The following is a 55000-nucleotide window of genomic DNA, read 5'->3' on the forward strand; positions in this document are numbered from 1 at the left end:
CCGCACCGCCCCCTCGCCCGCCCACACCCGCAGCGCGACCGGCTCGCCCTCCGACTCCTCGTCCGCCAGCTGAAGCTTGAGCGCCGCCCGCGACCCGTCACCACGCACCACCGGCAGCACCAGCGACGCCACCCCGTACATCGAAGGACCCGTCACCCGCAGCCCCCACCGGTCCAGGAACTCCGCCGCCCGACCCGGCAGCGCCGCCACGAACGCCCGCCCCGCCTCGCCGTTGTACCTCACCTGGGACGCCGCCAGTTCGGCCGGAACCTCGATCACCCGGCCCACCCTAGACACCCGCCCCGCGCCACACCCGCCCCTTCCGGCCACCACCGGCAGCCCCGCCACCGCGCCTCGGATCGACGAAAACCGTCACCACCCGACGCACCCGAGCCTCCCCGGCGACCCTCCTCCCGCCGCCCACCACCACCCACCACCGCCCACGACCGCCCCCACACCCGCCCGCCGGCCCCCGCGCACCCACCCGGACACCGCCCTCCCAGGACGACGAAATCCGCACCCTCCACGCCACCCGCACCACCGCCGCCCAGCCCGCGCCCCCAGACCCGTATCCACCAGCCCCCGGCCCCGGTAACCTCCCGCGCACGCACCCGGAAGAGGGATGGACATGAGCACGATCAACGGCGGCATTTCGTTCTGGTACGCGCAGGAGGGCGCCCCCGCACCCCGCGAACCGCTCCCCGGCGACACGACCGCCGACGTCTGCATCGTCGGCGGCGGCTACACCGGCCTGTGGACCGCCTACTACCTCAAAAAAGCCGCCCCCTTCCTCGACATCGTCGTCCTCGAAGCCTCCTTCTGCGGATACGGCGCCTCCGGCCGCAACGGCGGCTGGCTCTACAACGGCATCGCCGGCCGCGACCGCTACGCCGCCCAACACGGCCACGACGCCGCCGTACGCCTCCAACAAGCCATGAACGACACCGTCACCGAAGTCATCGACGTCTGCACCACCGAAGGCATCGACGCCGACCTCCACCGCGGCGGCGTCCTCGAAATCGCCACCACACCCGCCCAGCTCGCCCGCCTCAAAACCTTCCACGCCGCCGAACTCGCCTACGGCGAAAAGGACCGCGCCCTCTACGGAGCCCGCGAAACCGCCGAACGCATCCGCGTCGCCGGCGCCGTCGGCTCCACCTGGACCCCACACGGCGCCCGCCTCCACCCCGTCAAACTCGTCAAAGGCCTCGCCGACACCGTCGAAGCACTCGGCGTCACCCTCCACGAATCCACACCGGTCACCGAAATCCGGCCCAAGCACGCCGTCACCCCCTACGGCACCGTCCGCGCCCCCTACGTGCTCCGCTGCACCGAAGGCTTCACCGCCTCCCTCACCGGCCAACGCCGCACCTGGCTCCCCATGAACTCCTCCATGATCGCCACCGAGCCCCTCACCGACGCCCAATGGGACTCGATCGGCTGGAACGGCCTGGAAACCCTCGGCGACATGGCCCACGCCTACATGTACGCCCAGCGCACCGCCGACGGCCGCATCGCCCTCGGCGGCCGCGGCGTCCCCTACCGCTACGGCTCCAAGACCGACAACGACGGCCGCACCCAGCCCCAGACCATCCAAGCCCTGCGCGACATCCTCGTCCGCTTCTTCCCCCAGCTCGCCGGCGTCGACATCGCCCACGCCTGGTCCGGCGTCCTCGGCGTGCCCCGCGACTGGTGCGCCACCGTCACCCTCGACCGCTCCACCGGTCTCGGCTGGGCCGGCGGCTACGTCGGCTCCGGCGTCGCCACCACCAACCTCGCCGCCCGCACCCTGCGCGACCTCATCCAGCAGGACTCCGGACAGTCCGGACCCACCGACCTGACCGCCCTGCCCTGGGTCAACCACCGCGTCCGCAAATGGGAACCCGAACCACTGCGCTGGCTCGGCGTCCAGACCATGTACGCCGCCTTCCGCGCCGCCGACCGACGCGAGACGGCCTCACACACGGCCACCACCGACCGCATCGCCGTCCTGGCCAACCGCCTCAGCGGCCGCTGAACCGACCACGGCAACAACCACCCGGGGGCGCGCAGCCAAGACCCGCAGGTCCTGCAGGCACGCCCCCGACCGTGGTCCGAGACCGTACGGCCCCGACCGCCCTACTCCACCTCGATCCCGAAATCCCCCACCAACTCCGCCAACCCGCCCCGATAACCCTTCCCACCCACCACGAAATCCCAGTCCCCGCCCGCCCGCCGCCGGAACGAACCCAACACCAGCGCCGTCTCCCCCGCACGCCCGTCCGACACCTCCAAACGGTCCAACTCCGCACCCGCGTCATCCCGCAGCACGATCCCCGCCTCCGCGAAACCGGCCAGATCCGCCTCCGGGTTCACCTCCGGATCAACCGCCGCCACCAGCACCAGCCTGTCCGCCCGCGCCGGCAAAGCCCCGAAACCGACCCGTACCGCCGCCCTGTCACCCGCCGGAGCCGTCACCATCGCCACCGAACCATCCGGCGTCGACGGGTTGTTGAAGAACACGAACCACTCGTCCCCCAACACCCGGCTCCCCGCACACACCAACGCGCACACATCGAGCGCCACCGACCCCGACCACACCATCCCCAGCAGACTGAAACCCTCGTCCGCCTCCGCCGGCGCCCCCACCGGCTCCACCCGCACCGGCTCCGGCTCCCCGGACCCCAGCCGCCCCCGCAGACCGTGCCGATGCAACAACTCCACCAGCTCCGGCCCCGAGACCAACGTCAACGGCTTGCCATTGGCGAAAGCGTACGAACCAGGACCGAAGCGCGACGTCGTCACCAACACACCCTTGTTCGCCCCCGCCCCCTGCACCGTCCCGAACAGATCCCGCACCGCACTCGGCGGCACCGTGTTCCGGTACCGCTTCACCTGCACGATGATCGAACCCCCACTGATCGGATCCGGATCCAACGCCTCCACATCCACACCACCGTCATTCGACCGCCGCGTCGTCACCGCCTGCAGACCCCGCGCCCGAAACAACTCGGCCACCAAACCCTCGAAAGCAATCGGATCCATCGCCAGCAGATCCGGCTCCACACCATCACCCTGCGACACCACACCCGAACCCACCTGCTCCGGCAACAACAACGGCCGCACCGCCACCCGCTCGTCCGGCCGCCCCGACAACCGGCCCGACAACGCCGCCGTCAAACACTCCACCGGACTCACCAACTCCAGGTTCAACCCCCCGAAAACCCGCCGCTCCACCGCCACCGACGCCACACACACCCGACCCGCCAACCCCGTCGCCGGATCCACCCCGTCCACAAAACCGCTCAGCGTCACCCGCTCCAGCACCCCGAAACGGTCCGCAACAAACAACTCCCGCAACGCCAACAGCACACTCTGCGCCAACACCTCCCGGTACAGCGCCCGCCGCTGCGACACCGGCCGCGGAACCTCCCTCTCCTGGTCCGTACTCGGCAGATACTTCACACCCTTCGCCGCCGGCACCACCTCCAACCCCGGCAACCCCCACTCCAGCACCAGACCCCGCGACACCCGGTCGTACGCCGCCGAAACCTGCCGCGGAAAACCATCCGGCCACGCCGTCGACGCGTACAACACCGCCGAGAAGTACTCGACCACCGTCTCCGGCTCACCCGCCCGCAACGCCGCCTCCGTACCCGCGATCCCCCCGTTGTGCGCCCGGATCTCCGCCAGCCGGCCCGCCGCCCACTCCTCGTACTGCCGCCGATACGCCGCCAACTGCTCCACCCGCCGCGCCTCCGCCGCCTGCGCCGCGTACCAGTCCCGCTCGAACACCGCCCGGTCCCGATAGAACCGCTGATCCGGCATCGACACCGGCTCCCCCAGCGGCCCCGGCGCGAAAGGCGCCACCACCTCCGGCTCCCGCAACCCCTCCACCGACAACGGCCGACTCCGACAACCCGCCGCCAGCAAGCCCTCCAGAACCGCCACCCGCTCGTCCAGCTCCCGCGTCCGCCGCAACGCGTCCGCCTCCCGATGCCGCCGGTACTCCGCCCGCTGCTCCCGGTGCATCCGCGCCACGTCCCGCTCCCGCGCCCGCAGCTCCCGCTCGGCCTCACGCTGCTGCCGCAGCACCGCCTGCTGCCGCCCCTCCCGCTCCCGCTGCGCCACCCGCTGCGCCTCGGCCCAGGCCCCGATCAACCCACTGGAACGCCGGCTCATCCGCCGCACCCCTCCCCGGAAACACCCTTCGCACACGCCCCGTAACGCACAAGTGTCCCGGACCCTGCTGGGTCCGGGACACAAGCTCGATGGAGCCCCCTGTCGGATTCGAACCGACGACCTACGCATTACAAGTGCGTTGCTCTAAACCGAGCTGAGCTAAGGAGGCAATGCCTCATCACGCACGCGCGCGAGGCTCCACCACTCTACACAGCCCCAGGAACCGCCAGCGAAGAACTTCAGGACCTGCGTAACCACCCGCCCACACGTTCGTTGACCGGACTGGAGTGCCGTTCCGACTATCGGACAGCAGGGCAGGGAGGGGCGATGGCGGAGCCATCGGAGGAGGGGCCGGTGCGGGTCGTCGGCGCCGACGCCAAGCGTGTGAAGCGCGAGGCGCTGGGCATCGCCGACCGGCATGAGCGTCATGGCCGGGCGTCGGGGGCCATGACGCGCCGCGTGAAGGAACCGGGCACGCAGCAGCGTGTCTACCGCTATCGCTTCTACCCCTCCCCCGAGCAGGCCGAGCAGCTGATCCAGACCTTCGGCGCCTGCCGCTGGGTCTACAACGAGGGTCTCGCCCTCCGCTCGGGCGCCTGGGAGCGGCATCGGGTGTCGGTGGGGTTCGCGGACACGTGCCGGGCGTTGACGGGATGGAAGCGGGAGGAAGGGCGGGAGTGGGCCTGCGTTGAGTGTGGTGCGGTGCACGGGCGGGATCACAACGCGGCGGTGAATCTGCGGGACGAGGGGATGCGGTTGTACTGGCTGGTGGCGATGGCGTTGCCGCCGGGGCGGCCGGTGCCGTCGTTGATCAGGGCGTCCGAGCTGCCCGAGGCCGTGCCGGCCGCGTAGAAGGACGTGTGTCACGGACCGACGGGCCGTCGGCCGGAATGCCTGTGGAGCTCGTGTGAGACCGGTTCGGTGCGGTCCTCAGGACCGTACGGAATCGGCAGTGGGCGATGAAGCAGGAAGCGCCGCGTGCGCAGCAGGGTCAAAAGTTGGGCGCTCTGCCACGCGCGACAGCAGGGCCGGAAAAGCATTGCCTGGCCACCGGCCGAACGCGCCCCGTTCGCAATCTCTCCCTCTCCACCTGCTGACAGATCGGACAGCGCCAGGTACCGTCACCGGAAGTTCACCCAGGTGGACTACACCACATCCTTCCTTTACTCGGATCGTCCGGCACGTTCCTGCCGGTGAAGGGACACATCACCATGGCTTCCGTCACCTACGACAAGGCGACCCTGGTCTACCCCGGCGCCGAAAAGCCCTCCGTCAACGAGCTGGAGATCGAGATCGCCGACGGCGAGTTCCTCGTTCTCGTCGGTCCGTCCGGCTGTGGCAAGTCGACCTCGCTGCGCATGCTGGCCGGTCTGGAGGACGTCACGTCCGGTGCCATCCGCATCGGTGACCGCGACGTCACGCACCTGCCGCCGAAGGACCGGGACATCGCCATGGTGTTCCAGAACTACGCGCTCTACCCGCACATGACCGTCGCCGACAACATGGGCTTCGCGCTCAAGATCGCGGGCGTCAACAAGAGCGAGATCCGGGCCAAGGTCGAAGAGGCCGCGAAGATCCTCGACCTCACCGAGTACCTGGACCGCAAGCCGAAGGCGCTCTCCGGTGGTCAGCGTCAGCGTGTGGCCATGGGCCGGGCCATTGTGCGTGAGCCGCAGGTGTTCCTCATGGACGAGCCGCTGTCGAACCTGGACGCCAAGCTGCGTGTCTCGACCCGTACGCAGATCGCGAGCCTGCAGCGCCGGCTCGGCATCACCACGGTGTACGTGACGCACGACCAGACCGAGGCGCTGACCATGGGCGACCGGGTGGCGGTTCTGAAGGACGGGCTGCTGCAGCAGGTCGACACGCCGCGCAACATGTACGACAAGCCCGCCAACCTCTTCGTGGCCGGCTTCATCGGCTCTCCGGCGATGAACCTGATCGAGGTTCCGATCACCGACGGTGGCGTGAAGTTCGGCGAGAGCGTCGTGCCGGTCTCCCGTGAGGCGATCGCGGCCGCGTCGGCCAAGGGCGACACGACGGTGACCGTCGGCGTCCGCCCGGAGCACTTCGACGTGTCGGGTCCGACGAGCAAGGACGGCCTGGCGGTGACGGTGAACGTGGTCGAGGAGCTAGGCTCCGACGGCTTCGTGTACGGCTCCACTCGCGTCGGCGGCGAGGACAAGGACATCGTGGTCCGCGTCGGCGGCCGCGAGGTGCCGGCCAAGGGCTCCACGCTGCATGTCGTGCCGCGTCCGGCCGAGCTGCACGTGTTCTCGACCTCGACCGGCGAGCGCCTCTCCGACTGAGGCCGCCGAGGGGCACTTCCGTACGGCTCCGTTCCCGCTTGCGGGGGCGGGGCCGTTCGCGTACAAGGAGCATGAAATCCCGAGTCGGTGAAAACCCCGGCAGAACTGGGCATTCGGGCCCGGGCGCCACCATCGGCGTCAACACGGGATTCGAAAAGTCGCCTCGAACCATCGCTCGCGAGAGTGACTAAATGTCGCCATATCACTACCGCCCGCTACGCTCGCCTGCGTGACGCACACTGCCCGCCGAATCGGCCGCTCTCTCGCCCTCGTCCTGCCCGTCGTCCTGGTGCTCTCGGGAACGCTCGCGGTCTCCGCCGTGCCGTGGGCCGGTCACGGCTCCGGGACCCAGATGCTGACCGCCTCGTCCACGGACGTCTCCACCCGGGCCAAGTCCCGTGCTCCGCAGGATGTCCTGCGCGAGCAGCTCCTGGCCGAGCTTCAGGAGAAGGACCCCGGTGTCGCCCTCACGCACCTGCAGCGGGAGGTGGAGAACCGGCCGTCGATCGCCAAGCACTGCATGTCCATCGCGAAGGCCCTCGGCGCCGCCGCCGTCCGCCACTACGGCCCGACGCGCGCCCAGTCCTTCTCCCGCCCGGTCTGCGACACGTCCTTCGCGTTCGGCGTGATGCACGCGAGCTGAGCCGGTCGAGGCGAGGCGCGTGGGCCGGCGGCTCACCGCCTATCGTTCCCGGTATGCATACCTCCCCGACGCAGGCCGTGATCCTGGCGGGCGGCCAGGGTTCGCGGCTGCGCCCGTACACCGACGACCGCCCCAAGCCGATGGTCGAGATCCCGGGCACCGGGACCCCGATCATCGGCCATCAGCTGTCCTGGCTCGCCGCGGAGGGAGTCACGGACGCCGTCGTGTCCTGCGGTCATCTGGCCGAGGTGCTTCAGGAGTGGCTGGCGACGGCCGACCTGCCGTTGAAGGTGACGACGGTCGTCGAGTCCGAGCCGCTGGGCCGGGGCGGCGGTCTGAAGTACGCGGCGGCGCATCTGCCGGAGCCCGGGCGGCCCTGGTACGCGACCAACGGGGACATCTGGACGCGGTTCTCGCTGCGTGAGATGGCCGAGTTCCACACCGAGCGCGACGCCACGGCGACGCTGGCTCTGGCGCGGCCGCGGATTCCGTGGGGCGCCGTGGAGACGGACGCGTTCGGGCACATCACGGACTTCATCGAGTCGCCGCCGTCGCCGTATCTGATCAACGCGGGTGTGTACGTGTTCTCGGCGGCCTTCACGGATCTGCTGCCGGAGCGCGGCGATCACGAGCGCACGACGTTCCCGCGGCTGGCCCGTGAGCGGAGCCTGGCGGGCTTTCCGCTGCCGCAGGGCGCGTACTGGCGGGCCATCGACACCGCGAAGGACCTCACCGAGGCGGCCAAGGAGCTCGCGGCGCACGCCTGAGCGCGGGCACCGGCCTCGGGCGCGGTACGGCGGAGGGGCGGCACCACGTCTTCGTGGTGCCGCCCCTTCGTCGTACCGCCGTACGGGAGACGTGGCCTCAGACCGGGGCGGCGGCGGTCAGGGCGACGGCCGAGCCGGCGAAGACGGCGGTGTGGCGGACGTTCTGCAGGACGCGGGTCCAGGCCGGGAAGGCGCCCTCGGCGGCCTTGAGGAAGGCGGGGACGTCGACGCGGAGCAGTTCGGCGTCGCCCTTGCGGCGGAAGGCGGCCTGGACGGACTTCACGGCGCCGAGCTGGCTCTGGAGGATCGCGATGTTGGCGAGGAACGCGATCGAGGAGAAGACCCAGGTGAGGGTGGTGCCCCAGGAGTTGCCGGCCATATTGAGGGCGGCGGCGGCGATGTTGACGGCGGCGAAGGAGCCGGGCGCCCACCACTCGTGGCCGCTCGCGTCGAAGCGCAGCTTGTTCTCCTCCAGGACCTCGGGGCGGATGCCCTGGCGGCGCAGTTCGGTGACGGCGGCGGCCTTGGCGACGGCGCCGAAGCGGTGGCGCAGGAGCGGGATGCTCAGGAAGGCGGCGGCGACGAGGAGCTGGGCGACGGCGGTGGCGGCGGCGAGCGTGTTCACGAGGGTCTCCTTGGGCGGTGTGGCGACTACGGGGACTTTTACTTAGTTCAAGTCCCGTCGTCGAGGACTGTAGAACCTTCCTTGAACTAAGTGCAAGTAGTACGGGAAAGGAACAGCGGAGAGGCCCCGGGTGTCCGCCTGGACGGACACCCGGGGCCTCCCGGTTCAGCTCGCCGGCCGCTCAGCCCAGCAGGCCGCCGATCGGGTTGCGCGCCCCGCCCGAGGACGAGCCGCCGTCCGAGGAGCCGCCGCCGCCGCTGCTGCTGCCGCTCGACGGCGTGCCGCTCGTGCCGCCCGAGGACGAGTCGCTGGACGACGAGGACGGCGACGTCGTACGCGACTGGCTCGGCGTGCGGGAGCCGCCGCTGCTCGTCGTGGCGCTCGGGCTGCGCCGCTCGCTGCGCTGCGTCTCGCGCGCCGACTCCGTCGGCTTCGCCTCGTCCTCGTCCTTCTCGGACGCGCCGCTCGCCCCGGTCGTCGCCGTCGGCTTGGGCTTCGGCGCCTTGCGGGACGGGCTCGTCGCGCCGGGCTCCTTCGGCAGCGGCTGGCCCGGCAGGTGGTTGACCGGGTCGTCGTTCGGCCCCGGCACCGTGACCATCTCGGTGGAGCGCACCGCGCCGCCGAGGATCGAGCCGACGAGGAGCGTGAGGCCGACGACCACCGCGCTGACGACCGTGCCGCGCCGCAGCACGCGGCGGCGCAGCTCCCACAGCTCGGCGCGCGGGCCGAGCGTGCGCCAGGCCTCGCCGGCGAGCCGCCCGTCGATCGAGTAGACCGGGGCGCCGGCAATGATCAGCGGCGACCAGGCGGCGAGGTAGATGATGTCCGCGCTGTCGTAGACCGGGACGGTCTTCCAGCTGACGGTCAGGATCAGCGCGGCCGACAGGAGCGCGCCGACCACGGCGGCGACGCGCTGCCACAGGCCGAGGACGGTGAGGACGCCGACGACGACCTGGAGGAAGGCGACGGTGAGGCCGGCGCCGACCGGGTGCTGCAGCGCGAAGTCCCGCAGCGGCTCGGCGAGCGCCCACGGGTGCAGCGAGTTGAGCCACTTGACCATGGAGCCGCGTTCGCCGCCGTCGAAGTAGACGGGGTCGCAGAGCTTGCCCATGCCCGCGTAGATGGAGATGAAGCCGAGGAAGACGCGCAGCGGCAGCAGCACCACGCCGAGGTTCATCCGGCGGCCCGGGTAGTAGGCGTGCCGGACGCCCGCGGCCGTGGCGCCCGACGTCCAGGGCGCGCCGTTGCGGTGCGGCCCGCGGGCCTCCGGCCGGTCGGCGCCGTCGTCGTACGCGGCGGTGTCGTCCGGCGCGGTCTCGTACAGCTCGTCGTACGCGCCCTCCGCGCGCCGCATCGGCGGCAGCAGCGGGGCCGCGGGCCGGGCGGGCACCACGGGCGTGGGCATCGTGTCGTCGATGCGCGGGATGGTCTGGGTGGTCGGCTCCAGGGTGGAGACGGCGCCGGGGCCGGACGAGTCGCGGACCGCCTGGAGCAGTCCGGTGGCGCCCGGGGCGGACTTGCCGCTCCACACGACGGGACGGCGGCGGGCGGCGCCCGCGGCTCCCGCGCCGGCGCCCGCCGCGGCTCCGGCGAGGGCGGCGATGCGCGGGTTCGCGGCGAACGCCGGCTGCCCGGCGGGCGCGAGCCGCACACGGAAGCTGGCGTGGTTCACGATCACCTGGGCGGGATCGGAATCCACTTTGACCATGCTCAGCGCGGGCTGATCGTCGAACCCCGGCCGGGGCGTTCTGGTGTCCACACTCATCTAACCGAGTGATGCGCGGTTAGGACACTGCCTTGACGGTTGGGAAATGTCCGAGGCCCGTCAAGATCACGGCCGGGGCGCGTCCCCCGTACGGGTCAGCCCGTACGAGGGAGGCGGATCAGCCCGGCCAACGGCGGATCAGCCCGTGCGGCGGCGGGCCGGCCCGTCCGGAGACCCGACGGCGGATCAGCCCATCCGGCGGCGGATCAGCCCGTCCGGAGACCCGACGGCGGATCAGCCCATCCGGCGGCGGGCCGCCTCGTAGAGCACGACGCCGGCCGCGACACCGGCGTTCAGCGACTCGGCGCCGCCGGGCATCGGGATGCGGACCAGGAAGTCGCAGGTCTCGCCGACGAGCCGGGACAGGCCCTTGCCCTCGGAGCCGACGACGATGACGACCGGGCCGGCGAGGGCCTCCAGCTCGTGCACCTCGGTGTCGCCGTCCGCGGACAGGCCGACGACGGTGAGGCCGGCCTTCTGGTACTGCTCCAGGCAGCGGGTCAGGTTGGTGGCGCGGGCGACCGGCGTGCGGGCGGCGGTGCCGGCCGAGGTCTTCCAGGCGCCCGCCGTCATGCCGGCCGCGCGGCGCTCGGGCACGACGACGCCGTGGCCGCCGAACGCGGACACGGAACGGACCACGGCGCCGAGGTTGCGCGGGTCGGTGACGCCGTCGAGGGCCACGATCAGCGGGTCCTCGTGGTCGTCGTAGGCCGCCTCGGCGAGGTCCTCCGGGTGCGCGTACTCGTAGGGCGGGACCTGCAGGACGAGGCCCTGGTGGTTGAGCCCGTTCGTCATGCGGTCCAGCTCGGGGCGCGGCGCCTCCATGATGTTGATGGTGCCGCGGCCGGTGGCGAGGTTCAGGGCCTCGCGCACGCGCTCGTCGTTGTCGATGAACTGCTGGACGTAGAGCGTGGTGGCGGGCACGCCGTCGCGCAGCGCCTCGAAGACCGGGTTGCGGCCGACGACCATCTCGGACTGGCCCTTGCCGCCGCGGCGGGCGACGGGCTTGCGCTTGGCGGCGTTGCGGGCCATCGCGTTGGAGACGCGGTACGCCTTGTGCCCCTTGCGGTTCTCGGCCTTGGGCGTCGGGCCCTTGCCTTCGAGGCCCTTGCGTCGCTGGCCACCGCTGCCGACCGTCGCGCCCTTCTTGTTGGACGTGCGGCGGTTCCTGCGCTGGCTGTTCCCGGCCATGACTGCTACCTGTTTCCTCTACCTGCGTTCGTACGGAAGTCCGTCTCGGGTCCGTAGTGGCGTACGTGCGTAGCGTACGTGCGTAATCGTCTCTGTAAGTGCAGTGTGCCGCCCGGAGGCCCGGACGGCACACTCGTGTCTGCGCGCTAGCGGTTGCCCAGCGTCCAGCGGGGGCCGTCGGGGCTGTCCTCGATGGCGAGGCCGGACTGGTTGAGCTGGTCGCGGATGGCGTCCGCCGTGGCCCAGTCCTTGCGCTCGCGGGCCGACTCGCGCTGCTGGAGCACGAGCCGTACGAGGGTGTCGACGACGCCGTGCAGCTCCTCGCCGCGGTCGCCCTCCTCGGCCCACTGCGGGTCGAGCGGGTCGAGGCCGAGGACGCCGAGCATGGCGCGCACCTCGGCGAGGCGTGCGACGGCCTCGTCCTTGTCGTCGGCGGCCAGTGCGCTGTTGCCCTGGCGCACGGTGGTGTGGATGATCGCCAGCGCGTGCGGCACGCCCAGGTCGTCGTCCATGGCCTCGGCGAAGGCGGGCGGCACCTCGTCGGCGGGGGCGACGGGCGTGCCGGCCTTCTCGGTGGCGCGCTGCACGAAGCCCTCGATCCGCGCGAAGGCGGCCTCGGCCTCGCGCAGCGACTCCTCGCTGTACTCGATCATCGAGCGGTAGTGCGGGGTGCCGAGGTAGTAACGCAGCACGATGGGGCGCCAGTTCTTCACCATCTCGGAGACGAGGACGCTGTTGCCCAGCGACTTCGACATCTTCTCGCCGCTCATGGTGACCCAGGCGTTGTGCACCCAGTACTGGGCGAAGTCGTCGCCGAAGGCCTTGGCCTGGGCGATCTCGTTCTCGTGGTGCGGGAAGATCAGGTCGAGGCCGCCGCCGTGGATGTCGAAGGCGGAGCCGAGGTACTTGTGCGCCATGGCCGAGCACTCCAGGTGCCAGCCGGGGCGGCCGCGGCCCCACGGCGTCTCCCAGTCGGGCTCGCCGGGCTTGGTGGCCTTCCACATGGCGAAGTCGCGCGGGTCGCGCTTGCCGGAGACGCCCTCGTCGGGCTGGCGCAGGTCGTCGATGTCCTGGTTGGACAGCGAGAGGTAGCCGGGGAAGGAGCGCACGTCGAAGTAGACGCTGCCGTCGGCCTCGTAGGCGTGGCCGCGCTCGATGAGGCCGCGCATCATCTCGACCATCTCGGTGACGTGGCCGGTGGCGCGCGGCTCGTACGTCGGCGGGAGGCAACCGAGTGCCTGGTAGCCGTCGTTGAAGGCGCGCTCGTTCTCGTAGCCGATGGACCACCAGGGGCGGCCCTGCTCACCGGCCTTGGCGATGATCTTGTCGTCGATGTCGGTGACGTTGCGGATGAACGTGACGTCGTAGCCGCGGTAGGCGAACCAGCGGCGCATGATGTCGAAGTTCAGGCCCGAGCGGATGTGCCCGATGTGCGGGGCGGCCTGCACGGTCGCGCCACAGAGGTAGATCGAGACACAGCCCGGCTTGATCGGGGTGAAGTCACGGATCTGCCGGGCGCTGGTGTCGTACAGGCGAATGGTCACCACACCAGGGTAGTGGGCGGGCGGTAGTGCCCCGCGACCCCTTCCGGCGTCGCGGGCGACGTTTTTCCGCCAGGCGGCGCCGGAGGTCCGTCGGCAGGGTGGTGCGAGACGCCCCTAGACGGTGTTGACGGGATAGACGAGCGCGGTCGCGAGGGCGGCCAGGCCCTCGGCGCGGCCGGTGAGGCCGAGGCCGTCGGTGGTGGTGCCGGAGACGGAGACCGGCGCGCCGGCCGCCTCGCTCAGTGCCTTCTGCGCCTCGTCGCGCCGCTTGCCGATCTTCGGGCGGACACCGACGACCTGGACGGCGATGTTGCCGATCTCGTAGCCCTCGGCGCGCACGATCCGGGCGGCCTCGGCGAGCAGGGTGACGCCGGAGGCGCCGGACCACTCGGGGCGGGAGGTGCCGAAGTGGGCGCCGAGGTCGCCGACGCCGGCGGCGGAGAAGAGGGCGTCGCAGGCGGCGTGGGCGGCGACGTCACCGTCGGAGTGCCCGGCGAGCCCGTAGCCGTCACTGTCGGGGCCTTCCCAGAGCAGGCCGGCGCACCACAGCTCGCGGCCCTTCTCGAAGGCGTGGACGTCGGTGCCGATCCCGGTGCGGGGCAGCGGGGGCCGGGGGGATGTGGGCTCAGAAGCCATCGTTGGCCCTCCTGCGGGCGAGTACGGCCTCGGCGAGGACGAGGTCGAGCGGGCGGGTCACCTTGAAGGCCTCCTCGTGGCCGGGCACGACGACGACGGGCGCGCCGAGCCGCTCGACCATGCCGGCGTCGTCGGTGGCGCCGTCACCGGTGAGGGCGACGGTCGCGTGCGCGTCGACGAGGGTGGCGCGGTCGAAGCCCTGCGGGGTCTGTACGGCGCGGAGGCGGGCGCGCACCGGTGTGGCGACGACCTGCTCGGGCGCGTCGGGCTTCTCGGCCGGCTCGACCTCCTTGACGGTGTCGGCGACGGGGAGCGCGGGCACGACGGCGACGGCCCCGTCCCGTACCGCCTCGATGACGGCGTCGACGGTGTCGACGGGCACGAGCGGGCGGGCGGCGTCGTGGACGAGGACGGTGGTGACGTCGTCGGGCAGGGCCTGGAGGCCGAGGTGGACGGACTCCTGGCGGGTGTCGCCGCCGGGCACGACCACGTAGTCGGTGCGCTCGGGCAGGGCGTGGGTGTCGAGGAGGTTCTTGACCTCGGCGGCGCCGTCGGCGGGCGCGACCACGACGACGAGGGAGACGGCGCGGGAGGCGGCCATCGCCCGGACGGCGTGGATGAGCATGGGGGTGCCGTTCAGCGCGCGCAGCGCCTTGGGGGCGCCCGGACCGAGGCGCACGCCCCGGCCGGCCGCGGGGATCACCACGGCGGTTCGACTATGACGCGCTTCGTCTGTCATCGGTTGCACTCCGGCAGGTTTGTTTCCGCGGGCGACGTGGGTATGGCGTCAACAAGCTGATGGCGACGCCTCGACCGGGCCCTTTCCGTGACGACGGTCGAGGCGTCGCCATGCGAGAGCGGGCAGGGGTCGGGAAAGCAGCGGGAAAGCGGGAAAGCGGCGGGAAGCAGGGGGTCGGGAAAGAGAGACGAACATGCCGCAGTGCCCGGCGACGGCACTGTGGAATCACGTGAGCGATTCACAGCGCGTCAGCGGGCACCGCGGCATCGTGCGGCTGGGCATGGCATGCGTGCCAGGCGTCAGACAGCGGGTGTTCGAGTGGCAGGCGTCAGGACGCGAGCACCTCGTCGAGGAGCGCCTCGGCCTTGTCCTCGTTGGTGTTCTCCGCGAGGGCGAGCTCGCTCACCAGGATCTGACGGGCCTTGGCGAGCATGCGCTTCTCACCGGCGGACAGTCCGCGCTCGCGCTCGCGGCGCCACAGGTCGCGCACCACTTCGGCGACCTTGATGACGTCGCCGGAGGCGAGCTTTTCCAGATTTGCCTTGTAACGACGGGACCAGTTGGTCGGCTCCTCGGCGTACGGCGCGCGCAGCACCTCGAAGACCCGGTCCAGCCCGTCCTGACCGACCACGTCGCGAACACCGACGAACTCCGCATTGTCCGCCGGCACACGAACCGTCAGGTCGCCCTGCGCGACCTTGAGCACCAAGTAGGTCTTGTCCACGCCTTTGATCTGGCGAGTTTCGATGGCCTCGATCAGCGCGGCCCCGTGATGGGGATAGACCACGGTGTCGCCAACCTTGAACGTCATGTGACAGGTACCCCTTCCGTGGCTATCCAGGGTAACACGGATACGGCGTCTTCTGAATGGCGTTTTCGCAGGTCAGGGCATATCTCGGGGCTTGACAACAGCGCCGCGGCCGTGCTGCGGAGGGCTTCCGGAAGGCGGTATTCGCAGGTCGGAGCGGCTGCGCGGACGCAGAGAAACACCTACGTTACAGCCGTCGGGCGGGCTGCGGGAGGGGTCCGATGTCCCGGTTTGCCGGGTTCGGTGTGGCGCTCTTCACGTACTCCGTTCGAGGATCGACCACCCGTACGGACGGTTTCCGGAATTGATCACAGCGTGTCGCCCGGCGTTTCTCGAATGACCCGGACGGAGGAATGCGGGGGCACCGGCCGAATTGATCACGGCGGATATGTGAACGGAAGGTCAATGCGGTGTGATCCGGCCATGTCGGCGAGTTCGCGACGGAGGCCCGCACCCACGCCCGCAGCCGCGCCTCCTCCCCGCGGGGCCGGGCGCGGGGCGGGTGCGGAACACGCGGGGAACACGTAGGGGGCGGGTCGGGTGCGGGACGGAGAGTGCGGCTCGGTAACCTAAGCGCGCTGACACACCTTTAGCCGTCCTCAGTCCGTCCGTACGTCCTAGGAGTTGCCGCCGCCGTGAGCCGCAGCCTTCGACGCGGCGCCCTCGCCGCCACCGCCGTCGTGATCTCGATCGCCTCGCTGTCCGCCTGTGGCGCGGGCAACGACGCCCAGACCCTCGAGGTCCGGCCGGACAACGCCGCCGTCACGGTGGAAGACGTCAAGATCCAGAACGCCCTCGTGATCACCCAGCCCGACCCGGGTGCGGTGGGTCCCGCCGTCGTCTCCGCCACCGTCTTCAACAACGGCCGGACGCGCCAGACCCTCGACTCGATCACCCTGCCGGGCACCGTCGGCGTCGTGAAGCTCAAGGCGGCCGAGGGCAACGGCCCGATCGTCGTCCCCGCCGGCGGCTCCGTCGTCATCGGCGGCGCGGGCAACGCCTCCGCCACGATCGAGGGCGGCCTGCGCGAGGCCAGGAACGGCGACGCGCAGAAGGTCGTCTTCAAGCTGAGCAAGACCGGCGACGTGGGCCTGAGCGCGTTCGTCGTCCCGGCGCACAGCTACTTCAAGGAGTACGGCCCCTCCGAGCTCCCGAAGCCGCCGGTCACCCCGCCGTCGACCGGCGCCGTCCCCACGCCGTCCGGCACCGCCACCCCGTCGGGCACGGCCACGCCGACCGGCGCGGCGACCCCGTCGGGCGAGGCGACGCACGCGGCCGGCCACTGAGCCCCGTACGCACGAAAGGGCGCCCCCTCCGAGGAGGGGGCGCCCTTTCGCGTATCCGCCCGGGCCCGCCGCGCGGACGACGATCCGGGATCTGCGGGCTCCGGGCCTACGGGCCTAAGGGTCTCCGGGCCGCGGGCCTACGGCTCGAACTTGTAGCCCAGGCCGCGCACCGTCACCAGATACCGCGGCGCACCCGGGTCCGGCTCGATCTTGGCGCGCAGGCGCTTGACGTGGACGTCGAGGGTCTTGGTGTCGCCGACGTAGTCGGCGCCCCAGACGCGGTCGATCAGCTGCATGCGGGTCAGGACGCGGCCCGCGTTGCGCAGCAGCATCTCCAGGAGGTCGAACTCCTTCAGCGGCAGGTCGACCTTGCCGCCCGCGACGGTGACCACGTGGCGGTCGACGTCCATGCGGACCGGGCCCGCCTCCAGGGCGGCCGGCGTGACCTCCTCCGGCTCGCCGCGGCGGCGCAGCACCGCGCGGATGCGGGCGACCAGCTCCCGCGAGGAGAAGGGCTTGGTCACGTAGTCGTCGGCTCCTATCTCCAGGCCGACGACCTTGTCGATCTCGCTGTCCTTGGCGGTCACCATGATCACCGGGACGTTCGAGCGGCTGCGCAGCTGGCGGCACACCTCCGTGCCGGGCAGACCCGGCAGCATGAGGTCGAGGAGGACGAGATCCGCTCCGTTGCGCTCGAACTCGTCGAGGCCGTCGGGCCCGGTCGCCGCGACGGCGACCTCGAAGCCCTCCTTGCGGAGCATGTACGACAGGGCGTCGCTGAAGGATTCCTCATCCTCGACGACAAGCACACGGGTCACGGAAGGACCTCCGGGGCGGGGAGTGGTTCGGTCATGAGATCAGGGGTGTGCGAGGCGGGCTCGGAGGACCGGCGGTCCCTGACGGCGCCCGCCTCGGGCAGCCGCAGGGTGAAGGTGGATCCCTGGCCCTCGGTGCTCCACACCGTGACCTCCCCGCCGTGCGAGGCGGCCACGTGCTTGACGATGGCCAGGCCGAGACCCGTGCCGCCGGTGGCACGGGAGCGAGCGGGGTCGACGCGGTAGAAGCGCTCGAAGATGCGCTCCTTGTCCTTGTCGGGGATGCCGATGCCCTGGTCGGTCACGGCTATCTCGATCAGGTCGCCGCCGGGTGCCGCGACGCGGCGGGCGGCGATACCGACCCGGGTGTGGGCCGGTGAGTAGTTGACGGCGTTCTCGACGAGGTTGCCGAGGGCGGCCGCGAGCTGGCCGCGGCTGCCCCAGACGTACAGGTCGGCGGTGCCTCCGGACGCCATGGTGATCTGCTTGGTGCCCGCGGTGTGGCGGGAGCGGTCGATCGCCTCGGCGACCAGTTCGTCCACCCGTACGGGCTCGGAGTCCTCCAGCGGGTCGTCGTTCTGCACCCGGGAGAGGTCGATGAGCTCCTGCACGAGGTTGGTCAGGCGGGTCGCCTCGATCTGCATGCGGCCCGCGAAGCGGGTGACCGCCTCGGGGTCGTCCGAGGCGTCCATGACGGCCTCGGAGAGCAGGGACAGCGCGCCGACGGGCGTCTTCAGCTCGTGGCTCACGTTCGCGACGAAGTCGCGCCGTACCGCTTCGATACGGCGGGCCTCGGTCAGGTCCTCCACGAGCAGCAGCACGAGGCGTGAGCCGAGCGGCGCCACCCGGGCGGAGACGGCGAGGGCCTCGCCGCGCCCGGTGCCGCGTCGCGGCAGGTCGAGCTCGACCTGGCGTATCTCGCCGTCCCGGCGGGTGTCGCGGGCCATGTTGAGCATGGGCTCCACGGCCAGCTTGCCGCCGCGGACCAGGCCGAGCGCGTACGCCGCCGAGCTGGCCTTGACCACCGAGTCGCTCTCGTCGAGGACGACCGCGGAGGAGCGCAGCACGGACAGCACGGTGTCGACACCGGGCGGGAGCACGGCGTCGGTGTGCAGGGAGCTGCGGGTGGGCCGCGCCTGGTCGCGCTCGCTCCAGCGGAACGCCAGCATGGCGATCACGCCGGTGACCACGCCGGCGATAGCGGCCGATGCGGCGACCGCCGCGTTCACGTCCATGCCATCCAGGTTATGCGGGTCGGCGGACACTCTCCCAGCCGTCCGAGTGGCTGCTCGAACAGTCGTCGCCCAGAGTTCACCGAGGAGACGGAGCCGGTTCATTTGCCCTGGTGGAGACTGGGGTGCAGGTCGCCCAGAGTTCACCTGAGGGAAAGCGGTGATTCATGTGAGGGGGTGGATCCGGACGCGTACGGGGCGGACCGTGGGAGCGTGGGGGTCCGAGGGCCGGCCCCGAACCTGACCTGGCCCCCACCCGGGCCCCGAGGCACTGCGTAGAGAGGGACATCGATGCGGGACGCGTACCACGAGGAACTTGACTCGATCGGCGAGGGCCTGGTCGAGATGGCCCGCCTTGTCGGGTCGGCGATCGGGCGCGCCACGACGGCCATGCTCGACGCCGACCTGAAGCTCGCGGAGAGCGTGATCGCCGCGGACCAGAAGATCGACGACCTTCAGCACGACCTGGAGGCGCGGGCGATAGCGCTGCTCGCGCGGCAGCAGCCGGTGGCGACGGACCTGCGGATCGTGGTGACCTCGCTGCGGATGAGCGCCGACCTGGAGCGCTCCGGCGACCTGGCCCAGCACGTGGCGAAGCTGACCCGGCTGCGTTTCCCGGACCGCGCGGTGCCGAACGACCTGCACGCGACGATCCTGCAGATGGGACAGCTGGCGCAGCGCCTGATGGCGAAGGCGGCGGAGGTCATCATCACCAAGGACGTCGATCTGGCGATGCAGCTGGAGCAGGACGACGACGAGATGGACACGCTGCACCGCACGCTGTTCCAGCACCTGATGGACGACCGCTGGAAGCACGGCATCGAGACGGCCGTGGACGTGACGCTGCTCGGCCGCTACTACGAGCGGTTCGCGGACCACGCGGTGTCGGTGGCGAAGCGTGTGGTGTATCTGGTGACGGGTGAGCACGCGGACGAGCTGCAGGCGGCGGAGGCGCCGGTCGAGGGCGCGTAAGCGTTTCGGGTCCGGGGTTCGCACACCTGTGCGCCGTTGATGCGCCGCGTCGGGTGGGCATGCAATGGAGGGAGGCGAGGTACGCCTCTCAGGGAGGGACCCCATGGCCGAATCCGCTCCGATCACCGACCCCCAGCAGGAAGCCCCGCGCGACGCGGAGTTCCTGCCCGTCCTCGGCGCCTGCGGGTGCGGCTCGGGCTGCGGCTGCGGCTGCCAGTCCGGCGGGCCGTGCCAGTGCGGGGGCTGCTCCTCGTAGCTCGGGCAGCTCGGGCAGGTGTTGTACGGGTCTGGGTGCGGGTCTCGCCTGCGGGCGGGCCCGCACCGCCCGTCCGCGCGCGCCGGCTAGGCGAGGTCCAGGACGCCGACCGCCTGGTCACCGGCGAGTTCGCCGGTCTCGCGGAAGCCGAGGCGGCGGTAGAAGTCGCCGGGGCCGTGCTCGCCCTGGTGCCAGCAGACGTACATCTCGGCCGCCCCGCGCCGCCCCAGCTCCTCGCGCACGGCGTCGACGGCAAACCGCCCGTACCCCTTCCCCTGGTGCCCGGCGCCGATGTTCAGCCGCCACAGGCCACTGCGCCGGTCGGCCGGGTCCTTCTCCGCATCCCACTGGATGTCGACGAAGGCCATGACGAAGCCGACGAGCTCCTCCCCGTCGAAGATCAGCCGCGGCCAGGCGGTCTCGCCGTACGCGTACGCCTCGGCGAGGGAGCGCACGACGGGGGCGACGTTGTCCTCCTGATGGTCATGGACCCGCAGCGCGAGCGCGGCGTCCACGGTGGCGGGCGTGACGGGTTCAAGGCGCGGTCCGGGGCGCGGTGTCGCGTGCGGGCCGGTGCGCGGTGACGTGCTCATGCCGCGCAGGCTAAACGATCTCCACCGACGCGGCGCGACAAGGTGCGGTGCGGGCCCGTACCCGAAAGGCAGTGGCTGCCGTCTTCGACGGGCGCATACGCTTCCGCTCGCCGAAGAGGAGTGCGCGATGACCGACGACGAGTCCACCGAGTACGTCACGCTGCTCTGCGACGGCCCCTTCCACGAGGTCGTGCTCGTCGACTGCGGGCCGCGGGAGAAGGACGTGATCCTCGCGGTGCGCAAGGTGAGCGGGCTGAGTTTGTGGCGCTGCCGGGATCTGACGCGGGAAGCTCCCGTCACCGTCGTGACCGGGCTGTCCGCCTACCGGGCCCAGTTCGCCGTCTCGGTGCTCCAGAGCGCCGGCGCCACGGCGGAGTGGCGGCAGGAGCCGGAGCCCGGCGATCGCGCGGGGCGGGCCGTCTGACGGGTGGTCCCGGGAGACGAAGAAGCCCCCTCCCTGCCGGAAGGCGGCAGGTCGGGGGCTCTTTCGGGACTATGGGCTACTTCTTGCCCTGGTTCTTCACGGCCTCGATGGCGGCCGCCGCCGCCTCCGGGTCGAGGTAGGTGCCGCCCGGGTTCAGCGGCTTGAAGTTCTCGTCGAGCTCGTAGGTGAGCGGGATGCCGGTCGGGATGTTGAGGCCCGCGATGTCGGCGTCCGAGATGCCGTCGAGGTGCTTGACGAGGGCGCGGAGGCTGTTGCCGTGGGCGGCGACCAGGACCGTGCGGCCGGCCAGGAGGTCCGGGACGATGCCGTCGTACCAGTACGGGAGCATCCGCTGGACGACGTCCTTGAGGCACTCGGTGCGCGGGCGCAGCTCCGGCGGGATCGTCGCGTAGCGGGCGTCGTGGGCCTGGGAGTACTCGTTGTCGTCGGCGAGCGCCGGCGGCGGGGTGTCGTACGAGCGGCGCCACAGCATGAACTGCTCCTCGCCGAACTCGGCGAGGGTCTGGGCCTTGTCCTTGCCCTGGAGCGCACCGTAGTGGCGCTCGTTCAGACGCCAGGAGCGGTGCACCGGGATCCAGTGGCGGTCGGCGGCCTCGAGGGCGAGCTGCGCCGTGCGGATGGCGCGCTTCTGCAGCGAGGTGTGCAGCACGTCGGGCAGCAGGCCGGCGTCCTTCAGCAGCTCACCGCCGCGGACCGCCTCCTTCTCGCCCTTCTCGGTGAGGTTGACGTCCACCCAGCCGGTGAACAGGTTCTTCGCGTTCCACTCGCTCTCGCCGTGGCGGAGGAGGATCAGCTTGTACGGTGCGTCGGCCATGTGTCCGAGCCTAATAGACGGCCGACGATTGACGCGCCACGTCAATTCGCTGGCGTCCGGCCTATGAGATGCGTAAGTTACGAGCTCCGCAAGCGGGACTTACGCGGGACGTACACGCACCAGGGGGGCCGGCCTCACATGTCCATCGACTCACTCAGGCGATCAGCGCGCGCCACCGTCTCGGGTTTCCCCGGAGGCTTCTGGTGGCTGTGGCTGTCGACCCTGGTCAATCGCACCGGGGCGTTCGTCCTCACCTTCCTGTCCCTCTATCTCACCCAGGAGCTCGGGCACTCCGCCTGGTTCGCCGGACTCGTCATCGCCCTCCACGGCCTCGGCGGCGTCGCGGGCTCCCCGCTGGGCGGCACGCTCACCGATCGCTGGGGCCGCCGCCCCACCATGGTCACCATGCACCTGGCGGCCGCCGCCTGCTCCGCACTGCTCGCGGTCGTCACCAGCGCCTGGAGCGTCGCCCTCGTCGTCCTGCTCATGGGCGTCGCCATGCAGGCCGTGCGGCCCTCCATCAACGCCGCCATCGCCGACCTGGTGCCCGCCCACGACGTCCGCCGCGCCTACGCCCTCAACTACTGGGCGCTCAACCTCGGCTTCGCCATCGCCGCCATCGGCGGCGGTGTCGCGATCGTCCTCGGCTACCGCACCCTCTTCCTCGTCGACGCCGCCGCCACCGTGCTGTGCGCCCTGATCGTCTTCCTGCGCCTGCCCGAGACCCGGCCCGAGGCCAAGGTGGACCGGACGACCGGCGAGGCCGTCGCCGAGGAGAAGGTCAGCCTCCTCACCGTGCTGCGCGACGCGCCCTTCCGCACCCTGGTGACGCTCAACCTCTTCGTCTGCCTGGTGTTCACCGCGCCGTGGATCGGCCTGCCGCTCACCATGGCCGGCGCCGGCCTCGAGCCCTCCGCGTACGGCGCCGTCATCGCCGTCAACGGCATCGTGATCGTCGCCTTCCAACTGCTCGTCAACAAGGTGACCGACAAGCGCTCCCCGGTGATGCTGCTGACCGTCTCCTCGCTCCTCTTCGCGCTCGGCACCGGTGCCACCGCGCTCGCCGGCACGTCGCTCGCCTTCGGCGCGACCGTCGTCGTCTGGACGATCGGCGAGATGATCCACGTGCCCACCAACGCCGCCGCCACCGCCCGGCTCGCTCCCGAGCACGCCCGCGGCCGCTACCAGGGCGTCATGGGCATGTCCTGGGCCGTGGCCGGTTTCGTCGCCCCGATCCTGGCCGGCTGGATCGTGGACGGCCCCGGCCCCGACGTCCTGTGGATCGCCTGCGGTGTCATCGGCGCCCTCGCGGCGGTCGGCTACCAGACCCGGCTCCGGTCCGCCCTGGCCGATGCGGAGACCGAGACCGATACCGAGGCCCGGACCGAGACGGCTGCCAAGGCCGCGCCCGAGACCGAGGCCGAGGCGCAGATCGAGGCCGTGGCCGAGGTCGAGGCCGCGATCGAGGAGGTCGCCGCGGCTCCGGTCGCCGGGCCCGCGCCGACCACGGAGCGCCCGGCGGGCGACGCCGTCGTCAGCGCCTGAACGCCCGCTGTGCCGCGTGGAGATTCCGGGGGCGTACGGTGCCGGGCGCACCGTACGCCTCCAGGCGCGCGTGCAGGTCGCCCGGGAAGTCCGGCACGTCGGTCTGGTCGAACTCCCGCACCTCGCTGATGCCGACCGTCGCGCTGTACGGGGCGATCGCGTCGATGCGGACGAGGCCGGCCCGGCCGTTGGTCACCGTCACGTTCCAGTGGGCGAAGCGGGCGCCGTAGAGCGGGCCCGCGGAGGCGTCGCCGCCGTGGCGGCCGTTGTTCTCGACGGTGATCTCGGTGCGGACGTTGGCGAAGGGCATCCCGCGGTGGGTGTCGAAGGTGCCGGCCTCCATCACGCCGCGCGACCACACGTTGTGGCTGGACAGGCCCTCGACGTTGATGCCGTGCAGCTGGGTGCCGGGCGGGGCCGGGACGCTGCGGGCGGCGATGTGGAAGTCCTCGACCAGGTTGTCGTGCGCGCCCTCGCGGCAGAAGTACGGGTGGTGGGCGCCGCGGCCCTCGACCCGGGTACGGCGCAGGGTGCAGGCGGACGCGGCGACGAGCCCGAAGCCGTTGTCGACGTGGCGCACGACCACGTCCTCAGCCCAGCAGTCGTACGCGCACTGGAAGGTGACGCCGTTGTAGCCGCGGTCGAGCAGGTGCGGGGACTGCTCGACCAAAGGCGCCTCCAGCGTCAGTCCGCTCACCCCGGAGCCCGTCAGGGGCGCGGTCCCGGAGACGAGTCGGGGGTCCCATTCGGGGCGCGCGTCGAGGGGCAGGGGCCGTTCGAGGTGGACGCGCCGGCCCTCGATCCGGGTGATCCTTACGGGCCACTCGTAGGGGACGTACGAGGTCAGCTTGGTCTTGTCGTCCCAGCCGTACGCCTCGGGGCCGGGCCCGCCGCCCGCCATGTGCTCCAGGAGCGTGTGCCCGGCGTCGTCGGCGAGACGCAGGATCACGAGCTGTCCGCGGCCGAGGCCCGACGCGTCGGCGACGGTGACGGCGTGGTCGCCGCGGCGGGCGGGGCGGACGGTGGTCAGGGTGCGCCACTCGTCGCGCCGGTTGCCGGTCCAGCCCTCGAACGGCCAGGACCGCTCCCGTATCGCGGCGACGAGGGAGGCGTGCCGGGCGCGCGGTGAGAGCCAGATCAGACCGCCGGCCCAGGACCAGGCCGACTTGTCGCCTCCGTAGCGGGAGCCGTAGGGGCCGAGGAGTTCGGTGAGGCTACGGGTGGCGCGCAGGGTCGTACGGCCGGAGCCCGCGCCGCGCAGCACGACGCCGCTGTCGCCGATGTGGACGTAGCCGTCGATGCGGTACGTGCCGGGCGGGACGAGCACGGTGCCGCCGCCCCGCTCCCCCGCCTCCGCGAGCGCCCGGTTGACGGCGGGAGTCGAGTCGGTGGAGCCGTCCGGAGTGGCCCCGTAGGTGAGGACGTTCGCGACGACGGGAGGCCGCGGGAGCCGGGCCGCGCCTTGGTGGGCGCCGGCGGAACCCACGTAGGGGATCTGGGGATGGGTGTAGGGGGCGGCCGCGTACTCCTCCCACAGGGCGGAGCCCGCGGGAAGCGCGGACCCGGCCGGGATGCCGGCCCCGGACCCCGCCGGGAAGCCCGCCCCGGGCCCGGCCCCGGGGCCGGTCGTGAAACCGGTCGTCGCCGCCGCTCCCGCCACCGCCACCGCGCCGCCGACGAACTGCCTTCTGCTGAGCCTGCCGTGTGCCATGAACCTGAGCCCTTCATGTATATGAACGGTGTTCAGATTTGCGCCGGGCGCGAGCATGGCAGCAGAAGGCCCGTACGGGAAGAGGTCAGTTCGCGGACTTGGCGATCAGATGCTTGAACGCGTCGAGATTACGGGTCGACTCCCCGCGCGACACCCGCCACGCGTACTCACGCCGGATCGCCGTCGCGAACCCCAGCTCCAGCAGCGTGTTGAAGTCGCCGTCCGCCGCCTCCAGGACGGACCCGAGGAGCCGGTCCAGCTCCTCGGGCGTGACGGCCGCCAGCGGCAGCTTGCCGGCCAGATAGATGTCGCCGAGCTGGTCGATGGCGTAACTCACGCCGTACAGCCTGAGGTTGCGCTCCAGCAGCCAGCGGTGGACGCCCGCCTCGTTCTCGTCGGGATGGCGCACGACGAAGGCGTTGAGGGACAGGGAGTGGCGGCCGACGCGCAGCGAGAGGGTGGTGAAGAGCTTGCGCGTGCCCGGGAGCTTGACGACGTAGGAGCCCGGTTCGGGAGACTCCCACTCGAGTTCCGCGTCCTTGAGGGTGTCCTCGACGGTGCGCCGGACGTCCTCCACCTCGACCTCAGCCATGGTGCGAGCGTACGCGACGGCGGTGGTCGAGGCGGCGGTGGTCCCGCAGCCGGTGGTCGTGCACGGCCGCCGTGTACACATCCGCCGTGCCCGAGGCCGCGGTGTCCCAGCCGAACGAGCCGGCGTGCCGGGCCGCCGCCTCGCCCATCCGCGCGGAGAGCCCCGGATCGGCCAGGAATCGGCCAAGGACGCGGGCGTAGTCCGCCGGGTCGTGGCCCTGCACCAGGAAGCCGGTGACGTCGTCCCGTACGGCCACGGGCAGACCGCCCACCGCCGCCGCGACGACCGGTGTGCCGGCCGCCTGGGCCTCGATCGCGACCAGGCCGAAGGACTCGCTGTACGAGGGCACGACCAGCACGCTGGCCGCCCGGAACCAGTCCGCGAGCCGGTCCTGGCCCACCGGCGGGTGGAAGCGCACGAGATCGGCGATGCCCAGCTTGGCGGCGAGCTTCTGCAGGCCCTCCGGCTTGGCGAGGCCGCTGCCGCTCGGGCCGCCGACCACCGGGACCAGCATCCGGGTCCGCAGCGACGGGTCCTCGTCCACCAGCCGGGCGGCGGCGCGCAGCAGGATGTCCGGGGCCTTCAGCGGCTGGATGCGGCCGGCGAAGGCGGGGATGAAGGCGTCCTGCGGCAGGCCGAGCCGGGCCCGGGCGGCGGCGCGGCCGTCGGCGGGCCGGAAGTGGTCGAGGTTGACGCCCGGGTGGACGATCGCGATCTTGCCGGGGTCGGCCTCGTAGAAACGGGCGAGCTCGTCGGCCTCCTCGGCGGTGTTGGCGATGAGGCGGTCGGCCGCCGCGACGATCTGGGTCTCGCCGATCACGCGGGCCGCGGGCTCGGGCGTGTCGCCCTCCGCCAGCGCGGCGTTCTTGACCTTGGCCATGGTGTGCATGGTGTGGACGAGCGGGACGCCCCAGCGCTCGGCGGCGAGCCAGCCGACGTGGCCGGAGAGCCAGTAGTGGGAGTGGACCAGGTCGTAGTGGCCGGACCGGTGGCCCGCCCAGGCCTGCATCACGCCGTGCGTGAAGGCGCACAGCTGGGCCGGCAGCTCCTCCTTGGCGAGGCCCTCGTACGGGCCGGCGTCCACGTGCCGTACGAGGACGCCGGGCGCGAGTTCCACGACCGGCGGGAGGCCGCCGGTGGTGGCCCGGGTGAAGATCTCCACCTCGATGTTGATCGCGGCGAGGCGTCTGGCCAGCTCCACGATGTAGACGTTCATGCCGCCGGCGTCGCCGGTGCCCGGCTGGTGGAGGGGCGAGGTGTGCACGCTCAGCATCGCCACGCGGCGCGGTGCGCGGGGCCGGCCGGAAAGCCGGAGCCGCGGGTTCGCCGCCAGGGTGCCGGCGAACCGGGACACGTACTGGCTCACGTCGGCGGTCCTTCCGCTGTCGGGCATGGCAGAGGGAGGGTGTGTCGCACCCACCAGCGGCGAGAACACCGGAATGCCCCCTTTCATTTCCTCCGCCGGGGCCGTTTTGCCAATTCATTACCGCTGGGCGCGGCGCGTCGGCCGCTCGACAGGGCGTTTCGGCCGGTCCGGGAGGACGTTTCGGCCGGTCGGGGCGGCGCGTGGGCGCGGTCCGGGCCGCGCGTGGGTGCGGTCCGGGCCGTGCGTGGGTGCCGTCATGGCCGCGCGTGGGTGCCGTCCGGCCCGTGCGTTGGTGCCGTCATGGCCGCGCGTGGGTGCCGTCCGGCCCGTGCGTTGGTGCCGTCATGGCCGCGCGTGGGTGCCGTCCGGGCCGCGCTGCCGGACGGCTTACGCTCGTTGCATGGCCCCGCGTACCACCTCCCGCCCCGTCGGCACGGTCACCCGCGGGACCACCAACCCCAACCGTCTGCGCCGCCAGGACCGCTGGATCGCCGCCGTGCACGGCGCCGCCCTGCGCCGGTCCGACGAGCCGCCGCTCGCCGTCGACCTCGGTTACGGAGCCGCGCCCTGGACCGCCGTCGAACTCCTGCAGCGGCTGCGCACCGCCGACCCGCGCACGCTCGTCGTCGGCGTCGAGATCGAGCCCGCCCGGGTCGCCGCCGCGAAGCCGTACGAACGGGAGGGCCTCGCCTTCCGGCACGGCGGCTTCGAGGTGCCGGTGCCCGGCGAGGTGGCCCTGATCCGGGCCGCGAACGTGCTGCGCCAGTACGACGAGGACCAGGTCGCGGCGGTCTGGCAGCGGCTGTGCGCGCGGCTCGCGCCCGAGGGGCTGCTCGTGGAGGGGACCTGCGACGAGATCGGGCGCCGGCACGTGTGGGTCGCGCTCGGGCGGACGGGGCCGCGGACGGTGACCTTCGCCACCCGGCTCGGCTCGCTCGACCGGCCCTCCGACCTGGCCGAGCGGCTGCCGAAGGCGCTCATCCACCGCAACGTGCCGGGCGAGCCGGTGCACGCCTTCCTGCGGGACTTCGACCGGGCGTGGGCGGCGGCGGCACCGTTCGCCTCGCTGGGCGCCCGGCAGCGCTGGATCCGCGCCGTACGTGATCTGGCGGCGGACTGGCCGCTGACGGACGGCCCGCGGCGGTGGCGGCAGGGCGAGGTGACGGTGCGGTGGGAGGCACTGGCGCCCCGCACCTGAGGGCCCGGCGGGGCCGGGTGCGGGAACGTCGGACCGGCGCGGATGCGCTCGACCTGGCGAACTCCCCCTGAATTTCCTCGCCCTGAGGAACGCAACAGGCGCAACACTCGTCCCCCGTCGGGGGGAGTGACCCGACAGGCCCCGCTTTCCCCTGTTGCTTTCCGGTCGCGCATGGCACTATCGCCAAGGTCACGACCAAGTTACTGACGGTAAATCAGATATGGGTGTCCTGAGGGGGAGCCAGTGAACCGACGCCGCCACGCCATCGCCACGCTCACCGTGGTCTGCGCCCTGACGGTGCTTGCCTCACCCGCCCTCACCCTCCAGGCCTCCGCGGCCCCGCTCGCCCCGGCCGCGCCCGCCGCGCCGCTCCCGCCCGGCGCTCCCGCCCAGCCGAAGAAGACGCTCGAAGAGGTCCGCAAGGAGATCGACGGGCTCTACCGGCAGGCCGCGGCCGCCACCGACGCCTACAACCTCGCCGAGGAGAAGGCCAAGGAGCAGTCCGACGAGATCGTGAAGCTGGCCCGGATGATCGTGGCCGGCCAGGAGAAGATCGACGACCTCAAGGCGCGCGCGGGTGCCGCGGCCCGCGCCCAGTACCGCAACGGCGGACTGCCCGACGGCGCCCAGCTGGTCCTCACCGACGATCCGCAGCTCTTCCTCGACAACGCCGGCCGGCTCAAGGAAGGCCACAAGGCCACCAAGGACCTGCTCGCCGAACTGAGCACCACCCAGGCCGAGCTGACCACGTACGCGAACGACGCCAGCCTCAACTGGACCCGGCTCGAGGCCAACCGGGTCAGGCAGGCCAAGGCGAAGAAGGAGATCAACGACAAGATCGACGCCGCGAAGAAGCTGGAGTCCCAGCTCGCCGCCGAGGAGCGGGAGCGGCTGCTGCGCCTGGAGGAGCAGGAGCAGTACCGGAACCAGACCGCGTGGATCGGTTCCGGCGTCCTCAAGGGCCTGACCGACGCCACCACGCCGGAGGGCAAGCGGGCCGTGCAGTTCGCGACGGCGCAGATCGGCAAGCCGTACGTGTGGGGCGCCGAGGGCCCCGGCTCGTACGACTGCTCGGGGCTGACCCAGAGCGCCTGGGCCGCCGCCGGCCGTCCCATCCCGCGCACCTCGCAGGAGCAGTGGCGGCTGCTGCCGCACGTCGACGTCAAGGACATGCGGCCCGGCGACCTGATCGTCTACTACAAGGACGCGAGCCACATCGGGATGTACGTGGGCAACGGCGCGATCGTGCACGCGCCGCGCCCCGGGCGGAACGTGACGATCGCGGGCGCCGGGTCCATGGAGATCCTGGGAGTGGTCCGCCCGCAGTGACGTTTCTCATCGTCCGGAGCACCGGCCGCGGGCTCGCGGAGACCCGGCCGCGGGCTTCCTGACGAGGACTACCTCCCCATCCGTGGCATATGCCATACCGCCGTGCCGGTTCACAGGGTGATCGCCATTCCGCTGCGGCGTGCGGTACCGCTATGGTCGGTGCCCGGCCCTCGGGGGGAGGGAAGGAAACCCAGACCGATGCCCGCACCCGTACCGCGCCAGAGAATCGATTCTGCCGCGGCATCCGGCACCACCGGCGCCACCGGCAGCACCGCCGGCCCCGCCACCACCGACCTCACGCTCCTGGTCGTCGAGGACGACCCGGCCGGCGCCCTCGCCGTACCCGAACTGCTCGACGCGGCCGGTACCCGGGTCCGTATCCGCACCGCCCGCAACCTCACCGAGGCCGAGCGGCTGCTCACCGACGACGTGCACTGCGTCCTGGTCGACCTCGCCCTGCCCGCGCCGCGCGCGGCCGAGGAGGACCAGCTCGCGCCGCTCCGGCACATCCTGCGGCTCGCGCCGCGGCACGCCGTCCTCGCGCTCGCCGCGTCGGCGGACGCCGAGCTGGCGGCCGAGGCGGTACGGGTCGGGGCGCAGGACCACCTCTTCCGGGAGGAGCTCGACGGGCGGCTGCTCAGCCGGGCCATCCGCTACGCGGTCGAGCGCAAGCGCAACGACGTCGTGAAGATGAAGCTGGCCGAGTCGCGGCTGCGCGCCCAGGAGAACGCCCGCCTGGAGCGCGGGCTGCTGCCCACGCCGCTCCTGGAGGGCTCCGACCTGCGGTTCGCCGCCCGCTACCGGCCGGGCCGGTCCCGGGCGCTGCTCGGCGGCGACTTCTACGACACCGTCCGCACGCCCGACGGCACGGTCCACGCCATGATCGGCGACGTCTGCGGCCACGGCCCGGACGAGGCCGCGCTCGGCGTCGAGCTGCGCATCGCGTGGCGGGCGCTGACCTTCGCGGGCCTGTGCGGCGACGAGCTGCTCTCCACGCTCCAGCAGGTCCTGGAGCACGAGCGGGAGAGCGACGAGATCTTCGCGACCCTGTGCACGGTCGACATCGCGCCCGACGGGCGGCGGGCCGGGCTGTGCCTGGCGGGCCACCCCTCGCCGCTGATCGCCCGGCACGGCCGGGCGGCGCGGCTCCTGCCGTACGAGGACAGCGGCCCGGCGCTCGGGCTGCTGCCGCGCGCCCGCTGGCCGCGCCGGCAGGTGGAGCTGGGCCCGACCTGGAGCCTGCTGATGTACACCGACGGCCTGATCGAGGGACGCTCGGCGGGCCCCGGCTCGCCGCGGCTCGGCCAGGACGGGATGGTCGAGATGATCAACCGGCAGCTGGCGGAGGGGCTGCGCGGCGAGGAACTGCTCGACGCGGCGGTGACGGAGGTGCGCGCGCTCAACGGCGGCGAGCTGACGGACGACGTGGCCGTCCTGGCCCTGGAACGGGACAAGGCCCGGGGCTGAGCCCCGAGCCTCGTCCTTCTCTCACGTCCGCCGCGGACACCTCTGCCGCGGACCCGCCTGCCGCAGACCCGCCTGCCGCGGACCCGCCTGCCGGCGGATCACCGACCGCGGATCACCGGCCGCCGTTGTACGGCCCGTAAGGACCGTCGCTGCTCGACCCGCCGCCGCGCCGGCCGCCGCCCGTGACCTCGCGGAGCGCGGGGCGCACGTCGACCATGAAGACGATGGCGGCGATGAGCCCGGCGATCTGGAGGAACAGCATCGGCAGGAGCAGGTTCAGGACGAGGTTGATGCCGAGCAGGATCAGCCAGAACTTCTTGGTCTGCTTGTCGGCGGCGCGATAGGCGTCCTCGCGCGCGGTGGCGGCGAAGGCGAACGCGGCGACGGCGAAGCCGGTGAAGACCAGGAAGGTCACCAGGGACAGGATCGAGTCGAAGCCGTTCGCCAACATGCTGTGCACCGCCTAGGTGGTGTGTGGGTGGAGCGCCTCGCGGCCAAGGTACCCGTTACAACGCTCCGGACACCGGGTTTGGTGCCCGGACCGCCGGACGGACTACTTCTCGGCGGTCTCGGCCGCGGCCTTCTTCGCGGGCGCCTTGCGGGCGGCGGGCTTGCGGGGCGCCGGCGCCTTCTTGGTCTCGGGAGCGTCGGTCCCGGCCTTGCTCGTGGCCTCGGCCCCGGCCTCGGTCTTCGGCTCGGTCTTCGGCGCCGGCTCGGGCTCGACGGCGATGGCGATCTCGGTGATCTCCTCGGCGGCCTCGCCGCGCCAGGTCCGCACGGCCTCCTCGCCGTGCGCGGCGAGCTCCTCGTACTTCTCGCGCGCCTTGACCGCGTACTCCGCGGCGACACCGACGCCGCGCAGGGCCAGGTCCTGCGCCTGCTCGCCCAGCTTCTTCAGGTCGGTGTCGAGCCCGCCCACGAACTCGGCGAACTTCGCCTGCGCCTTCTCCTGGACCGCCTTCGGATCGGTCTTCTTCACGGCCTCGATCCGGGCGGGCGCCTCGGCGGCGAGCTGCTCGATGAGGGCGGGCACCTTCTTGGCCTGCTGGACGGCGAGGTCGGCGGTGCCGGCGGCGAAGTAGAGGGGAGTGCGCAGTTCGTCGATGATGGCCATGTTCGTGGTCCTCCCGGAGGTTCTACGTGTCGGTGGGCTGCGCGGTGGCGTTCTCGGCGGCGTTCTCCTTGCGGAAGGAGTCGTAGATCTGCAGCAGCACCTGCTTCTGCCGCTCGTTGATCGAGGGATCGGCCAGGATGACGGCGCGCGTCTCCAGCTCCTCCCGCTCCTTCTCGTCGAGGATGCCGGCGCGCACGTACAGCGTCTCGGCGGAGATCCGCAGGGCCTTGGCGACCTGCTGCAGCACCTCGGCGCTGGGCTTGCGCAGCCCCCGCTCGATCTGACTCAGATACGGATTCGACACTCCCGCCGCCTCGGCGAGCTGCCGCAAGGACAACTGCGCGGTGCGCCGCTGCTCGCGCAGGTACTCGCCGAGATTGCCGACGTTGAGTGAAGCCATGCCTCGACCATGCCAGCCGCCGCTAACTATTGCAAGCAGGCGCTTGCAATAGTTCTGTTACACGACCCGGACGGCGGACCGGAGTGATCTGGGTCACATGTTGTCACGGCCTGCGGGGTCCCGGTGTCTTGGGACCGTAAGGCCGCGAGAGCCGCGGCCGCGGTTGACGCCACAGGAGGCGGCAATGAGTGGAAAGACGCAGGTCGTGGTGGTCGGTGGCGGGTACGCCGGAGTCATGGCGGCCAATCGCCTCACCCAGCGCGACGACGTGTCGGTGACGCTGGTCAACCCGCGCGCCGACTTCGTGCACCGCATCCGCCTGCACCAGCTGGTCGCGGGCACCGACGACGCGGTCGTCGACTACGGCAAGGTCCTCGCCGACGGCGTCCGGCTGACGGTCGACAGCGTGACCCGCATCGACGCGGCCGGGCGCGCCGTCGCCCTGGCGTCGGGAGACACCCTCCGCTACGACTACCTCGTCTACGCGGTGGGCAGCGGCAGCGCCGACCCGAGCGTGCCCGGAGCGGCCGAGTTCGCCTACCCGATCGGCACCCTCGAAGAGGCCGGGCGGCTCGGCCCGGCGCTCGAGGCCGCGCCCCTGACCGCGGCGGTGACGGTCGTCGGAGCCGGTCCGACCGGCATCGAGACGGCCGCCGAGCTCGCCGAGGCGGGCCGCTCCGTCACCCTGGTCTGCGGCGGCCTCCTCGGCCCCTACCTGCACGCCCGCGGCCGCCGCTCGGTCGCCCGCCGCCTGGCCGCCCTCGGCGTGACCGTCGTCGACGGGCCCGGGACCAAGGTCACGGCCGTGACCCGCGACGCCGTACGGCTGGCCGACGGCCGCGAACTGCCCAGCGCCGTCACCATCTGGACCGTCGGCTTCGGCGTCCCGGACCTGGCCGCGCGCAGCGGACTGAGCACCGACGCCCTCGGCCGCCTCCTCACCGACGAGACGCTGACCAGCGTCGACGACGACCGCATCATCGCCGCCGGCGACTCCGCCAACCCGTCCGGGCAGCCGCTGCGGATGAGCTGCCAGGCCGCCATGCCGATGGGCGCCCGCGCCGCCGACACCCTCCTCAGCCGGCTCACGGGCGAGCAGCCCGACACCCTCAGGCAGGCGTTCGCCGCCCAGTGCATCAGCCTGGGACGGCAGGCCGGCATCTTCCAGTTCGCCAACCGCTCCGACGTCGCCGTCGGCGTCCACCTCGGCGGCCGCACCGGCGCGAAGGTCAAGGAGCTGGTCTGCCAGGGCGTCATCAAGCACCTGACCGACGAGGCGGGCAAGCCCGGCTCCTACGGCCTGCACCGCATGTCCGACCGCGGCACCCGCCAGAATCGGCTGCGGGCCACGTCGGACGTGGCCCCCTCGGCCTCCAACGACGGGGCCCTGGCCGCCCGTTAGAAAGCAGAAGGACATGACCGAGCACGCCGCCGACCCGGCGACCGAGGCGTTCGTCGAGTACCGCAACCTGCTCTTCACCGTCGCGTACGAGATGCTCGGCTCGGCCGCCGACGCCGAGGACGTGCTCCAGGAGACCTGGCTGCGCTGGGTCGAGGTCGACCTGGAGCAGGTCCGCGACCGGCGCGCCTACCTCGTGCGGATCACCACCCGGCAGGCACTCAACCGGCTGCGCACCATGACGCGCCGCAAGGAGTCCTACGTCGGGCCGTGGCTGCCCGAGCCGCTGCTCACCTCGCCGGACGTGGCGCAGGACGCCGAACTCGCCGAGAGCGTGTCCATGGCGCTCATGCTCGTCCTGGAGACCCTGTCGCCCACCGAACGCGCCGTGTTCGTGCTGCGGGAGGTCTTCGACGTCGACTACGAGGAGATCGCGGCCGCCGTCGACAAGTCGCCGGCCGCCGTCCGGCAGATAGCGCACCGGGCCCGCCGGCACGTCGACGCCCGGCGGCCCCGCGCGACGGTCCCGGCGAGCGCGACCCGGGCGGCCCTGGAGTCCTTCCAGCGCGCGCTCGCCACCGGCGACCTGCAGGGCTTCCTCGACGTGCTCGCGCCCGAGGTCGTCTACCTGGGCGACGGCGGCGGCATCAAGCAGGCCTCGCGCCACCCGATCGTCGGCGCCCTCAAGGTGGCCCGCTTCGTCCTCGGCAGCATGGCGAAGAACGCGGCGAAGGTCACCAGCGAGCTCACCACGGTCAACGGCAACCCCGCCCTCGTCCTCAGCCTGGACGGCGAGCTGGACGGCGTCCTCGCCTTCCGCGTCGAAGGCGAGCACATCACCGGCCTCTACTACGTCCGCAACCCCGAGAAGCTCACCCGCGTCGAGGCCGCGACCCCGCTCACCCTGCGCTGAGAACGCCCCGCTCCACCGCCACGTGCGGGGCCAGGGCGGCCAGGAAGTCCGGCGCGTCGAACAGCGCGCCGGCCGACACGACGCCCGTGGCGCCCGTGGTGCGGCCGGACAGCAGACGCTCGACCGCCTCCACGGCGAGCGGCGCCGACACGGCGTAGATGTCCCGGCCCCGCGCCACCGCGCGGCGCTCCTCGTCACCCGCGCGGACACGCACGTCGACCAGGAAGGTCTGCGCGGACGCGCCGAACGGCTCGGCCGGGTCCGCCGGCACCGGCGGCGGCGTGTCCGCGGCGGTCACCTCGCGGGCCGCCTCGGTCGTCATGTACGTCCGCACCTCGGGGACGGCCAGGTGGCTCGGCACCGTGACCACGTCGGCCATGGTGAACTCGCCGATCACCGCCCGCGGCCCCACCGGCGCCGGGAACGTCCAGTCGAGCGTCGGCGGCGCGTCGTCCCGGTGCTGGAGGCGGCCGTCCGTGTGCACCAGGCGCCGGGCGCCGCGGCGGGCGCGGGAGACCGCGCTCGAGGCGCGCGTCCCGGCGGTCGGGTGCCAGCTGTCGAGGGCGTAGGCGATGTGGGCCTCGTCCGCCGCCGTCCACCCGCCCGCCGCCGCGGTCGTCAGCAGGTCGCCGAGCCCGCCGTAGAAGGCCATCGCCGGCAGCACCACCGCGCCCGCGGCCCGGGCCCGCTCGCCGAAGTCCGCGAACGTGTCGACGTTCGCCTCGATCTCGGCCGCCACGTCCACGTACGGGATCCCGGCGCGCAGCGCCGCCTCGATCACCGGCGCCGCGGTCGCCGCGAACGGGCCCGCGCAGTTGATCACGGCCGCCGCGCCCGCGAGCGCGCGGTCGAGCGAGGCCGGGTCGTCGACCGACGCCGTACGCGCCGGCAGGCCGTCCGCCATCGCCGCCAGCTTCCGCGCGTCACGGCCCGACAGCACCGGGACGAAGCCGCGCGCCCGCAGCTCCGCCACCACGAAACGGCCCGTGTGCCCGTAGGCGCCGTACACCACCACAGTCTTCTCCGAGGTCATGACGCCATCCTCGCCAGCACCCCGGCCCAGGCGTGAGTGTCGGAAACGACACGCCCCATACACTTCCCGACATGACTTCCACGGCGCCGCCGCACACCGTCGCGCTGGCCGTCACCGACGGCATGCTCCCCTTCGAACTCGCCATCGCCCAGGAGGTGTTCGCCACCCACTACGAGCTGACGGTCTGCGGGCCCGGACCGGTCGGGGCCGGGCGCTTCCTGCTCCGGCCGGACCACGGCCTCGACCGGCTCCCGTACGCCCGCACCGTCGTCGTCCCCGGCTGGGCCGACATCGACGTCGCCCCGCCCGCCGAACTCGTCGACGCCGTGCGCGCCGCCCACCAGGCCGGCGCCCGGGTCGCCTCGCTGTGCACCGGCGCGTTCGTGCTCGCCGCCGCCGGGCTGCTCGACGGGCGGCGGGCGACCACGCACTGGGGCCACACCGGCGACCTCGCCGCCCGCCATCCGCGGGTGACGGTCGACCCGGACGTGCTCTACGTGGACGAGGGCAGCGTGCTCACCTCCGCCGGCAAGGCCGCCGCCCTCGACCTGTGCCTGCACCTGGTGCGCCTCGACCACGGCTCGGCGGCCGCCAACACCGTCGCCCGCCGGCTCGTCGTGCCGCCCCACCGGGACGGCGGCCAGGCCCAGTTCGTCACCACCCCGGTGCCCGCGCCCGGCAACCACCCGCTGGCCGCCCTCCTCCCCTGGGTCATGGCCCGGCTCGACCGGCCCCTGAGCGTGGAGGACCTGGCCCGCCGGGCCGGGATGAGCTCCCGTCACCTGGCCCGCCACTTCCGGGCGGTCACCGGCACCACCCCGCTGCGCTGGCTGCTCGCCCAGCGGATCCGGCGCGCCCAGGAACTCCTGGAGACCACCGACGACGGCGTCGACAGCATCGCGGCGGCCACCGGCATGGGAACCGCCACGACACTGCGCCGGCACTTCCACCGCACGGTCGGCGTGCCGCCGGACACCTACCGGCGCACCTTCCGCCGCACGCCCGCCGCCGCCGACGGCCCGGCTCGGACGCGAGACGGCTCGGCACAGGCGCCAGACCGCACGCTCGGCGCCGGCGACGGGCCGGCACAGGCGCCAGACCGCACGCCCGGCGCCGCCGACGGCCCGGCACAGGCGCCAGACCGCACGCCCGGCGCCGGCGACGGGCCGGGTCAGGCGCCGACGTAGTCCGCGAGGTGCTCGGCGGTCAGCGTGGAGCGGGCGGCGACCAGATCGGACGGAGTGCCCTCGAACACGATGCGGCCGCCGTCGTGACCGGCCCCGGGACCGAGGTCGATGATCCAGTCGGCGTGCGCCATGACCGCCTGGTGGTGCTCGACCACGATCACCGACTTCCCCGAGTCGACGAGCCGGTCCAGCAGCCCGAGCAGCTGCTCCACGTCGGCCAGGTGCAGACCGGCGGTCGGCTCGTCCAGCACGTACACCCCGCCCTTCTCGCCCATGTGCGTGGCCAGCTTCAGCCGCTGCCGCTCGCCGCCGGACAGCGTGGTCAGCGGCTGGCCGAGGCTCAGATAGCCGAGGCCGACGTCGACGAGCCGCTCCAGGACGCGGTGGGCGGCGGGCGTGCGCGCCTCGCCCGCGCCGAAGAACCGCTCGGCCTCGCTCACGGGCATCGCCAGCACCTCGGCGATGTTCCGCCCGCCGAAGTGGTAGTCGAGCACCGACGCCTGGAAGCGCCGGCCCTCGCACTCCTCGCACACCGTGGCCACGCCGGCCATCATCGCCAGGTCCGTGTACACCACGCCGGCGCCGTTGCACCCCGGGCAGGCGCCCTCCGAATTGGCGCTGAACAGGGCCGGCTTCACCCCGTTGGCCTTGGCGAACGCCTTGCGGATCGGCTCGAGCAGCCCGGTGTACGTCGCCGGATTGCTGCGCCGCGAGCCGCGGATCGCGCCCTGGTCCACCGACACCACGCCCGCCCCGGCCGGGATCGAGCCGTGCACCAGCGAGCTCTTGCCGGAGCCGGCGACACCGGTGACGACGGTGAGGACACCGAGCGGGATGTCGACGTCCACGTCGTGCAGGTTGTTCGCCGACGCGCCGCGGATCTCCAGGCTGCCGGTGGGCTCGCGCACCGACTTCTTGAGCGAGGCCCGGTCACCGAAGTGGCGGCCGGTGACGGTGCCGCTGCGGCGCAGCCCGGCCACCGTGCCCTCGAAGCAGACGGTGCCGCCCGCCGAACCGGCGCCCGGGCCCAGGTCGACGACATGGTCGGCGATCGCGATCGTCTCCGGCTTGTGCTCCACGACCAGCACCGTGTTGCCCTTGTCGCGCAGCCGCAGCAGCAGGTCGTTCATGCGCTGGATGTCGTGCGGGTGCAGACCGGTGGTCGGCTCGTCGAAGACGTAGGTGACGTCGGTGAGCGAGGAGCCGAGGTGGCGGATCATCTTCACGCGCTGCGCCTCGCCGCCGGAGAGGGTGCCGGAGGGCCGGTCGAGCGCGAGATAGCCGAGGCCGATCTCCACGAACGAGTCGAGGGTCTGGCGCAGCGTCGCGAGCAGCGGCGCGACCGACGCGTCGTCGATGCCGCGCACCCACTCCGCCAGGTCGCTGATCTGCATCGCGCAGGCGTCCGCGATGCTGATCCCGCGGATCTTCGAGGAGCGGGCTCCGTCGTTGAGCCGGGTGCCGTCGCAGTCGGGGCAGGTGGCGAAGGTGACCGCGCGCTCCACGAAGGCGCGGACGTGCGGCTGGAGGGAGTCGATGTCCTTCGACAGCATCGACTTCTGGAGCTTGGGGATCAGGCCCTCGTAGGTGAGGTTGATGCCCTCGACCTTGATCTTGGTGGGCTCGCGGTGGAGCAGGTCGTTCAGCTCGCGCTTGGTGTAGCGGCGGATCGGCTTGTCCATGTCGAAGAAGCCGCTGCCGGAGAAGATCCGGCCGTACCAGCCGTCCATCGTGTAGCCGGGGATGGTGAGCGCGCCCTCGGCGAGCGACTTCGAGTCGTCGTACAGCGCGGTCAGGTCGATGTCGGAGACCGTGCCGCGGCCCTCGCAGCGCGGACACATGCCGCCGGTGATGTGGAAGCTGCGCCGCTCCTTGACGGTCCGTCCGGCCTTCTCCACCGAGACCGCGCCGGCGCCGCTGATCGAGGCGACGTTGAACGAGAAGGCCTTGGGCGAGCCGATGTGCGGCGTGCCGAGGCGGCTGAAGAGGATGCGCAGCATCGCGTTCGCGTCGGTGGCCGTGCCGACGGTGGACCGCGGGTCGCCGCCCATCCGCTGCTGGTCGACGGTGATGGCGGTGGTCAGGCCGTCGAGCACGTCGACCTCGGGGCGGGCGAGGGTCGGCATGAAGCCCTGCACGAAGGCGCTGTACGTCTCGTTGATCAGCCGCTGCGACTCGGCGGCGATCGTGTCGAACACCAGCGAGCTCTTGCCCGAGCCGGAGACACCGGTGAACACGGTGAGGCGACGCTTCGGGATCTCGATGCTGACGTCCTGGAGGTTGTTCTCGCGCGCGCCGTGCACGCGGATCAGGTCGTGACTGTCGGCGGCGTGCGGCTTGCTCATCGTCCCTCGTCTCTCCCGGCCGTGCTGTTCCGAGAGCCAGGCTAGGCGGGCGGCGGCGCCGTTGCTTCTCGATTCCTGCTCTCCTGTGGACAACCGCTCCGACCGCCGGGCCGGCCCTCCCGCGCCTGTGGACAACCCGGCCCGGTGGGGGTGCGGCGTGCGATCCTGGGGCTGTGACGCCGCCGACTCTGGACGACCTGGTGCGCCTGCGCAGGGCCCGGGACATGATGGACCGCGACTACGCGGAGCCGCTGGACGTTCCGGCCCTGGCCAGGGCCGCTCTGATGTCCGCGGGCCACTTCCAGCGCAGCTTCCGCGCCGCGTACGGGGAGACGCCGTACAGCTATCTCATGACCCGCCGCGTGGAGCGGGCGAAGGCGCTGCTGCGGCGCGGCGACCTGAGCGTGACGGAGGTCTGCTTCGCGGTGGGCTGTACGTCGCTGGGCTCGTTCAGCACGCGCTTCACGGAGCTGGTCGGGGAGAGCCCGAGCGCCTACCGGGCGCGGAACCACGAGGCGGGCGAGCCGATCCCGGCGTGCGTGGCGAAGTTCCTGACCCGGCCGACCCGCGCGCCCAGACCCGCCGGTCCGCCGAGCGCCTCCGAGCGCCCCGGCTCCACCGCTCCGTCCGAACCTGCGGCGACGTCCGAACCTGCGGCGCCTTCCGAAGCGATCAGGATCGGAGAAGCGAAAAGCGCCCCGGCCTCGTAGCGTCGTCGCCATGAACACCATCAACCTCTCGCAGTGCTTCATCGCCGTCGACGACCACGACAAGGCGCTCGCCTTCTACCGCGACGCGCTCGGCCTGGAGATCCGCAACGACGTCTCCTTCGAGGGCATGCGCTGGGTGACCGTCGGCTCACCGACCCAGCCGGACGTCGAGATCGTCCTGGAACCGCCGCTGGCCGACCCGAACGCGCCCGCCGCCGACCGCCAGGCCGCGGCCGAGCTCCTCGCCAAGGGCATGCTGCGCGGTGTCATCTTCCGCACCGACGACGTGGACGCCACCTTCGAGCGGATCCGCGCGGCGGGCGGCGAGGTCCTCCAGGAGCCCATGGACCAGCCGTACGGCGTGCGCGACTGCGCCTTCCGCGACCCGGCCGGCAACATGCTCCGCTTCAACCAGCCCCGCACCGCCTAGCCGACCACCTCGGCCACCCACCCCGCCACCACCGCGTAGTCCGCCGCCGTGAGCCCCGCCCCCGGGTCCACCCGGTGCAGCAACGCGGGCGCGGGATGGTGGGCCCGCACCCAGGTGCGGTCGGTCCCCAGCTCCGGCGGGCCGGCAGCCGCGAGCCGGTCGGGGCAGGGCGGCCCGCGGCGGGGCGGCGGGTGAGGGTGGGCGGGATCGTCCGCAACGGAACGGGTTTGGTTAGGCTGGAGCGTATGACTGCCATGGCGCCCACCCGGACCGAGCCCGATCTCTCCTATCTCCTCGACCACACCAGTCATGTGCTGCGCAGCCAGATGGCGGCGCGGCTCGCGGACATCGGGCTGACCGCGCGGATGCACTGCGTGCTCGTGCACGCGCTCGAGGAGGAGCGGACGCAGGCGCAGCTCGCGGAGATCGGCGACATGGACAAGACCACGATGGTGGTGACCGTGGACGCGCTGGAGAAGGCGGGTCTGGCCGAGCGGCGGCCGTCGAGCGTGGACCGGCGGGCGCGGATCATCGCGGTGACCGAGGAAGGCGCGAAGGTGGCCGCGCAGAGCCAGAAGATCGTCGACGAGGTGCACCAGGCCGCGCTCGGCTCGCTTCCCGCCGACGAGCGCGAGGTCCTGCTGCGCGCACTGAACCGCCTGGTCACGGGGCATCTGGAGACGCCCGTCGAGGGCCAGAGCACCGCCCGGAGGGCTCGCCAGAAGGGCAACTGACCGAGACCGCGGACCATCTACATCCGAGATAGATGGTCTGCAACAAAACTATCTGTTAGCGTTCTACCTGTCGCCTCACGACAGGAGAAACCGCTGTGCGCACCTCCCGCTGGACCGCCCTCGGCGTCCTCGCCACCTCCATGCTCATGACCGTCCTCGACGGCAGCATCGTCACCGTCGCCATGCCCGCCATCCAGGCCGACCTCGGCTTCAGCCCCGTCGGCCTCAGCTGGGTCGTCAACGCCTACCTCATCGCCTTCGGCGCCCTGCTCCTCCTCTCCGGCCGCCTCGGCGACCTCCTCGGCCGCAAGCGGATGTTCCTCGCCGGCACCGCCGTCTTCACCGCCGCCTCACTCCTCGCCGGCGTCGCCACCTCGCCCGGCCTCCTGATCGCCGCCCGCTTCCTCCAGGGCGTCGGCAGCGCGATGGCCTCCGCCGTCAGCCTCGGCATCCTCGTCACGCTCTTCACCGCGCCGCGCGAACGCGCCAAGGCCTTCGCGGTGTTCAGCTTCACCGGCGCCGCCGGCGCCTCCCTCGGCCAGGTCCTCGGCGGCCTCCTCACCGACGCGCTCACCTGGAACTGGATCTTCTTCATCAACCTGCCCATCGGCGCCGCCGCCCTCCTCGTCGCCCTGCCCGCGCTGCCCGCCGACCGCGGCCTCGGACTGCGGGCCGGCGCGGACGTCATCGGCGCCGTCCTGGTCACCTCGGGCCTGATGACCGGCATCTACGCGGTCGTCAAGATCGAGCAGTACGGGGCCGGTTCGGCCCACACCCTCGGCCTCGGCGCCCTCGCGCTCGTCCTCCTCGCCGGCTTCCTCGTCCGCCAGGCCACCGCCGCCCAGCCGCTGATGCCGCTGCGGATCCTGCGCTCCCGCCGCGTCGCCGGCGCCAACCTCGTCCAGATGCTGATGGTCGCCGCGCTGTTCTCCTTCCAGATCCTGGTCGCGCTCTACCTGCAGAAGGTCCAGGGCTACGGAGCCGCCGAGACGGGCCTCGCGATGCTGCCCGCCGCGGCCGTCATCGGCGCGGTCTCGCTCGGCCTGTCCACCCGCCTGATCACCCGCTTCGGCGAGCGCAACGTCCTGCTCACCGGTCTCGTCCTGCTCGTCGGCGTGCTCGGTCTGCTGACCCGCGTCCCCGTCCACGCCTCGTACGCCGTGGACCTGCTGCCGGTGATGCTGCTCGCCGCCGGCTTCGGCCTGGCGCTGCCCGCGCTGACCGCGCTCGGCATGTCCGGCGCCCGCGAGGAGGACGCCGGTCTCGCCTCCGGCCTCTTCAACACCACCCAGCAGATCGGCATGGCCGCCGGCATCGCGGTCCTGTCCACGCTGGCCGCCGCCCGCACCGAGTCCCTCACCGCCGCCGGCCGGCCCGCCGCCGAGGCCCTCACCGGCGGATACCACCTCGCCTTCGCCGTCGGCGCCGGACTCCTCGTCGCCGCCTTCGCGACCGCCTTCACCCTGCTCCGCACGCCACGGAAGGCGGCCGGGGCCGAACGGCCGAGGCCCGACGTCACGGTCGCCGCCTGAGCGCGGGCGGCAGCGGCTCCCGGTGGACGAGGTCCAGCCGGGAGACCGCCCGTGTGAGGACCACGTACAGCCGGTGCAGACCGCGCGGCTCGGCGGCCACGATCGCGGCCGGCTCGGCGACGACGACATGGTCGTACTCCAGGCCCTTGGCGAGCGTCGCCGGGACGACGGAGACACGGCCCCCACCCAGCCCCTCGATCCCCTCCCCGGCCCCGGACCGCCCGTCGCCGGGCCCGGACCGCCCGAGCGTCCCGGCCTCCACCGGACCGGCCTCCACCAGACCGGCCTCCGCGAGCCGTTCGGCGCACGTGCCGACGAACGCGTCCGCGGCGATCACGCCCACCGAGCCCTCGTCCTTCAGCGCCGCCCGCACCGCCTCGGCCACCCCGTCCGCCACGTCCGCCACCTGACGCACGCCCACCGTCCCGCCCGCCCGCAGCGACCGCCCGGCCCAGGCCGCCGCGCCCAGCTCCGGAAGGAGCCGGTTGGCCAGCCCGACGACCGCGGCCGGGACACGGAAACCGGTGGTCAGCGGCACCACCCGGGCGTCCGGCTTGCCCAGGTGGGCCAGCTGCTCGCCCCAGTCGCGGGCCGCCCACGGCGTCGTGCCCTGCGCCAGGTCGCCGAGCACGGTCAGCGAGCCGAACTCCGCCCGCCGCGCGATGACCCGGCACTCCATCGGCGACAGGTCCTGCGCCTCGTCCACGACCACGTGCCCGTATCCCTCGGGCCGCTCGATCAGGCCGGCCAGCTCGTCGAGCAGCACGAGGTCGGCCGCGCTCCAGCGGGCCCCGCGGTACGAGCGCGGAGGCTTCGCCCAGCGGATCGCGGCCCGCTCCTCCTCGCCCAGCGCCTCGTCGGCCGGGTCGGCCAGGAAGCCGGCCAGGACCTCCTCCGGCGTGACCTTGGGCCAGCAGGCGTCCACACACGCCGACACCGGCCGGGCCCGCTCGATCCGGCGCACCCAGGCGGCGCCGAGGACTCCCGCCCGCCGCTCCGCCTGCAGCTGCAGGGCCCGGACGATCCGGGCGCGGACCCGCTCCCGGCCGGTCGCGTAGGGCGGGGCCTCCTCCCGTACCGCCCGGACGACCGCGGCGAGTTCGTGCGCCGGAACGCGCCAGTGGTACGAGCCGTCCGGCACGCCCAGGTCCTGGGCGGGCGCCGCGTCCACCCGCGCGTACAGCGCCCGGCGCAGCACTCCGGCCATCCGCGCGTCGTGCTTGACCCGGGCCGCGGCCTCGCCGTCCGTCGCCCGCACCTCGTGACGGGCCGTCTCGTCCTCCACGGTGGACTGGCGCACGCCGGTCTCGCCGAGCGCGGGCAGCACCTCGGAGATGTAGGAGAGGAAGGTGCGGTTGGGGCCGAGGACGAGGAGTCCGGAGCGCTGGAGGCGCTGCGGATGGGTGTAGAGCAGATACGCGGCGCGGTGCAGGCCGACGGCGGTCTTTCCGGTGCCGGGAGCGCCCTGCACGCAGATCGAGTCGGCGGGGCCCGAGCGCACCAGGTCGTCCTGCTCGGGCTGGAGGGTCGCGGCGATGTCCCGCATGGGGCCGACGCGCGGCCGCTCGATCTCGCCGGCCAGCAGCGCGCTCACCGCGCCCGCCCCACCACCGCCTCCGGACGCCTCGCCCGCGCGCCCGACGTCCCCGGACACGCCGTCCACGGGCACGTCGCCCCCGGGCACGTCGTCCACGGACCCCGCGGGCCCCTCCCCCGCCAGGTGCTCGTCCTCCAGCGCCGTCAGGTCCTCCGAGGCGCCCTCGCTGCCCGGCGCCCAGCCGAACCGGCGGCGTCTGACGACGCCCTGCGGGTCCTGCGGCCCGGCCTGGTAGTACGCGCGGGAGACCGGGGCCCGCCAGTCGACGACGAGCGGCGGCGCGGCCGGGTCCTCGGCGATCCGGCGGCGGCCGATGTGATGGACCTGGCCGTCCTCCCGGTCGAGACGGCCGAAGAACAGCGGCCCCGGCGGCATCTCGCGGAAGACCTTGGCGCGGCTGCGCAGGTGGAAGCCGAGGGCTTCCGCGTCCGCTCCGGACGCGGCGGTGTCCTCGCCGATGACGACCTGCTCCTCGACGTCCTCGGTCATCCGGGCGAGGGCGGCGCGGCAGGCGTCGTGGTGGGTGCGTTCCTGGTCGAGGTCGTGGCGGAGGTCATGGCGAAGGTCCTGGAGCGACGTCATGCCGTCCAGGATAGCCAGAAAACGTTACTCGGTAATGTTTTTTATCCGGTCACACGAGTGCGCTGCTCGCCCGCTCACCGGTTCACCCGCGCGCCGCCTCCGACGACAGCGAAAGGCCCTCCTCCAGCCGCCGGAACGCCGCCCGCGTCGCCGCCACCGCACCCGGCAGCACCTGCTCGACCGACTCGCCCGCCGCGATCCGCCGCACGTTCTCCTCCCCGAGCACCCGCAGCACCGCCACGATCTGCGCCGCCGCCAGACGGGCCGCCAGCGGGTCCGCGCCGCCCAGCGCGGCCGCCAGCGCCTCCTCCGAACGGCCCTGGTACGTGTGCATGCCCGCCGCCAGCGCCGGCGTGCCGTACAGCAGCCGGTGGAAGGCGAGCACGCCCGGCGCGTCGTTGAGGCCCGTCACCGGATCGTGCCGCTCCAGGCCCGCGAGCACGTGGTCCCGCAGCGCCTCCAGCGGCGGCACGCCGGCCGCCCGGGCGGCGGCCACCACCCGGGCCGGCTCCTGCTCGTGATCGGCGAACCGGTGCAGTACCAGGTCCTCCTTCGCCGGGAAGTAGCGGAAGAGGGTCGGCTTGGAGACCTCCGCGGCGGCGGCGATCTCCGCGACCGACACCGCGTCGAAGCCCTTCTCCAGGAAGAGCCCGATGGCGACCTCGGAGAGCGTCCGCCGCGTCCGCTCCTTCTTCAGCTCCCGCAGCCCGCTCACGGCACCCTCCACCTGCTCAACCCGCCTTCGCCGCTTTCGATCAGAAGATGTCCATGCTCCACGGTCGCAGCGAGGTCCGCATCAGCAGGTCCGCCCTGGCCGCCGCGCCCGCCGTGGCCTCCTCCACGCGGCCGAGCGCCCGGAGCCGTAGCGCCGACTCGTCGCCCAGCGCGAGCGCCGCCAGGTCCGCCACGTCCAGGACCAGATCGGGCGCCTCGGACGTCGACGTCACCGCCCCGCCCTCCGGCGAGGCGTCCAGACGATAACGCCCGCCGGCGAGACCGGCCGCGTCGCGCACGTCGAGGACGAGCGTGCCCGACGTCGCGTACGTCCGCGGCTCCAGGACCTTCGCCACGTCCAGGACCCGCAGCCAGAGCATGTCGGCGTGCGTGACGACCTGCGCCGCGCGCGGGTCGGGCAGCAGCAGCGGCAGCACGTCGTCGGGCGCGCGGAAACCGGTCCTCACCCGGGTGATCCAGTCGATCGAGCACACGAAGCGCCACAGGGCGCGCTCGGCGGCCGGCGTGACCGCGATCAGATCCCGCACGGTCGCCGTCTGCACCGGCTGCTTGGCGTCGTTCCACTTGTCGTCCGAGGTGTACGCGACATAGCCCTCGACCTCGCCGGCCGCCGACCGGTAGACCGCGTAGAACGGCTCCGTCCACGGCTCGAACCGCGCCGCGTTGCCGGTGCCGACGTCCCAGCCGCGGGTGGTGCGGTCCGTGACGCCGGCCCGCCGAGCGGCGAACCGGCGGTGCAGCGCCGGGCCCTCCTTGCGGATCTCGGCACCGTCCGTGAGATCGATCCGGCCGCCGCCCTCCTCGGCGGTGGGCCCGGACCAGCGGCGGTCGAACCCGGTCCGGGTCACGTCCACGGCCCACTCGGTGGCCCAGGTGGCCACACCGAAGCCGTACCGCCCGTAGATCGGGTACTCGGCGGCGATCAGCGTCGCGCAGGCGTCGCCCCGCTCCTTCGCGAGCGCCAGGTCCTCCTTCATCATCCGGCTGAGCAGACCGCGCCTGCGGTGGGTCGGCGAGACCGTGACGGCGCTGATCGCGTTCGCGGCGAGGTCCGCGCCGCCGACGGTGCTCAGCCGCTGCTCGAAGGAGAGGAACGTGGCGATCATCCGGCCCTGGTCGAAGGCGCCGTAGGCCCGGGAGAGGTCCGTGTGCGGAAGGCGGTCGGCGACCTCCTCGTCGGACACCACGGGCGGCCGGAGGAAACCGACCCTCCTGGCCAGCAGCCACGCGGTGAACTCCGACTGGTCGATCGTGCGCACCTCAAGACTCATCCTTCGAGGCTATGCGGCCGCGTCACGGCGTCGCACCCGAGTTTCCAGGCCCTTCCGGCGGCCCTGAGACACGGCCCGGCGGCCCGAGACACGGCCCTCCCGCAGGGGCCCGTCCGGCGCCGGCCCTCCGCTCACGCCAGCAGGTCGTCGACCTGTGCCTCGCCCTCCCGATAGCGGCGGGCGATCTCCGCACTGCAGTCGTCGGCGGTGCGCTGGAGCTCGTGCCGGCGCCGCGACACCTGCTGCTCGTAGCCCGCGAGCCGCCCCATCGCCGTGTGCAGCTCCTTGTCCGTCCGCGCCGTCAGGTCCGACAGCTCGACCTCCGACAGCATCTCGGACGCGAGCCGTCGGTACTCCTCGCTGCGCGGCGTCGACAGGGTCACGTGCCGGGCCGACCGCGTCACCGCCCCGGGCCGCGACGGCGTGTCCGCGAGGATCTCCGAGAGGCGGTCCAGGACCGGCGCCTCCGGGTCACTGCGCCGCGCCAGCTCGGCCCGCAGGATGTCGATCCGGCCCTGCAGCATCCGCCGTACGTAGCTCAGGTCGGCCTCGTCGCGCTGCGCGTCGCGGCGCAGCACCCGCAGCTCCTCGAGCCGCAGCGCCGCGAGGTCCGGCCGCGGCCCGTCCGGCAGCTCCGGCTCGGCGGCCCGCTGCGCGGGCGGTCGCCCGACGGCGCGCCCCGCGGGCCGGCCGGCCCGGGTCAGCGGTACGGGTCCGGACGGCGTCTGCCCGGTGCCAGAAGCACTCATGTGAATCGTCCCCTCGACCGGTGCGGAAAAGGCACCGACTGACACGCATGGTGCCACTTGCGCCCCGGAGGACGCAGGCGGTCTGCACCCGTTCGGCCCTCGGCACGTCCGCCGGGAGGCGGATCGGTAGGTTGGTCGGTATGCGAGCAGTGGTGCAGAGGGTCGACGGCGCGAAGGTCGTCGTCGCAGGGGAGACCGTCGGCGAGATCGTCGGCGAAGGGCTGTGCGTCCTGGTCGGGGTGACCCATGACGACACTCCCGAGAAGGCGGCGCAATTGGCCAGAAAGCTCTGGTCCGTCCGGGTACTGGAGGGCGAGAAGTCCTGCTCCGACGTGAACGCGCCGCTCCTCGTGATCTCCCAGTTCACCCTCTACGGAGACGCCCGCAAGGGCCGCCGGCCCACCTGGAACGCGGCCGCGCCCGGCCCGGTCGCCGAGCCCCTGGTCGACGAGGTCGTGGCCCGGCTGCGGGAGCTGGGCGCGCACGTGGAAACGGGCCGGTTCGGAGCGGACATGCGCGTGTCGCTCACGAATCACGGCCCGTTCACGGTCCTGATCGAGGTCTGACGGCCCGGGGGCCGGGACGAAGCCCGGGGCCGGGACGAACGGCCTTACCGCCTTACGGCTCGACGACGGTCTCCTGCGCGGCCGCCGTCGTCCCCGCGATCAGCTCCGCGTCCACCGGCACGTTCCGCTTCACCAGCGCCAGCGCGATCGGCCCCAGCTCGTGGTGGCGCGCGGACGTCGTCACGAAGCCCAGCTGCCGGCCCTCCGCCCCGTCCGCCGCGAGCCGCACCGGCGTGCCGTGCCCCGGCAGCAGCACCTCGCTGCCGTCCAGGTGCAGGAAGACGAGCCGGCGCGGCGGCTTGCCCAGGTTCTGCACCCGGGCGACCGTCTCCTGGCCGCGGTAGCAGCCCTTCTGGAGGTGGACGGCGCTGCCGATCAGGCCGATCTCGTGCGGGATGGTGCGGTGGTCGGTCTCGAAACCGAGCCGGGGCCGGTGCGCCTCGACCCGCAGCGCCTCGTACGCGAGGATGCCGGCGGCCGGACCGTGCGAGCCGGCGAAGGACTCGAGATCGGCGCGCGGCAGGAACAGCTCGCGGCCGTGCGCCGTCTCCCGTACGGCCACGCCGTCCGGAGCCTGCGCGATCGACCCGGCCGGCAGGTGCACGACCGCGAAGTCCTCCGTACGGTCGGCGACCTCGACCCGGTAGAAGAACTTCATCGACTCCAGGTACGCGAGCAGCTCGGCCTGCGTCCCGGGCTCGACGTGCGCCCACACCGTCTCGCCGTCGTCGACGAGGTACAGCGCGTGCTCGATGTGCCCGTTGGCGGAGAGGATCAGCGCGTCGGTGGCCTGGCCGGCCGGCAGCTCGCTGACGTGCTGGGTGAGCAGCAGATGCAGCCAGCTCAGCCGGTCGTCGCCGGTGACGGTGACGACACCGCGGTGGGAGAGGTCGACGAAACCGGTGCCGTCGGCGAGGGTCCGCTGCTCGCGGAACAGATCGCCGTAGTGCGCGGCGACGCCTTCGTCACGGCCTTCGGCGGGGACGGCGCCGGGCAGGGACAGCAGAGGGCTCTTCATGGGAAAAGCCTACGACTCGGCGGCCGCGTCCTTCCTGGCACAGTCCTGACAGCGGCCGAAGATCGCGAAGTGCTTCAGGTCCGTGTCGAAACCGAAGGTCTCTCGGAGCTTGCCGGTGAACTCGGCCGCCACCTCCACGTCCGCCTCGATGACGTTCGTGCAGTCCCGGCAGACCAGGTGCAGATGGTGGTGCCGGTCGGCGAGGTGGTAGGTCGGGGCTCCGTGGCCCAGATGGGCGTGGCTGACCAGACCCAGCTCCTCCAGGAGCTCCAGGGTCCGGTAGACGGTGGAGATGTTCACGCCGGACGCGGTCTTGCGGACCTCGCCGAGGATGTCGTCGGGCGTCGCGTGCTCGAGCGTATCCACGGCCTCGAGGACAAGCTGGCGCTGGGGCGTCAGCCGGTAGCCGCGCTGCCGCAGGTCGCTCTTCCAGTCGGTGCTCACCACGCCCTCCAGTGTAGGAGGGCGCGGTGTGCGGGCCAGGCCCGCTCGGGCCCCTCGGGAGGAATCCGGCTCCTACTCGAAGAACTCCTCCTGAAAGGACTCCTACTTGAAGAAGGCGATGCCGTCGTCGGGCATGTCGGGGAGGTTGCGCGCCATCTCGGCGACCTCCTCGGGCGTGACGACCTTCTTCAGGTGCGCCGACATGTAGGGCCGCAGCGGCACCTCGGGCGTGGCCTTCTCGCCGACCCACATCAGGTCGCTCTTGACGTAGCCGTAGAGGCGCTTGCCGCCGCTGTACGGGCCGGAGGCGGCGGTGCGCGCGACGGCGTCGGTCGCGAGGTCGATCTGCGGCTTCTGGTCGGCGAGCTCGCCGTACCAGACCTCGACGATGCCCTGGTCGCGGACCATGACGATCTCGACCTTGCGGTCCTTGTCGATGCGCCAGTAGCCGCTCTCGCTCTCCAGCGGGCGGACCTTGTTGCCGTCGGCGTCCAGGACCCACGAGTGCGAGTGGTACTCGAGGAAGTCACGGCCGTCGTGGCTGAAGGTCACGGACTGGCCGAAGTTGCACTTCTCGGCGCCGGGGAAGTCGGAGACGCCCGCGCCCTCCCACGTGCCGAGCAGGAACGCGAGGGGGACGAGGTCCGGGTTGAGGTCGGACGGGATCTCGATCATGAGCAGCTCAGGCGATCTGTGTCTCGGTGGGCGGAGGGGTTCAGCGCTGGCCCTGGTACAGCTTCTTCACGGTCAGCCCGGCGAAGGCGAGCACGCCGACGCAGACCAGGACCAGCAGAGTCTCGAAGAAAACGATCACTTGGTGCTCCTCGAATGAGCGGTGAAGGCGGTACGGGCCGGACCCCAGCTTAGTGGGCGGGGGCCCGGCCCTCTTCGTGAGGTGGGTCTAGCCGAGGAGCTGGTTCTGCAGGGTCACCGTCTGCTGGAAGGGCACGGCGAGCGCCTCGTCCTTGCGGGACTGCACGACCAGGGCGAGGGTGTCGCCGGCCTGGATGTACGCCCAGCGGGTCTGCTCGGGCCCGTACGGCTTCGTCTCGGCCGTCGCGTACAGCGCCGTGTCCGCGACCCGCACGTCGTCGCCGAGCGCGAAGGACTCACCGTCCTGGACCCCGTCCAGGAGCACCGTGTCGCCGGAGCCGGCCTGCACGGCGTCGTCCTTGAAGGCCTCGGAGAAGCCGACGGACTTGAAGCGCAGCAGGTAGACGGCGCTCCTGGTGCCGTCCGGCATGGTCCAGGCGCGGCCCGTGATGTTCCGCAGGGCCGAGTCGTCGATCGCCTGCTTCAGGTCGGCGCGCCGGTCCTTCGGGTAGAGCGCCAGGTACTGCTCGGCGCTCACCCAGCCGCCGTCCAGCTTCGGGTCGACCGTGGCGCCGGCCGGGGCGGGCAGGACGAGGGCACGCGGGTCGGCGTGGTGGATCTCGCCGTCGTTGCCGTCGGTGTAGGGCCGCGGCGAGCCCTCGGGCAGCGCGGGCAGGCTCAGCTGCGGATACGCCCAGCGGCCGTCGTTCTCGGTCGCGAGACCGGGCACGTCGGTGCGGTCCATCGAGGTGATCGCGGCGGCCGTCCCGGCGCCGAGGCCGCCGCAGACGACGACGGCCGCGGTCCAGCGGGCGACGGCGGCGAGCACGCGGCGCGAGCGGGCGGGAGAGACGGCGGGTACGACGTCGGACGCGGCCTCGGACGCGGTCTCCGGCGTCGAGTCCGGGTCGGGCGCGGTCTCCGGCGTCGGCTCCGCGTCGGGCGCGGCGGCCGGCGTCGGCTCGGGCACGGTCTCCGGCTGCGGGTCCGGCTCGGGCGCGGCGGCCGACGTCGGCTCCGGGCCGGACGCGGACTGCGACCCCGGCTCCGGCCCCGGCTCCGGCTCCGGCGTGACGGGGGCCGTCCGCTGCTCGGTCTCGCTCATACGTACTCCCCCGGGGACGTGATGTGGTCGAGCTGCTGCTTCACCAGCTCGGCGACGGCGGACTTGTCCAGCGGCCGGCCGCCGGAGGCGGTCACGGTCACGTAGTACTCCGACTCGGTCGCGGAGCAGACCATGCCGTCGAGGCCGTTCTCGCGCTCCTCCCCGGACTCGCGCTTCGGGCGCGGCATCACGAAGCAGGACGCGTTCTTGTGCCCGTCGACGCGCGGGCCCTTCGGGAACTTCAGGACGTCGGCGACCTCGGTCTGCATCCTGCGCAGCTCGGTGCCGAACCGCTTGTCCTTCATGTGCACGATCTGCACCTCGACCAGCAGGTCGGCGCCGTCGGAGGCGTACGAGCGCACGGCGATGCCCTGGATGCCGAGCTTCTCGATCCGCTTGTCGAACTCGCGGCGCTTCTTGCCCGACAGCCCCTTGCCCTGCTGCTTGATCAGGGCCACGGCGTCGCGCGCGCCGAGCTCGCCGTCGTTGCCGTACCGCTCGACGTCGGGGCCGAGCGTGTAGTCGTCGGGCACCGGCAGCAGCAGCTTGCTCAGCGGCGTGGAGGCACGGCCGCGCACGGCGGTGTCGGCGGCCGGGTCCTTGCTCTCGGCGCCCGGGGCCGGCTCCTCCCAGCCCAGCGTGGGCGCGTGGCGCTCGGCGTCGGCCACGGTGACGCCGGTGTAGGTCCCGCCGGCGGCGATCCCGAGGACGAGGACGCCGGTGAGGACGTACGGGAAGAGGCGTCGCCGCGGGCGCGCCTCGGGCTCGGCGGCCGGGGCCGCGTCGGCCACGGGTTCCGCGGGCTCGGCGGCGTTCGGCTTCGTTTCCTCGCTCACGGGGCTCACAGGGCTCACAGGGCTCACAGGCGCTCCAGCTGTCGCTCGGCCAGCGAGGAGATGTCCTTCTGGCTGATCTTCTTGGTGTCCGTCACGAAGATCTCGACCATCACGTCACCGCGGTGGACGTACGCGCGGGCCTGGTGGAGTTCGTAGCCCGCCTCGTGCTCGACGGGCAGCTGGTAGGTCCGGCCGTCGGGGCTGCCCTTGATCGGCTCGCCGTAGCCGGCCTCGTCCTCCATGAAGCTGCGCTGGTCCTCGGCGTGGTCGGCGGCGCCCTGGCCGCTGTCGGACCGGAACTGCACCAGGTTGATCTGGGTGAACCTGTACTCGCCGGTGCGCCAGGCGGTGCTCGCGACCCGGCGGACGCCGTTCTCGAGGAGGTACTCGAACTCGCCCGAGGGCCCGCTGAAGTCGGAGGCGTACGAGGAGACGCTCAGCCACCCGTCCTCGGGCGCGAAGTCGGCCTTCCTTGATCCGGCGGGCACCGCGAGGAGCAGCTTGCGCAGGTCGCCCTCGGTCTTCAGGCCGCGGTCCTCGGCGGCCGACAGCGGCGCGGGCTCCTTGCCCTTCGGGAGCGGCTTGGCCGGGTAGGCGAGGCCGGGCTGGTTGAGGGCCGGGAGCGGCGTGGGCTCGCGGCCGGCCTGGACGCCGTAGCCGACGGCCGTGCCGCCGACGACACCGAGCACGGCGGCGACGGCGATCAGCGCGACCGTACGGCCGGCGCGGCGCCGCGGAGCGGGTGCGGCCGCCGGTGCGGCGTCCGATGCGGCCTCCGGGGCTGCTGCCGCATCCGGTGCGGCGTCCGGCGCCGTGCCCGGAGCCGCGTCGGGCGTCGGAACCGGCTCCGGTGCCGGTACCGGAGGCGTGTCCGGCTCGGCCGCCGGGGTGTTTTGAGCGGCTTCGGCCGCTTCCGTGGCTTCCAAAGCAGTCCCCCCACGAGACTAGAAGCGCGGATTCCGTTATCCGCGCACCCAACTGACACGTGAGTGGTGCGGGAGGTTGCCTGGAGCCGCATTACAGTTCGGTATATGGCGAAGAAGCTCGTGATCAAGGTGACCGCCGGGGCCGACGCCCCCGAACGCTGCTCCCAGGCCTTCACCGTGGCCGCCGTCGCCGTCGCGAGCGGCGTCGAGGTCTCGCTCTGGCTGACCGGTGAGTCCTCGTGGTTCGCCCTCCCGGGCCACGCGGCCGAGTTCGAACTCCCGCACGCCGCGCCGCTCCCGGACCTGATCGACTCGATCCTGGCCGCCGGCCGCATCACCCTGTGCACCCAGTGCGCGGCCCGCCGCGAGATCACCGAGGCGGACGTCCTGAAGGGCGTCCGGATCGCCGGCGCCCAGGTCTTCGTGCAGGAGGCCCTGGCCGACGACACCCAGGCCCTCGTGTACTAGCTCGTCCACGAGCCGGTACGAGCCGTCCACGAGCCGTCGCGCGCGCGTGGCCCGGTCAGCGGTCGCGCTTCTTGCCGTCGAGCTCGTCCCACCACTCGTCCGACTGCTGGTCGCCCGACGGGTCGTCCCACCAGCGGTCGTCCGGGCCGCGCCGGTTGGCGACCACGGCGGCGACCGGCGGGATGACCATGGCGACCACGCACATGGCGATGGCCGCCGGCACCGAGAACAGGCGCACGACGGCCCAGGCGCCCACGAAAAGCACCAAGCAGACGCCCATCATCCAGAAGTAGACGCGCCGTCGCCGTGCGTACACGTCTTCAGCGTACGACCGGACCGGCCCGCCGCCCAGTTCGCGGGCGGGCGCAGGTGGGCACGGGCGGGCGCGGGCAGACCGAAGGGCCGTGCCTCGAGTCCTGGTCGGCGTCCAACCCCCCAGGAGGCACGGCCCCTCGGCCGTTCAGTGGTGCGGCGTCACACCGCGATGGCGACCTCGGCCAGGCCACCGTGCTGCGCCACGACCTGGCGGTCGGCGGTGCCGCCGGGGACCAGGGCGCGGACGGTCCAGGTGCCCTCGGCCGCGTAGAACCGGAACTGGCCGGTGGCGGAGGTCGGCACCTCGGCCGTGAACTCGCCGGTCGAGTCCAGGAGGCGGACGTAACCGGTGACGGGCTGGCCGTCCTTGGTCACGTAGCCCTGGATGGTGGTCTCACCGGGCTTGATCGTCGAGGCGTCGGGCCCGCCGGGCTGCGCTCCACACATGTTGGGAAATCCTTACGGTCGAGGGGTCCGGAGAAGGGGAGGTCCGGGGAATTACTTGGCGGCGCCGAGCTCGATCGGCACGCCGACGAGGGAGCCGTACTCGGTCCACGAGCCGTCGTAGTTCTTGACGTTCTCGACGCCGAGCAGCTCGTGCAGCACGAACCAGGTGAGCGCGGAGCGCTCGCCGATGCGGCAGTAGGCGATGGAGTCCTTCGCCAGGTCGACGTTCTCCTCGGCGTAGAGGGCCTTCAGGTCCTCGTCCGACTTGAAGGTGCCGTCGTCGTTGGCGTTCTTCGACCACGGGATGTTCTTGGCGCTGGGCACGTGGCCCGGACGCTGCGACTGCTCCTGCGGGAGGTGGGCCGGGGCGAGCAGCTTGCCGGAGAACTCGTCGGGCGAGCGGACGTCGACGAGGTTCTGGGTGCCGATCGCGGCCACGACGTCGTCGCGGAAGGCGCGGATCGAGGTGTCCTGGGGCTTGGCCTTGTACTCGGTGGCCGGGCGGTTCGGGACCTCGGAGCC

General features: G+C 72.5%; 55 protein-coding genes, 1 tRNA gene and 1 pseudogene (2 of these 57 running past the window's edge). 22 read left to right on the forward strand and 35 right to left on the reverse strand.

The window, feature by feature from the left end; translation table 11 throughout:
* Positions 1-288 carry the 5' portion of an aminoglycoside phosphotransferase family protein gene (locus ACIGO8_RS18075; RefSeq protein ID WP_399731316.1) on the reverse strand. The gene continues 630 nt to the left of window position 1, outside the view, so 288 of the gene's 918 nt are visible here — the first part of the coding sequence; its start codon is at positions 286-288; its stop codon lies off the left edge, out of view.
* 340 nt (positions 289-628) lie between these two features.
* On the opposite strand from ACIGO8_RS18075, the gene ACIGO8_RS18080 reads away from it, so the two are divergent.
* Positions 629-2017 carry an NAD(P)/FAD-dependent oxidoreductase gene (locus tag ACIGO8_RS18080; RefSeq protein ID WP_399731031.1) on the forward strand — a complete coding sequence of 463 codons (1389 nt, stop codon included), beginning with the start codon at positions 629-631 and terminating at the stop codon, positions 2015-2017.
* Positions 2018-2118: 101 nt separating this feature from the next.
* Here the strand turns inward: ACIGO8_RS18080 and ACIGO8_RS18085 are convergent, their stop codons facing one another.
* Entirely contained in the window at positions 2119-4161 is a 2043-nt protein-coding gene (locus ACIGO8_RS18085) for a restriction endonuclease (RefSeq protein WP_399731034.1), read from the reverse strand.
* Positions 4162-4251: 90 nt separating this feature from the next.
* Positions 4252-4330: transfer RNA gene (locus ACIGO8_RS18090), tRNA-Thr, on the reverse strand.
* 158 nt (positions 4331-4488) lie between these two features.
* Here ACIGO8_RS18090 and ACIGO8_RS18095 point away from each other — a divergent pair.
* From ACIGO8_RS18095 to ACIGO8_RS18110, 4 genes are all read left to right on the forward strand, one after another.
* Positions 4489-5013: a helix-turn-helix domain-containing protein gene (locus tag ACIGO8_RS18095; protein ID WP_399731037.1), complete on the forward strand. Its 525-nt coding sequence runs from the start codon at positions 4489-4491 to the stop codon at positions 5011-5013.
* A 359-nt stretch (positions 5014-5372) separates the two neighbouring features.
* Positions 5373-6470: an ABC transporter ATP-binding protein gene (locus tag ACIGO8_RS18100; protein WP_399731039.1), complete on the forward strand. Its 1098-nt coding sequence runs from the start codon at positions 5373-5375 to the stop codon at positions 6468-6470.
* 229 nt (positions 6471-6699) lie between these two features.
* On the forward strand, positions 6700-7113 hold the full coding sequence (locus ACIGO8_RS18105; RefSeq protein ID WP_399731042.1) for a hypothetical protein: 414 nt from the start codon (positions 6700-6702) through the stop codon (positions 7111-7113).
* A gap of 53 nt (positions 7114-7166) precedes the next feature.
* A complete protein-coding gene (locus ACIGO8_RS18110) occupies positions 7167-7880 on the forward strand; it encodes an NDP-sugar synthase (protein ID WP_399731045.1) in 714 nt (237 codons plus the stop codon).
* Positions 7881-7977: 97 nt separating this feature from the next.
* On the opposite strand, the gene ACIGO8_RS18115 is transcribed toward ACIGO8_RS18110, so the two are convergent.
* From ACIGO8_RS18115 to ACIGO8_RS18145, 7 genes are all read right to left on the reverse strand, one after another.
* The gene (locus tag ACIGO8_RS18115; RefSeq protein ID WP_399731047.1) at positions 7978-8505 is read right to left on the reverse strand and encodes a hypothetical protein; all 528 of its coding nucleotides are present in this window, start codon (positions 8503-8505) and stop codon (positions 7978-7980) included.
* 181 nt (positions 8506-8686) lie between these two features.
* Positions 8687-10270 (reverse strand): DoxX family membrane protein, encoded by a 1584-nt coding sequence (locus ACIGO8_RS18120; protein ID WP_399731050.1) that lies wholly within the window; start codon positions 10268-10270, stop codon positions 8687-8689.
* 234 nt (positions 10271-10504) lie between these two features.
* On the reverse strand, positions 10505-11461 hold the full coding sequence (gene rlmB / locus ACIGO8_RS18125; RefSeq protein ID WP_399731052.1) for a 23S rRNA (guanosine(2251)-2'-O)-methyltransferase RlmB: 957 nt from the start codon (positions 11459-11461) through the stop codon (positions 10505-10507).
* Between the two features lie 146 nt (positions 11462-11607).
* Positions 11608-13005, reverse strand: a complete 1398-nt coding sequence (gene cysS / locus ACIGO8_RS18130) for a cysteine--tRNA ligase (RefSeq protein ID WP_399731055.1) — start codon at positions 13003-13005, stop codon at positions 11608-11610.
* A 114-nt stretch (positions 13006-13119) separates the two neighbouring features.
* Positions 13120-13641, reverse strand: coding sequence for a 2-C-methyl-D-erythritol 2,4-cyclodiphosphate synthase (ispF, locus tag ACIGO8_RS18135; protein WP_399731057.1), 522 nt, complete (start codon positions 13639-13641; stop codon positions 13120-13122).
* Complete coding sequence (gene ispD / locus ACIGO8_RS18140; protein ID WP_399731060.1) at positions 13631-14380, reverse strand: 2-C-methyl-D-erythritol 4-phosphate cytidylyltransferase; 750 nt, start codon at positions 14378-14380, stop codon at positions 13631-13633. The genes ispF and ispD overlap by 11 nt, the downstream gene beginning before the upstream one ends.
* Positions 14381-14708: 328 nt before the next feature.
* On the reverse strand, positions 14709-15191 hold the full coding sequence (locus ACIGO8_RS18145; RefSeq protein ID WP_003953493.1) for a CarD family transcriptional regulator: 483 nt from the start codon (positions 15189-15191) through the stop codon (positions 14709-14711).
* A 632-nt stretch (positions 15192-15823) separates the two neighbouring features.
* On the opposite strand from ACIGO8_RS18145, the gene ACIGO8_RS18150 reads away from it, so the two are divergent.
* Complete coding sequence (locus ACIGO8_RS18150; RefSeq protein ID WP_399731063.1) at positions 15824-16474, forward strand: DUF461 domain-containing protein; 651 nt, start codon at positions 15824-15826, stop codon at positions 16472-16474.
* Between the two features lie 137 nt (positions 16475-16611).
* Here ACIGO8_RS18150 and ACIGO8_RS18155 read toward each other — a convergent pair whose 3' ends face one another.
* Positions 16612-17292: a response regulator transcription factor gene (locus tag ACIGO8_RS18155; protein ID WP_362522980.1), complete on the reverse strand. Its 681-nt coding sequence runs from the start codon at positions 17290-17292 to the stop codon at positions 16612-16614.
* Positions 17289-18524: a sensor histidine kinase gene (locus tag ACIGO8_RS18160; protein WP_399731067.1), complete on the reverse strand. Its 1236-nt coding sequence runs from the start codon at positions 18522-18524 to the stop codon at positions 17289-17291. Before ACIGO8_RS18160 ends, ACIGO8_RS18155 begins: the two co-directional genes overlap by 4 nt.
* Before the next feature lie 288 nt (positions 18525-18812).
* Between ACIGO8_RS18160 and phoU the strand changes: the two genes are divergently transcribed.
* Together phoU and ACIGO8_RS18170 are read left to right on the forward strand one after the other, a co-directional pair.
* Positions 18813-19493, forward strand: a complete 681-nt coding sequence (gene phoU, locus ACIGO8_RS18165; RefSeq protein WP_399731069.1) for a phosphate signaling complex protein PhoU — start codon at positions 18813-18815, stop codon at positions 19491-19493.
* A 103-nt stretch (positions 19494-19596) separates the two neighbouring features.
* Positions 19597-19749, forward strand: coding sequence for a hypothetical protein (locus tag ACIGO8_RS18170; protein WP_399731072.1), 153 nt, complete (start codon positions 19597-19599; stop codon positions 19747-19749).
* Between the two features lie 86 nt (positions 19750-19835).
* On the opposite strand, the gene ACIGO8_RS18175 is transcribed toward ACIGO8_RS18170, so the two are convergent.
* Positions 19836-20342, reverse strand: a complete 507-nt coding sequence (locus ACIGO8_RS18175) for a GNAT family N-acetyltransferase (RefSeq protein ID WP_399731075.1) — start codon at positions 20340-20342, stop codon at positions 19836-19838.
* Positions 20343-20469: 127 nt separating this feature from the next.
* Here ACIGO8_RS18175 and ACIGO8_RS18180 point away from each other — a divergent pair, with 127 nt between their 5' ends.
* Entirely contained in the window at positions 20470-20766 is a 297-nt protein-coding gene (locus tag ACIGO8_RS18180) for a ribosomal protein L7/L12 (RefSeq protein WP_399731078.1), read from the forward strand.
* A gap of 76 nt (positions 20767-20842) precedes the next feature.
* On the opposite strand, the gene ACIGO8_RS18185 is transcribed toward ACIGO8_RS18180, so the two are convergent.
* Positions 20843-21601 (reverse strand): phosphoglyceromutase, encoded by a 759-nt coding sequence (locus tag ACIGO8_RS18185; RefSeq protein ID WP_399731081.1) that lies wholly within the window; start codon positions 21599-21601, stop codon positions 20843-20845.
* Positions 21602-21739: 138 nt separating this feature from the next.
* Here ACIGO8_RS18185 and ACIGO8_RS18190 point away from each other — a divergent pair, with 138 nt between their 5' ends.
* The gene (locus ACIGO8_RS18190; protein WP_399731084.1) at positions 21740-23146 is read left to right on the forward strand and encodes an MDR family MFS transporter; all 1407 of its coding nucleotides are present in this window, start codon (positions 21740-21742) and stop codon (positions 23144-23146) included.
* On the opposite strand, the gene ACIGO8_RS18195 is transcribed toward ACIGO8_RS18190, so the two are convergent.
* From ACIGO8_RS18195 to mshA, 3 genes are all read right to left on the reverse strand, one after another.
* Positions 23136-24857 carry a glycoside hydrolase family 55 protein gene (locus ACIGO8_RS18195; RefSeq protein WP_399731087.1) on the reverse strand — a complete coding sequence of 574 codons (1722 nt, stop codon included), beginning with the start codon at positions 24855-24857 and terminating at the stop codon, positions 23136-23138. The genes ACIGO8_RS18190 and ACIGO8_RS18195 overlap by 11 nt on opposite strands.
* An 85-nt stretch (positions 24858-24942) precedes the next feature.
* Complete coding sequence (locus tag ACIGO8_RS18200) at positions 24943-25449, reverse strand: YbjN domain-containing protein (RefSeq protein WP_399731090.1); 507 nt, start codon at positions 25447-25449, stop codon at positions 24943-24945.
* Positions 25442-26815 (reverse strand): D-inositol-3-phosphate glycosyltransferase, encoded by a 1374-nt coding sequence (gene mshA / locus ACIGO8_RS18205; RefSeq protein ID WP_399731093.1) that lies wholly within the window; start codon positions 26813-26815, stop codon positions 25442-25444. Before mshA ends, ACIGO8_RS18200 begins: the two co-directional genes overlap by 8 nt.
* Positions 26816-27215: 400 nt before the next feature.
* Between mshA and ACIGO8_RS18210 the strand changes: the two genes are divergently transcribed.
* The 3 genes from ACIGO8_RS18210 (at position 27216) to ACIGO8_RS18220 (ending at position 30809) form a co-directional block, all read left to right on the forward strand.
* The gene (locus ACIGO8_RS18210; RefSeq protein WP_399731096.1) at positions 27216-28013 is read left to right on the forward strand and encodes a class I SAM-dependent methyltransferase; all 798 of its coding nucleotides are present in this window, start codon (positions 27216-27218) and stop codon (positions 28011-28013) included.
* A 243-nt stretch (positions 28014-28256) separates the two neighbouring features.
* On the forward strand, positions 28257-29342 hold the full coding sequence (locus ACIGO8_RS18215) for an NlpC/P60 family protein (protein WP_399731098.1): 1086 nt from the start codon (positions 28257-28259) through the stop codon (positions 29340-29342).
* Between the two features lie 198 nt (positions 29343-29540).
* The gene (locus ACIGO8_RS18220) at positions 29541-30809 is read left to right on the forward strand and encodes a PP2C family protein-serine/threonine phosphatase (RefSeq protein ID WP_399731100.1); all 1269 of its coding nucleotides are present in this window, start codon (positions 29541-29543) and stop codon (positions 30807-30809) included.
* 112 nt (positions 30810-30921) lie between these two features.
* Here the strand turns inward: ACIGO8_RS18220 and ACIGO8_RS18225 are convergent, their stop codons facing one another.
* The 3 genes from ACIGO8_RS18225 to ACIGO8_RS18235 all read right to left on the reverse strand — a co-directional run bounded on the left by ACIGO8_RS18225 (position 30922) and on the right by ACIGO8_RS18235 (position 32323).
* The gene (locus tag ACIGO8_RS18225; RefSeq protein ID WP_399731319.1) at positions 30922-31260 is read right to left on the reverse strand and encodes a DUF2516 family protein; all 339 of its coding nucleotides are present in this window, start codon (positions 31258-31260) and stop codon (positions 30922-30924) included.
* A 102-nt stretch (positions 31261-31362) separates the two neighbouring features.
* Entirely contained in the window at positions 31363-31923 is a 561-nt protein-coding gene (locus ACIGO8_RS18230) for a hypothetical protein (RefSeq protein ID WP_399731103.1), read from the reverse strand.
* A gap of 22 nt (positions 31924-31945) precedes the next feature.
* A complete protein-coding gene (locus tag ACIGO8_RS18235) occupies positions 31946-32323 on the reverse strand; it encodes a helix-turn-helix domain-containing protein (RefSeq protein WP_399731105.1) in 378 nt (125 codons plus the stop codon).
* Between the two features lie 184 nt (positions 32324-32507).
* Between ACIGO8_RS18235 and ACIGO8_RS18240 the strand changes: the two genes are divergently transcribed.
* Together ACIGO8_RS18240 and ACIGO8_RS18245 are read left to right on the forward strand one after the other, a co-directional pair.
* Positions 32508-33725: an NAD(P)/FAD-dependent oxidoreductase gene (locus tag ACIGO8_RS18240; RefSeq protein WP_399731107.1), complete on the forward strand. Its 1218-nt coding sequence runs from the start codon at positions 32508-32510 to the stop codon at positions 33723-33725.
* Between the two features lie 13 nt (positions 33726-33738).
* On the forward strand, positions 33739-34635 hold the full coding sequence (locus ACIGO8_RS18245; RefSeq protein WP_399731110.1) for an RNA polymerase sigma-70 factor: 897 nt from the start codon (positions 33739-33741) through the stop codon (positions 34633-34635).
* Here ACIGO8_RS18245 and ACIGO8_RS18250 read toward each other — a convergent pair.
* Positions 34622-35668 carry a saccharopine dehydrogenase family protein gene (locus tag ACIGO8_RS18250; protein WP_399731113.1) on the reverse strand — a complete coding sequence of 349 codons (1047 nt, stop codon included), beginning with the start codon at positions 35666-35668 and terminating at the stop codon, positions 34622-34624. The genes ACIGO8_RS18245 and ACIGO8_RS18250 overlap by 14 nt on opposite strands.
* Before the next feature lie 71 nt (positions 35669-35739).
* On the opposite strand from ACIGO8_RS18250, the pseudogene ACIGO8_RS18255 reads away from it, so the two are divergent.
* Positions 35740-36681, forward strand: a pseudogene (locus ACIGO8_RS18255) (helix-turn-helix domain-containing protein); the annotation flags it as partial.
* 158 nt (positions 36682-36839) lie between these two features.
* Here the strand turns inward: ACIGO8_RS18255 and ACIGO8_RS18260 are convergent.
* The gene (locus ACIGO8_RS18260) at positions 36840-39200 is read right to left on the reverse strand and encodes an ATP-binding cassette domain-containing protein (RefSeq protein WP_399731116.1); all 2361 of its coding nucleotides are present in this window, start codon (positions 39198-39200) and stop codon (positions 36840-36842) included.
* 224 nt (positions 39201-39424) lie between these two features.
* Between ACIGO8_RS18260 and ACIGO8_RS18265 the strand changes: the two genes are divergently transcribed.
* From ACIGO8_RS18265 to ACIGO8_RS18280, 4 genes are all read left to right on the forward strand, one after another.
* A complete protein-coding gene (locus tag ACIGO8_RS18265; RefSeq protein ID WP_399731321.1) occupies positions 39425-39910 on the forward strand; it encodes a helix-turn-helix transcriptional regulator in 486 nt (161 codons plus the stop codon).
* A gap of 10 nt (positions 39911-39920) precedes the next feature.
* Positions 39921-40340: a VOC family protein gene (locus ACIGO8_RS18270; protein ID WP_399731118.1), complete on the forward strand. Its 420-nt coding sequence runs from the start codon at positions 39921-39923 to the stop codon at positions 40338-40340.
* Positions 40341-40585: 245 nt separating this feature from the next.
* On the forward strand, positions 40586-41074 hold the full coding sequence (locus ACIGO8_RS18275) for a MarR family winged helix-turn-helix transcriptional regulator (RefSeq protein WP_399731121.1): 489 nt from the start codon (positions 40586-40588) through the stop codon (positions 41072-41074).
* Between the two features lie 140 nt (positions 41075-41214).
* Entirely contained in the window at positions 41215-42606 is a 1392-nt protein-coding gene (locus tag ACIGO8_RS18280; protein WP_399731324.1) for an MFS transporter, read from the forward strand.
* On the opposite strand, the gene ACIGO8_RS18285 is transcribed toward ACIGO8_RS18280, so the two are convergent.
* The 4 genes from ACIGO8_RS18285 to ACIGO8_RS18300 form a co-directional block, all read right to left on the reverse strand.
* On the reverse strand, positions 42590-44785 hold the full coding sequence (locus ACIGO8_RS18285; protein WP_399731124.1) for a HelD family protein: 2196 nt from the start codon (positions 44783-44785) through the stop codon (positions 42590-42592). The genes ACIGO8_RS18280 and ACIGO8_RS18285 overlap by 17 nt on opposite strands.
* Positions 44786-44867: 82 nt before the next feature.
* On the reverse strand, positions 44868-45500 hold the full coding sequence (locus ACIGO8_RS18290) for a TetR family transcriptional regulator (protein ID WP_399731127.1): 633 nt from the start codon (positions 45498-45500) through the stop codon (positions 44868-44870).
* A 40-nt stretch (positions 45501-45540) separates the two neighbouring features.
* Positions 45541-46791, reverse strand: a complete 1251-nt coding sequence (locus ACIGO8_RS18295; protein WP_399731129.1) for a GNAT family N-acetyltransferase — start codon at positions 46789-46791, stop codon at positions 45541-45543.
* A 131-nt stretch (positions 46792-46922) separates the two neighbouring features.
* On the reverse strand, positions 46923-47540 hold the full coding sequence (locus tag ACIGO8_RS18300; RefSeq protein ID WP_399731132.1) for an ABC transporter substrate-binding protein: 618 nt from the start codon (positions 47538-47540) through the stop codon (positions 46923-46925).
* Positions 47541-47680: 140 nt separating this feature from the next.
* Here ACIGO8_RS18300 and dtd point away from each other — a divergent pair, with 140 nt between their 5' ends.
* Complete coding sequence (gene dtd, locus ACIGO8_RS18305; RefSeq protein WP_399731134.1) at positions 47681-48106, forward strand: D-aminoacyl-tRNA deacylase; 426 nt, start codon at positions 47681-47683, stop codon at positions 48104-48106.
* A 52-nt stretch (positions 48107-48158) separates the two neighbouring features.
* On the opposite strand, the gene ACIGO8_RS18310 is transcribed toward dtd, so the two are convergent.
* The 6 genes from ACIGO8_RS18310 to ACIGO8_RS18335 form a co-directional block, all read right to left on the reverse strand.
* A complete protein-coding gene (locus tag ACIGO8_RS18310; protein WP_399731137.1) occupies positions 48159-49124 on the reverse strand; it encodes a YgfZ/GcvT domain-containing protein in 966 nt (321 codons plus the stop codon).
* A 9-nt stretch (positions 49125-49133) separates the two neighbouring features.
* Positions 49134-49571, reverse strand: coding sequence for a Fur family transcriptional regulator (locus ACIGO8_RS18315; RefSeq protein ID WP_399731139.1), 438 nt, complete (start codon positions 49569-49571; stop codon positions 49134-49136).
* A gap of 99 nt (positions 49572-49670) precedes the next feature.
* Positions 49671-50243 (reverse strand): FABP family protein, encoded by a 573-nt coding sequence (locus ACIGO8_RS18320; RefSeq protein WP_399731142.1) that lies wholly within the window; start codon positions 50241-50243, stop codon positions 49671-49673.
* A gap of 226 nt (positions 50244-50469) precedes the next feature.
* Entirely contained in the window at positions 50470-51486 is a 1017-nt protein-coding gene (locus tag ACIGO8_RS18325) for a hypothetical protein (protein WP_399731145.1), read from the reverse strand.
* Entirely contained in the window at positions 51483-52322 is an 840-nt protein-coding gene (locus tag ACIGO8_RS18330) for a hypothetical protein (RefSeq protein ID WP_399731147.1), read from the reverse strand. The genes ACIGO8_RS18325 and ACIGO8_RS18330 overlap by 4 nt, the downstream gene beginning before the upstream one ends.
* 23 nt (positions 52323-52345) lie before the next feature.
* Positions 52346-53248, reverse strand: coding sequence for a hypothetical protein (locus tag ACIGO8_RS18335; protein WP_399731150.1), 903 nt, complete (start codon positions 53246-53248; stop codon positions 52346-52348).
* Between the two features lie 105 nt (positions 53249-53353).
* On the opposite strand from ACIGO8_RS18335, the gene ACIGO8_RS18340 reads away from it, so the two are divergent.
* Complete coding sequence (locus tag ACIGO8_RS18340) at positions 53354-53716, forward strand: DsrE family protein (protein ID WP_399731153.1); 363 nt, start codon at positions 53354-53356, stop codon at positions 53714-53716.
* 55 nt (positions 53717-53771) lie between these two features.
* Here the strand turns inward: ACIGO8_RS18340 and ACIGO8_RS18345 are convergent, their stop codons facing one another.
* From ACIGO8_RS18345 to ACIGO8_RS18355, 3 genes are all read right to left on the reverse strand, one after another.
* Positions 53772-54068 carry a DUF3099 domain-containing protein gene (locus tag ACIGO8_RS18345; protein WP_399731326.1) on the reverse strand — a complete coding sequence of 99 codons (297 nt, stop codon included), beginning with the start codon at positions 54066-54068 and terminating at the stop codon, positions 53772-53774.
* Between the two features lie 122 nt (positions 54069-54190).
* Complete coding sequence (locus ACIGO8_RS18350) at positions 54191-54478, reverse strand: DUF1416 domain-containing protein (protein ID WP_265867432.1); 288 nt, start codon at positions 54476-54478, stop codon at positions 54191-54193.
* Positions 54479-54529: 51 nt separating this feature from the next.
* Positions 54530-55000, reverse strand: the 3' portion of a protein-coding gene (locus tag ACIGO8_RS18355) for a sulfurtransferase (protein WP_399731156.1). 375 nt of this gene lie beyond the right edge of the window; the window shows 471 of its 846 coding nt (coding positions 376-846); the start codon falls outside the window, past its right edge — the gene reads right to left on this strand; the stop codon is at positions 54530-54532.

The organism is Streptomyces sp. NPDC053493, from assembly GCF_044544825.1.
Classification (GTDB): Bacteria; Actinomycetota; Actinomycetes; order Streptomycetales; family Streptomycetaceae; genus Streptomyces.

Excerpts from the sequence above, each read along its gene's own strand:
- ACIGO8_RS18300 (WP_399731132.1), bottom strand. The coding sequence starts at position 47,540 with ATGAGTGCTTCTGGCACCGGGCAGACGCCGTCCGGACCCGTACCGCTG.
- ACIGO8_RS18220 (WP_399731100.1), top strand. The coding sequence starts at position 29,541 with ATGCCCGCACCCGTACCGCGCCAGAGAATCGATTCTGCCGCGGCATCC.
- ACIGO8_RS18185 (WP_399731081.1), bottom strand. The coding sequence starts at position 21,601 with ATGGCCGACGCACCGTACAAGCTGATCCTCCTCCGCCACGGCGAGAGC.
- ACIGO8_RS18190 (WP_399731084.1), top strand. The coding sequence starts at position 21,740 with ATGTCCATCGACTCACTCAGGCGATCAGCGCGCGCCACCGTCTCGGGT.
- ACIGO8_RS18080 (WP_399731031.1), top strand. The coding sequence starts at position 629 with ATGAGCACGATCAACGGCGGCATTTCGTTCTGGTACGCGCAGGAGGGC.
- ACIGO8_RS18085 (WP_399731034.1), bottom strand. The coding sequence starts at position 4,161 with ATGAGCCGGCGTTCCAGTGGGTTGATCGGGGCCTGGGCCGAGGCGCAG.
- ACIGO8_RS18235 (WP_399731105.1), bottom strand. The coding sequence starts at position 32,323 with ATGGCTTCACTCAACGTCGGCAATCTCGGCGAGTACCTGCGCGAGCAG.
- ACIGO8_RS18095 (WP_399731037.1), top strand. The coding sequence starts at position 4,489 with ATGGCGGAGCCATCGGAGGAGGGGCCGGTGCGGGTCGTCGGCGCCGAC.
- ACIGO8_RS18195 (WP_399731087.1), bottom strand. The coding sequence starts at position 24,857 with ATGGCACACGGCAGGCTCAGCAGAAGGCAGTTCGTCGGCGGCGCGGTG.
- ACIGO8_RS18325 (WP_399731145.1), bottom strand. The coding sequence starts at position 51,486 with ATGAGCGAGACCGAGCAGCGGACGGCCCCCGTCACGCCGGAGCCGGAG.
- ACIGO8_RS18285 (WP_399731124.1), bottom strand. The coding sequence starts at position 44,785 with ATGACGTCGCTCCAGGACCTTCGCCATGACCTCCGCCACGACCTCGAC.
- dtd (WP_399731134.1), top strand. The coding sequence starts at position 47,681 with ATGCGAGCAGTGGTGCAGAGGGTCGACGGCGCGAAGGTCGTCGTCGCA.
- ACIGO8_RS18200 (WP_399731090.1), bottom strand. The coding sequence starts at position 25,449 with ATGGCTGAGGTCGAGGTGGAGGACGTCCGGCGCACCGTCGAGGACACC.
- ACIGO8_RS18210 (WP_399731096.1), top strand. The coding sequence starts at position 27,216 with ATGGCCCCGCGTACCACCTCCCGCCCCGTCGGCACGGTCACCCGCGGG.
- ispD (WP_399731060.1), bottom strand. The coding sequence starts at position 14,380 with ATGACAGACGAAGCGCGTCATAGTCGAACCGCCGTGGTGATCCCCGCG.
- ACIGO8_RS18280 (WP_399731324.1), top strand. The coding sequence starts at position 41,215 with ATGCTCATGACCGTCCTCGACGGCAGCATCGTCACCGTCGCCATGCCC.
- ACIGO8_RS18170 (WP_399731072.1), top strand. The coding sequence starts at position 19,597 with ATGGCCGAATCCGCTCCGATCACCGACCCCCAGCAGGAAGCCCCGCGC.
- ACIGO8_RS18175 (WP_399731075.1), bottom strand. The coding sequence starts at position 20,342 with ATGAGCACGTCACCGCGCACCGGCCCGCACGCGACACCGCGCCCCGGA.
- ACIGO8_RS18275 (WP_399731121.1), top strand. The coding sequence starts at position 40,586 with ATGACTGCCATGGCGCCCACCCGGACCGAGCCCGATCTCTCCTATCTC.
- ACIGO8_RS18160 (WP_399731067.1), bottom strand. The coding sequence starts at position 18,524 with ATGGACGTGAACGCGGCGGTCGCCGCATCGGCCGCTATCGCCGGCGTG.
- ACIGO8_RS18250 (WP_399731113.1), bottom strand. The coding sequence starts at position 35,668 with ATGACCTCGGAGAAGACTGTGGTGGTGTACGGCGCCTACGGGCACACG.
- ACIGO8_RS18350 (WP_265867432.1), bottom strand. The coding sequence starts at position 54,478 with ATGTGTGGAGCGCAGCCCGGCGGGCCCGACGCCTCGACGATCAAGCCC.
- ACIGO8_RS18320 (WP_399731142.1), bottom strand. The coding sequence starts at position 50,243 with ATGATCGAGATCCCGTCCGACCTCAACCCGGACCTCGTCCCCCTCGCG.
- ispF (WP_399731057.1), bottom strand. The coding sequence starts at position 13,641 with ATGGCTTCTGAGCCCACATCCCCCCGGCCCCCGCTGCCCCGCACCGGG.
- ACIGO8_RS18100 (WP_399731039.1), top strand. The coding sequence starts at position 5,373 with ATGGCTTCCGTCACCTACGACAAGGCGACCCTGGTCTACCCCGGCGCC.
- ACIGO8_RS18230 (WP_399731103.1), bottom strand. The coding sequence starts at position 31,923 with ATGGCCATCATCGACGAACTGCGCACTCCCCTCTACTTCGCCGCCGGC.
- ACIGO8_RS18110 (WP_399731045.1), top strand. The coding sequence starts at position 7,167 with ATGCATACCTCCCCGACGCAGGCCGTGATCCTGGCGGGCGGCCAGGGT.
- ACIGO8_RS18260 (WP_399731116.1), bottom strand. The coding sequence starts at position 39,200 with ATGAGCAAGCCGCACGCCGCCGACAGTCACGACCTGATCCGCGTGCAC.
- ACIGO8_RS18145 (WP_003953493.1), bottom strand. The coding sequence starts at position 15,191 with ATGACGTTCAAGGTTGGCGACACCGTGGTCTATCCCCATCACGGGGCC.
- ACIGO8_RS18245 (WP_399731110.1), top strand. The coding sequence starts at position 33,739 with ATGACCGAGCACGCCGCCGACCCGGCGACCGAGGCGTTCGTCGAGTAC.
- ACIGO8_RS18120 (WP_399731050.1), bottom strand. The coding sequence starts at position 10,270 with ATGAGTGTGGACACCAGAACGCCCCGGCCGGGGTTCGACGATCAGCCC.
- ACIGO8_RS18295 (WP_399731129.1), bottom strand. The coding sequence starts at position 46,791 with ATGAGTCTTGAGGTGCGCACGATCGACCAGTCGGAGTTCACCGCGTGG.
- ACIGO8_RS18225 (WP_399731319.1), bottom strand. The coding sequence starts at position 31,260 with ATGTTGGCGAACGGCTTCGACTCGATCCTGTCCCTGGTGACCTTCCTG.
- phoU (WP_399731069.1), top strand. The coding sequence starts at position 18,813 with ATGCGGGACGCGTACCACGAGGAACTTGACTCGATCGGCGAGGGCCTG.
- rlmB (WP_399731052.1), bottom strand. The coding sequence starts at position 11,461 with ATGGCCGGGAACAGCCAGCGCAGGAACCGCCGCACGTCCAACAAGAAG.
- ACIGO8_RS18240 (WP_399731107.1), top strand. The coding sequence starts at position 32,508 with ATGAGTGGAAAGACGCAGGTCGTGGTGGTCGGTGGCGGGTACGCCGGA.
- ACIGO8_RS18310 (WP_399731137.1), bottom strand. The coding sequence starts at position 49,124 with ATGAAGAGCCCTCTGCTGTCCCTGCCCGGCGCCGTCCCCGCCGAAGGC.
- ACIGO8_RS18340 (WP_399731153.1), top strand. The coding sequence starts at position 53,354 with ATGGCGAAGAAGCTCGTGATCAAGGTGACCGCCGGGGCCGACGCCCCC.
- ACIGO8_RS18265 (WP_399731321.1), top strand. The coding sequence starts at position 39,425 with ATGATGGACCGCGACTACGCGGAGCCGCTGGACGTTCCGGCCCTGGCC.
- ACIGO8_RS18180 (WP_399731078.1), top strand. The coding sequence starts at position 20,470 with ATGACCGACGACGAGTCCACCGAGTACGTCACGCTGCTCTGCGACGGC.
- ACIGO8_RS18270 (WP_399731118.1), top strand. The coding sequence starts at position 39,921 with ATGAACACCATCAACCTCTCGCAGTGCTTCATCGCCGTCGACGACCAC.